Origin of the sequence: Pseudoxanthomonas sp. UTMC 1351 (genome assembly GCF_040948865.1) — a bacterium.
In the GTDB taxonomy this organism is placed as follows: domain Bacteria; phylum Pseudomonadota; class Gammaproteobacteria; order Xanthomonadales; family Xanthomonadaceae; genus Pseudoxanthomonas_A.
This window is the reverse complement of the sequence record NZ_JAVGJT010000024.1, coordinates 1-57671: the sequence shown is the minus strand read 5'-3', so window position 1 is coordinate 57671 and position 57671 is coordinate 1. Positions and strand designations below refer to the sequence as shown.

Sequence of the window (57671 nt, the reverse complement as noted above, 5' to 3'; positions counted from 1 at the left end):
TCCTGGTATGCCTTCTCAACGACGGCCGGCGCGTCGCCTTCCTGTGCCGCCCAGCCGTGCTCGCCGATCAAGGGGACAAACAGCACAGGCCCGAGATCCTCTTGTTCGTAATCGTCCTGACCCCTGCGCGTTACTTTGATCAGGTGCTGCTTCCGGCGTGAATCGCCGACCGGCATCACCAGGCGGCCACCAGGCGCCAACTGTTTCAGCAGCACCTCCGGCACCGACGGCCCGCCCGCGGCCGCCAGGATGACATCGAAAGGCGCTGCTTCGGCCCATCCGGCGGTGCCGTCGCCGGTGCGCACTTCAACATTGGTGTATCCAAGCCGCTGCAGCCGACCATTCGCCAATGCCGTCAGCTCCGCGTGCCGCTCAATCGCGTACACCCGCGACGCCACCGCACCGGCGACCGCTGCCGCGTAGCCGGAGCCCGCGCCGATTTCCATCACCCGGTCCGCAGGACAGATTTCCGCAGCGTCCATCATCAGCGCCACGATGTACGGTTGCGAGATGGTCTGCCCCGCCGCAATGGGTAACGGCGAGTCTTCGTAGGCAAATTCGCGTAGTTCATCGGCTACAAACTGCTCACGCGGGATTTTCCGCATGGCATCCAACACGTGCCGGTTACGCACCCCGCGCCGGACGATCTGCTGATCGACCATGCGTTCGCGTTGAGCTTGAAAGTTCATGGCGATGCGGCCTCTTGGGTGCGGACTCCCCCGCCGCGCAACTCGCCCGCCGATCCGTTGTGGTTCGTTCCAACCATGGAGGATGCGCGGATCCTCGCCGAGGCCTGCGTGATTTCCATCGCGCTGGCCACCTATGCAACGGCCGGAGTGTGCACCCGGCCATGTGCGGAAGCGGTGAAAAAATCACCTGAACAATTGTCTGTGGGAGTCGCACCGGCATGCCGGTGCGGGTGAGTCGCGACGTTGATCTTTCCAGCCACGATCCCAGCGTTCCCAAAGGGAACCCAATGACGAGCGCCGCCCCAAGGCGACGCCCACGCGATTACTTATGCTGTTACCTATGCCGTCAGCGGCGAACGCCAGAGCATGCGCCTGCTTACTCAACAACAGCGCGATGTCATCGCCGAGAAGCTCAACATTCGATCGGGAAAACGATACGAACATCAGGCCCCGCGACAGCGGTTACTCGGCTGCTGAGCCCTGCCGCACTTGGTGGTTGAATTCACCCCCTATGCTGATCGCACTCGGCCTTGAGCCAGTCAAAGTTGTTCCAGTATTTTGGATCTCCACCGGGCGCCCTTCGCTTGGCGTCAATGAACGGCAAAAGAACTTGGTGGCAGTGTTTGATGCTCGGGGCCCAATTGTCGACGATGACATGTTTGTTTCGAATTAGTCCCGCCTTGAGTAGCGCAGCGACCACATCGTAGTTCGCGCAGACGGACGAAGCATCCCGTTGTTGCGTCTCGTCCCACGACTCATAGTGGGCTTTCGATAGGGTTGACCGCACCGCCGCTCGCGCATCTCTCGCTTCCCCTGTCTGTAGGAAATTTACGATTGAGATGATGCTTTGGGCTTCGGACGCATGCTGCGTGGCTTCGATTTGGGTGCTCATTGCGCGAAGTTGTCGCAGCACGAGGTATACAGATACAAACGCGGCGATTGCGACTACCGCTTGTAGTATTAGCGTAGCTTTCTCATAAGGTGTCATTATTCTTCTCCGAGCATCTGAACTGTTCTCTCATCAATTGTCGAAATCGTGCGTAGCGCATGGTTAAACACAGATTCCGGCGGAGATGCCGCGCCGAAAAGCGTCATGCACGAGGCAAACTTCTGGCAATCCGTCTCACCGAGAATCTCCTGAGGCGAAACATTCGTCTTTAGCACACACTGCGTAGCTTTTTCGAGCCTCGGGCCTAAGATGGGATGAGCAAGATAGTCTCTTGCTTCATCGAGATTACGGATCCCGTAGAAGTACGCATTTTCGCTCTGCCCCAGCCCCCGAAGCTGTGGGAATACAAACCACATCCAGTGTGTCTGCTTCTTTCCCGCTGCGATCTCTTCAATCGCCTTGTCAAAGACGCCGGCCTGCGCTTTGACAAAACGGTCTAGATAGTTGGTCATAGGACTTAACGCCTGAATTAAGTCCACCCGCATCAGGGCGGCGACTGGGTTCGAATATGGCAGAAGGCGTGCACTTAGGCGTCGCCACTGACATGGGCTCGGCTTGAATGAATTTAGGCCCCAGCCTCGGCTGGTGGGGGCTTGTTGGGCGTGAGGCGGCGAGTGTACTCATGCCCACAGTTACCACACTTATTAGTAAAGCGGTCTCCGCTCTTTTGAACCAGCTGGTGGAGGCGATGGGAACCCTCCCAACAGCTAAAGCAATAGGGGCGACCTGTGGCCTCACCTGACTCACTCTTCCTGTAGTAGCCATCTAGGTAGCGAACAACCTCGCCCTTGGTGCAAAGCGATTCCTCAAGCTCTGCGATGCGCTTATCGCGGTTGGAAATTTCTTCCTGCACATCAACAATTTGAATGCGAGCATCAGCGAGGGCACCGACTAGATCGGCAAGCTTGAGTTTCAGCTCCGCTCCAGCGACGTATCACTCTCTCGCAGGAACTTCGCGATGTCAGTGGCCGTCTTGATGCTTGTCAGAATGGTAGAAACTATTGCGATATCCGGCATACCTTCCCCCTAGGCCTAACGCCTGAATTAAGCCGACCCGCCACCGGTCAGTGCAATGTTGGAAGCGTATCAGGAAGCATTGACTTAGGCGAAGCCGTAGACGGGTTCGCTTGAATGAACTGTTAGACGGCTGAACTGCCTGTCGAGTCTGCTTTAGCATAGCGATAAAAGCTATAGCACGATGACGCAAGAAGTATTGCACCAAGAACCATAACAACGCTTGGAAGGTACGGTTGGATGTAGGGCTCGATTGGGTCAAACCAAAAGTCGCTCAGCCTAATGTACTCAGGGATTCTGACCCATCCATACGACTCGTTGAAGTAGACGAAGAAAGCGCCAACCCCCATGACGAAGAAGTACACGCCACGCTGTGCCCACTTGTCCGCGACGTCTTGTATGTCCGTAGCCATAGCCGCCTAGCGCCTGAATTAAGCCGAGCCGCGAAGCGGCTTCGGCTTGCATGAATTGTTAGCCCGCTGCCTACGTGAATCCGTTCTCATGGATGTGCTGCGCTCGGTTGGGCTTAAGTGTGCCGAACAACTCGCCGCCTAGGGAAACGAAGCCACCTTTGAAGTCGATTCTATTCTCGAGCCATGGGGTGAGTTGTGAGTAGCCCGCCCGCTTCTGCTCTTTCTCGGTGAGAGTAGGGAGCATACGCCAGCGATCAACCTTCAGTTGTTTCAACGCAGTGCTAGGATTTCGCAGCCAACGGCCCTGATGAATCCATACTTTGGCATCAGGATCGCTAGTAGATGCCTGAGCCCATTGGGGGGTGGCAGCTTCTCTTTGGGTTGAACCGCATAGCGGCATAGACCAATGGGGAGATCATCGCAACGGCGTAGCTATTTGCGCAGTCGCCAAGTTCCTGCCCAATATAGTACTGAGCCCTGTAGCCAGCCGCAGAATTGTGGAAAAGATCCACCGGATGTGGAGATGAGCACGAAAGCGTTGCTACAAGACGGAAGTAGCGTCTGTCCCCTTTGAGTCTTTCCCGCTTAAAAGTAAGGCTCGCAACCGATCTGCAAATCTCCTCCATGATCTCGCGATAATCCAGCCCGTTAGCCAAGTGCCCGAGTCGCTCCGCACTCATTGAATCGTCAAGCTTCCACTCGATCGCGTCGACGCACTGAAATTCTGGAAGTTTGGATTGCGGCATAATCTGGAGCGGGCTAACGCCTGAATTAAGCCGACCCGCGAAGCGAGTTCGGCTTGAATGAAAGTTAGCTGGCAACCGTAGCCTACCTACCGCTTGGCGAGGAAGCTTCGCACTTGAACCAAATGCGACGCTCCATTGCGCAGAAAGCCGGCCGCTGATCCTCCTCTCTGACGATTGAGTATGCTCCTCCACATTGAGCGTGCATCTTCTGGTAAGCGTCGTCTCGTCGCGCGTCTCGAACGCTCTTTGCGCCTGCATTGCAGTAGCTTATCTCTCCCGTTACCCCGCTCTCATTGACTGGTGCGTAGGCACTATTGGATGGTCCTCGGACATTGACATTGCTCGCGCTGCAGGCCGCAAGCGAGAGAAGTAGTGGTGCGATTAGAAGTTTCATGAGTCCCCTAGACACATTGTTGTTGCTATTGCCAGCTAACGCCTGAATTAAGCCGACCCGCGAAGCGGGTTCGGCTTGAATGAATTGTTAGAGGGGGGCACGGGAACAACTGGTACCTCCGGGTCCCAATGATAGAGCTGTGAGTACCTATGCCAACCACTCTCGCTAGAACACATCGCCATAGCTGAGGCGGCCAAGTGACTACGGTGCTCCGGTGCCAGAAAAATAGTGCTTTGGATCAGGCGCCAAAGCTCGGCCGGACGCTCAGTGCCGAACGTGAAGTTGTAGTACGCACCGTTGTCATGACCAGAATCGAATGAATGACTCCGAACTAGATCGATCCGGCTCACTAGGGCCTGGAATGAGGTCGCTAAGTCAGCCATATCAATGCCGGGTGAGCGCTCTGGTTGTACCTGCACGGACAAAGATCTCACTGCCACCCTCTAACTACCTAATAGCCGGATCCCGGGGTCCGGTTATACGACTTATCCACAGCGACTCGTACGGAGCGCTATCCCCTTGATACTGCTTGATCTTAGGCCGGCTGGGTCTGGCTAACAAGCCTGCGTATAGCCGGACCCAGAACCGGCTCTATGCGGAGCCCAAACTTTTGCGTCAATCGGTTGAATCCAAGGTCGGAAGCAGCCCCTTACCCCGTTAACAGTCCCCAATCTCTTGCCTCATTAGCGTCCACGATAATCCACAAGAGGCTTCAATCGTCTGAGTTAGGAGGTGATCGCGAATTCTGCAGGCTCTTTGATCGGCGATGCACGACCCATAATTCTCCCCAATCGTCAGCCCCTGCCGCTCGCGTGATTCATAGCCGTCACTATCACTCTGCCGCTTTCCCGTACTCCCAATCGTAGGGCACGCCCGTCGAACCAAGAACATAACCAACAAGATCGGGAAAGCCGCGCTCCGCCCGAACGTCATTGGAAAGAATCACCACGCAGCGGCGCTTGGCCACTATGCATACCCAGGTGTTGGCTGTCGTGCCGTTGTGGCCGCCCTTGAAGAAGCCGCGCCCCTGCGGTCCATCGAACACTACGACACCCAGGCCTGCGGCGAGATCCTTGCGGCGCTCCGGCACCGGCAACTCTTGCTGTAGCGAGGGGAACTGTGTTCGTGTCGTGATGGGCAGCATGGGCCGCAGCATCTCCGCTTGTTCTTCTTGGGTTAGTCCGTCGCCTCGGATGAAGGCGGCCGCGAATTTTGCGAAGTCCGTGATCGTGGTATCCATGGATCCGGCGGCACGCACTTTGGAACGTTCGTCGTGCGGCTCGATACGGCCTTGCTGGTCCCAGCCATCTGCCAGATTGGCGGCGAAGTCGGGCCGCCAGATCAAGCTGGTGCGGCTCATGCCGAAGGCCTTGAATATCCGGTCCGTCTCGGCACCAACGTCGATTCCCAAACCTGTTTCCATCACGAACTGCAGTGTGTTCAGTCCGTCGCCCGAGTAGGCGTAGCGGCTCCCTGGACCGAAGTGGAACGTCAGTTTGCCGTCCGGCTCAAGGAAACCGAAATTGGCGAACCCGGCGCTGTGGGTCAGAAAGACGCGCGGTGTCAGCTTCCGCCAGCGCTCGTCCAGCGCGGACCAGTCCGCATATCGCCTCACGATGTCCTTGCCGCCATATTCCGGCAAAGGCTTGGGCAGGTATTCGGCGATGGGCGTATCAAGGCTGATCCGCCCTTTCCCCGCCAGTCGCATGACGGCGTAAGCAAACATCGGCTTGGTCAGGGAAGCCCCATACATCACCGTGTCGACCGTCAGCGGGTCGCCCTTTTCGTTGCGTACTCCATATGCCTGCACATAGCGGGTTTGGCCATCATCGATTATGGCTATGGCCAAGCCCTTGGCCTGGGTCCGAGCCATGATGCTGCGTACTTCCGCATCTATTGCCGCGTCAGTCGGAAGATCGTGCGCGCCACACACTACGGGAAGGAATGCCATGACAGCCGCAAGGGAAAATCGCAGATATGGCCTCATTGGGACAACCTCTTAAAGGGGTCACGTTTATGCGTTGCGGCTGTGGGTTGGGAGCGGCACGATCTTAGAATGACTCGGAACGACTAATCCACGACCCTATACCCATTACCTTCACCGAGCCATGCGGCAGGCATCGGCTTTGGCGAACCGTGGTATAGATTCGCCGCTAGGGAACCTCTGAATAGTCGTCGTCCCCGCGAAGGCGGGGATCCAGCGACATAAGCCGTTGAAAGCAAGGCACTGGGTTGACCGGCATCCGCCGTTGAAGAGCGCTTCCGCCTTCGCGGGAAGTGCTTTTTCAACAGCCGAATGGCTGGTCATGACGAGCAAAAGCCGAATTATTCAGACCTTCCCTAGCATTCACCTCATCCTAGCGGGCCCACAAAGTCGGGTTGATCAAGACGCCAATGCACATCGGTAGCACCTCTGCACACGACAGACCCCAACAGAAGTATTCCGGCAGTTGCCACTGCGGCGCGGTGCGCTTTGAGATCCTCACGGATTTTCCGGAGCTGACGACTTGCGATTGCTCCATCTGCAAGCGCAAGAATGCGCTGATGGTAAAAGTGCACGAGAACGAGTTCAGGCTCATTGCCGGTGAAAGCTCCCTCAGCGCCTACAAGTTCCATACCTTTACCGCCGAGCACTACTTCTGCAGTACCTGCGGCATTTATCCGTTTCATCGCAAACGGGTTACGCCGGATTATCTGGGGATAAACGTGTTCTGCCTGGAAGGCTTTGACCCATCCGGCATACCGGTCCGTGCCACGGTCGGGGCCGGAATGCCCTGACCCGTTTTTGTGCGGATAGGCCCGCACGAACATGCGGGCTTCTGCCATAGGACGTCAGTCGCTGCTTGCCGGCTTGGATGCACCCTGCTGTTTGCGCACCCAGTGCATCAGGTTGAGGAAGGTGTCGGTCCAGTAGATTCGGCACTATCGCGTTGCCGCCCATTTTGATCGCTACGAACTGGTCCGCCACCGCGGTGACATAATCGCCGTCGCGGGCCTCAACCTTGTAGATCCTGCGGCTATCGAACATCACGAACTCCAAGAACTTACAAACACCGCTGTTTCATCGCAAACCTCCTGCGACGCGAGCAAGGTCGAAAACAGCGCGTTTTCAGCACAGTTTGAAGCTGTGATATCGCACTCTCGTGGTCCGTCGCCCGGTCAGAAATTCGGGCAACCGAGTTTTCAACAGAATCGGTCGAAAGCAGGCATCGAACTGCACTTTATGGGGCATTGGTCATTTCTACCTGCGGCGGGTATATCTCGCCTGTGAGGTAGGCGGTCAACTCTTCAGGTTGTCCCAACGGAAAGGCTCCTTTCAAGAACTCCAGAAAGGCAGATACGCGTGCGCTCAGCAGGCGGCGGGAAGGGTATAGCGCCCAGATTTCGATAGGCCGTCCTTTCACATCGCCCCAGTGAACAAGAGCACCTGAGCGCAACTCGTCAGCCACAAGCGACAGGGGAAGCACAGCGGCGCCTATTCCCGTTCGCACCGCGTCACGAATCATGATCAGTGACGCCAAGCGCAAGACCGGATCGACGGACACGCGCACATCGCCCTCTTGTGTAGTCAAGTCCCAAGCTGATTGATTACTGGATGCGCGAACCACCGCACGTACGGCCGTATCTCGCTCCGGCCTCTTTAGGTCAGCGCTGGCCACAGCGACCAACCGGTCACGAAGGAGGATGCGCCCGATCAGATGCTCGTTGGGATCGGGATTGACTCGTATCACCAGGTCGTAGCCCTCTTCCACCATGTCGACTGCGCGATCCTCGGTCGTGATCTCCAGACGCACCTCGGGATAACGCAGCGCGAACTGGGCTGACAGCTTGCCCAGCGCCATCTGAGAGAACAGCAGTGGCGCGCTGATGCGCAGCCTGCCTCGTGGTGCTTCCCCTCCCGAGGCGATCGCCGCCGCGGCTTCGCCAATCTCGATCAGCAGGGTTTCGGTGCGCTCGAACAAGGCACGGCCTTCCTGTGTGAGCTTCAAGGCATGAGACCCGCGCTCGAACAAGCGCACCCCCAGGTTCGCCTCCAGATCTGCTACCCGCCGCGACAGCGTGGCCTTGGGGCGGTCGGCAGCCCTGGCTGCCCGGCCGAAGCCTCCATGGCGCGCTACCAAGTTGAAGTCGGCCAGGGCCAGAAGATCCATGTGTTCCACCAGTGAGACATGTGGTCCAAGTATATGGGCTATCGGCCCGCATGCGGATCAACAACCATGGAGTCTCCTCACCACCCGGAGCAATCCCATGACCATCCTCGTAACTGGCGCCACCGGCAATGTCGGCCGCCATGTCGTCCAGCAACTCACCCAACGTGGCGCCAAGGTGCGCGCGCTGGCCCGCAATCCAGCCAGCGCCAACCTCCCCGAAAGCGCGGAGATCGTCCAGGGCGACTTGCTCGATGTCGATGCCCTGCGCCAGGCCTTCGAAGGCGTCTCCACCCTCTTTCTGCTCAACGCGGTGGTGGCCGATGAATTCACTCAGGCGCTGATCCCGCTCAATGTCGCCCGCGAGGCAGGCGTGAAGCGAGTCGTCTACCTTTCGGTGATCCACAGCGACCGCTACGTGAACGTGCCGCACTTCGCCGGCAAGTTCGGGGTGGAGCGCATGATCGAAGACATGGGCTTCAACGCCACCATCCTGCGCCCGGCGTACTTCATGGACAACGATCTGACAATCAAAGATGTGGTGCTGGGCTATGGCGTCTACCCCATGCCGATTGGCAACAAGGGCCTGGCGATGATCGATGCGCGCGACATCGGCGAGATCGCGGCCATCGAGCTCCTGTCCCGCGATCAAGCGCCTGATGGCAGCGCTCTAACCCGTATCAACGTGGTCGGCCCGGACACGCTGACGGGCGCTGATGTCGCAAGTATCTGGTCGGAAGCTCTTGGCCGCGCGATTGCGTATGGCGGCGATGACACGGCGGGCTTCGAGCAGAACCTGCGTCAGTTCATGCCGGCATGGATGGCCTACGACATGCGCCAGATGGCCGAGCGCTTCCTCACCGACGGCATGGTGCCCGAGACAGGCGATGTGGAGCGACTGACCCAGTTGTTGGGCCGCCCCCTACGCTCCTATCGCGACTTCGCTGCTGAAACCGCAGTGGTTGTCTGATTCTTCCCAACCTCATCCATCAAGGAGCCCATCATGATCTACTCGACCGCGACCGTGCCGGTGAATGCTCCCGGCCAGACACCGCTCACCCGCGCCCAGGCCTGGGAGGGGCTGGTCCAGAAGGCGCGCGACGCCAGACTCTTCTTCCCTCCCAACGAATGCACGCGCAGCGAGATCGTCGAAGAAGGCGCCTCGCACCTGGTGCGCGAAGCAACCATCCTGGGCGATGACCTCACCGAGATCATCTCGTTCGAGGCGGACACGAAGATCACCTTCTTCCAGGCAATCAGCCCGCGAGAAGGCGCGATCATCAACGAGCTGTTCGAAGACGAAAACGGCGATCTGCAACTTCGCTTCTATGGCTATTTGGGCCTGCGCGGCAAGGTGCCCAACGGCCCCGAAGAGCAGGCAGCCCAAGCTTGGATGGACAGCGAGAAGGGATTCAAGGCTGCGATCCAGTCGACACTGAAGCGCACACGCGACCTTGTGGCCGACGGAAGAATCTGACCAAGCTGCGAAGTTCGTACTAGTCGCTCCTTGTCTGGTGCAATATCCGCGTCCGGCAGATTCGAATGTTCTCAGAACGACGTAGTAGCCTCACTTTCGGACAGTTTTTGTCCAGCTGCCATTGTAGGTTCGAGTTTTCACACAGCTTCGGTCGCAAGCGGAAAGTTGCACCTTAGATGCAGAGTACCTGCGGCATCTATCCGTTTCATCGCAAACGGGTTACACCGGATTATTTGGGGATAAACGTGTTCTGCCTGGAAGGCTTTGACCCGTCAGGCATACCGGTCCGTGCGACGGTTGGGGCCGGAATGCCCTGACCCGTTTTTGTGCGGGTCGGCCCGCGCAGTGTGCGGGCTTCTGCCATAGGACGTCAGTCGTTGCTTGCGGGCTTGTGTGCGGTCTGCTGTTTGCGCACCCAGCGCATCAGGTTGAGGAAGGTGTCGGTCCAGTAGATGTCGCGGTGCGCATCCAGGTAGGTCAGCAGTTTTTCATGGGCCTCGTTGGAAACACTCAGGTAGTCGCCGCCCACACCGTGGAAAGTGAAGTTGACCATGGTGCCTTTGCGCCCGGCTTCCTCCACTTGCGCGATCAGCTGCTCACCCGTCACTCCCACGGGGCCACCGATGGGTACCGCCAACGGATCCAGCTTGCTCATGTCCGGCACTATCGCGTTGCCGCCGAGCTTGATCCCCACGAACTGGTCCGCCACCGCAGCGACATAGTCGCCGTCGCGGGCCATCCGCTCGATGCATGGCGCGGTATAGGTGCGCTCGGTGGCGCCGTCGATTGCGTGCAGCATGACGTTGCCCAGCATCACCTGGTCGCGCATTTCCGCCACGGTGGTGGTGTCCAGATCACGCTGCGGCTCTACCCAGTCACGGTCCGGTTGGGACCCGGAACATTGGTGGAACAGACTGTGGTTGCCCAGCTCGTGGCCGTTGCGGGCGGCGGCGCGCCATTCGGGCATGCGCCTTAGCACCGTTTCGCGCGACAACTGCAGATAGAAGCTGCCCTTCAGCTTGTGGCGGTCCAGCGCCGGGATCGCGTTATCCAGCTGCGAATCCAGCGCGTCGTCATAGGCCAGGCTGACCGCGGCCTTTTTGCCTTCGGGCCAAGCGAAGTCAGCGGCACCTGCATCGGCGGCCACGAGCACCAGCGCGGTGCCCCACACCCTCATTCTCAGACCAAGACCCATGATGCGACTCCGGTATGGATAGCCAACAATGGTGGCCAGAGTACATTTACTTAAAGGGTAACGTGAAGTCCGAAGTGGGCTTTTTGCGGCCGAGCGCATGCAAGCTCGCCATGGTTGCTACATATCCGCCTCCATGAAATGTGGCGGCCTCTCGTCGGTGGACTTGAGCCCACCCTATGGCGATGCGATATCCGCTTAGTCAGGCAGCGCTGCGACTGCGACGATTTCCACAACGATGTCAGGTTGCGCAAGCGCCGCAACACCGATGATTTCCGAGGGCGGCGGGTTGTTGTAGCTGCAGTGCTTGGGGCAATGCTCGGCGAAGAATTCGTCCATCACGTCCAGATGGTAATTGGGAGAACTCAGCACGCCGCCATCGGGGAACGGCCCTTTGACGAATATGGTCAGCCGGACGAGGTGTTCGAGCGCGCTACCCAGCTCTTCCAGGTCCGATTTGATATTGGTCAGAACCGCGCGCCACTGCGCTGCTGCATCGCCGCCGAAGCCACCTTTCTCGTCAGTCGGATCGTAATCGTCGGCGGTCGCGGTGTTTCCGCACAGGTAGACCATTCCCTTGGCGCCAGTAACGACGGTTCCTTTTCCCCAGGGCATCAACCGGCCACTTTTGAATTTCTTATGGGTCACCAGCTCCATATCTTTTCTCCCGGGCTAAAGCAAAGCGCCTAGTAACGAAAAATGTTGCCCGGAGAAACAACGGCACAATCCGGGCAGTGCATTTTCGGCTGGCGTGCCGCTATGGGAGCGTGAACTGAGAGCGGAGCGCAGCTATATGCGCCTGGAGAACCACGCGTGTATCAAACCAGTCTGGAAGAACTGAACCGGCGGCTCAAAGCCGGCTGATTCAATAATGGATGCGACGATTGTGGGAGGAAGTACCGCCACGTCCGTGGCATAGGCCGTACGCGTTCGCTCCAGCGCTTCAGGTTGGATGCCAGGCGTCATGGTGTTGAGCCAGACACGGAGAAGCGCTTCGTAGCCATCCGATTCAATATCCGATGCCAGATCGGAACTTGCCAAGATACCGCCCGGCTTCAGTCTGCTAGCAATCGCGCGAAAGAACTCGGAGCGAGCTTCTTGCGCCACGATGAATTGGGACACCAGAAAGCAGGTTGCGCCATCGTGCGGATCTTCTGTTGAAAGTGATTCAAGGTATCCCTCGTGAAAATCGCAGCGCGATAGGTAACCTTCCGCTTCAGCCCGCTGGCGACACACATCGAGCATGGCGCCCGAAGGATCGACTGCGGTGAATCTCCAATGCGGGAATTTATTGGCTAGATAAGCCATCTCTGCGCCTGTCCCTACTCCGACGCAGAGAATTCGTGCATCTTTCGGAAAATCGGCGAAGACGGATTCGAGGAGAAAGTGCAAGCCGTCGCGGATGGGCGCCATTCTTGCCCATTGCCTGTCGTAGCCAGGGGCTTGTTTGTCGAAAATGGCTTTGAGTTCTTCCTTTTGCATTTGCTTCCTTCTGGTTTGCGCCGAACGCCTACCTAAGCGGCATGAAGCGTCGTTTTAACCAGACTAAGCCCTCTGTCAACACTTTATGGTGTATGCCCGAAAGCGGCCGATTCGCCGCTTTCGTCATGACTGGCGTCGCACCGCACCGGTTTTCAGGCAGGAACGGGCGATGCCAGACGCGAGGCACGCAGGCCGAACCAGCCGAGTTCGGCGAAGGTCAGCACCACCAGCGCCTGGCCGGTAACGAAGACCACTCCGAACACGCTCGGCTGCCAGCTGCCGCCGAAGGCAACCCAGGCACTGGCGGCCACCCAGGCGATGTTGATCGCGATCACCGTGGCCATCGCGCCACGCGGCACCGCCGAATGGCGCGAGAGCGCGATCACCCAGGCCACGAACGGCAAGCAGATCAGGCCGGCGACACGCAGCAGGCCGGCAGGCAGTTGCAGCAGCGGCGCCAGCACATCGGCCGCAGTCAGCAGCAACAGGGCCGTGGCGCCGGTCGCAAGACCGTCCATCAGCAACAGGCGGGGCAGGAACTTCGGATGGGCGAGGATGCGCTGCAACATGGCGGGACTCCTGTGGTTGGATGGAGGTGATGCTGGAACGCCACCGTTCCCCGCACCATTACCTGTCAGGTAATGAGATTCCGTACCGCGATCGGCTATCGTTCCAGGATGACCATGCCCGCTTCTGCACAACGCCCGGTAGGGGAACAACTGCGCGACTGGCGGCGCCGGCGACTGCTTTCGCAGGAAGACCTCGCCGGCCTGGCCGGCATCTCGTCGCGCCATCTGAGCTTTCTGGAGAACGGCCGTTCCGAGCCCAGCCGGGCAATGTTGCTGCGCCTGTCCGACAGGCTCGACGTGCCGCTGCGCGACCGCAACCACATGTTCACCGCGGCCGGCTACGCGCCGGTCTACGGTGAGCGCTCGCTGGACGACTCAACCCTGGCCGCGGCGCGACAGACGATCGAGCTACTGCTGCGCGGCCACGAGCCGTATCCGGCGCTCGCCGTGGACCGCCATTGGCAGATGCATGCCGCCAACCGCGCGCTGGCGCCATTTCTTAGGGGCGTGGCGCCTCATTTGCTCGAACCGCCGGTCAACGTGTTGCGCCTCAGCCTGCACCCGGAGGGCGTGGCGCCGCGCATCGTCAACCTCGGGCAATGGCGCGCGCACCTGATCCACCGTCTGCGCAGGCAGGTCGAGACCACCGGCGACGGCGTGCTCGAAAATCTGCTTCAGGAGTTGCTGTCCTATCCGGCGCCGGACTACGACGAGGAGTCGCCCGATCCCGCCGCGATCGCCGTGCCCATGCGCCTGCGCAGCGAAGTCGGCGAACTCGCCTTCCTCAGCACCACCACCGTGTTCGGCACGCCCGTGGAGGTGACGTTGTCGGAACTGGCGATCGAGTCGTTCTTCCCCGCCGATGCGAAGACGGCCAAGGTCATGCGCGCGATGTCGTTGGTCGGCCGGGTGCTGCGGTTCCGGATCCCGCGGCTGAAGCACAGGGTCTGAGAAAAGCAGCCGGTCGACGGCTTTCAATGCGCAGATTCCTAATTCACCGCGCCTAGCCTGCCATGCCTGCTACCCGCTTGTTCCAGTCCAGATGCGCCTATGTGTTCTCGCATAGGGTGGGCTCCAGCCCACCACTATTGAACATGGAACCCCGGCGGTGGGCTTGAGCCCACCCTATGACCGCAACTGCTTTCACTGCTTCGGCGTGACCGGATCGGGTGGGCCGGCGGGCTCCGGTGGAGGCGGTGCGTCGGCCGGGGTGCCGGGTAGATAGAACGTCACGCGGTCGAACAGACGGCGGTAAAAGTCCTGGTTCTGCACCGTGTTGCTGCCCACTCGAACGAGATTGGCATTGCTGCCTCCGGGAACAGGCAGCGACAACGAACCGATCATGCTCACGCCGACACTGGCCGAGTTGGACTGGGACGTGAGGGCGTAACGGTCCTGTACCGCATTGATGAAGACGATCGAACCACCGTCGGACCGCGGCACGCAGGTCGCCAGCACCTTGAGTTGCGTGTGCACGTCGGATTCGGGTTGGAAGCTCTTGCCCGCCTCCAGCGTCTCCGGTGCCATCTTGCCGATCACGTAGCCCTGCCCCAGCAACGCGCGCCGCGTGGCTTCGCAGGCCGTGACCGGCGGCACCGCATAGCTACGGGAGTACGTGTCTTCGGCGCCGAACGTCTCGCCCAAGGGCGGCGCTGGTTCCTTGCTCCGGTTGGAGCTGCAGGCGGCCAACGACGAAACCAGGGCTAGTGCAAATGCGACGGATCGGCAGGACATGGCAAACAGCATGGGAGATACGCGCGATTCTCAGGAATCCGGGAGTGTAGCGGCAGCAGCGTGCAAGGCACCTTAAGGAAGGTCCTGAACAATTCGGCTTTGCTCGTCATGACCAGCCATTCGGCTGTTGAAGAGCGCTTCCCGCGAAGGCGGAAGCGCTTTTCAACGGCGGATGCCGGTCAACCCAGCGCCTTTGCTTTCAATGGCTTAAGTCGCTGGATCCCCGCCTTCGCGGGGACGACGACAATTATTCAGAGGTTCCTTAACGCGGCGTTGTTTAAGCCAAGGTCGGAACAACTATCGTCATAACCAGCGAAAGCGAGTTGTTCGGATCTTCCCTAATGGCGGTTATCTCCTCCTCGAACTCGCGAACGCGGCATTCGCGTCTGGGGTCGTGAGACAAGCCAGGAAGTAGTGACCAGACACTGAGAGCTCTAATCCGCCTTCAACCGCATCGCGTCTTCATCCGCTTCGGTACGCAGAAGGCGAAGACCGAATAGGCCGCTGGTTCGCTGCCCGGCGAGAGCGACCAGCTTGATCATCAAGCCTTCTCGAACAGCAGCTTGAGCGAGGTCCTGGGGCAAGGCGATCTTGCGCTCGACGAAGGTGTCTTTCGCATCGCCCTTCAGCCTGATCGTCGTCAGCCGGCGTCCATCGGCCAGCACGTCGAAGCCTTCGTTGCGGTCGCCGCCATCAAAGGTAAGCAGCAGTTCGAGGACAGTGGCCGGATCGGTGCCGTCGCGTGCTTTCAGCCGGTACGAAATCCACCGGCCCGTATCGCGCCAGTGGCGTCCCATGCGGATACCGGTGCCGCTGTCCTCGCCCTGGTACTGGTGCTCGACCTCGGGCTGCTGTTCGCCAGGAACCACCTGGTCCAGGGTGCGATCCTCCAGCGCCTGCCGCTGACGCTCCTCGGCTTCGATCTGGCGGATCACCGCGGGATAAGCCGATGCCGTGGCGGTACGCCAGTACACAACGTATCGCGCGTCGTGCACACGAAACAACGGCTCCAAGAGCAGTGAATGGAACGCGGCGGGCTGGACGAGTCCGCCGGCCTCGAAAGTGAGCGGGCGTCCCGGCATTGGTCTGACTTGAGTAGCCAGCGTATCCCGGTCGCCCACCAGCATCGGCGCACGGTTCAACGGCAGGTAAGAACCCGGCGAGACGTGGCTGCCGCGGCCATCATCGGCAATCAATCCGTCCAGATTCTCGGTGCCGGTGCGGGCGGCCAGCACAATCGGGCCATGCATCAGCGCCACGTAGTCCGAATCGTCCGGCAATCCTTCAGCGCGAGTGCGCATGGGCAAGTCGATTTCGACGATATCTCCATCAGCCCATTCGCGCTCGATACTGGCGTAGGAGGAAGGAGTGGACTGCAGCGGCCAGGACTTGCCGTTGATGCGCACGTTCAACAGCCCTTCCAACCAGTGCGGATGACGCAGACGCAGGTGGAAGCGCTGCGGCTTGCGCAGTTGCAGGGACAGCCGGCTCGACTCCTCGTCCGGGAAGCGCGTGTCCTGGCGCAACACCAGATCGCGCTCGCGCCATTGCAATTGCGAAGCCATATACAAGTTGACCGTCAGCGAGTGCGCGTCATGGGCGTAAGCGAATGAACCATGGCGACCATGGTTCTCGATGCCGGTACCAACGCAACACCAGAAGCATTCCTGCGGCTGCGAATAGACCCGGTAGTGGCGCGGACGGATCGGAGTGAAGTAAACCAAGCCACCGTGTTGCGGGTGCTGGCTGGAGAGAATGTGGTTGAACAGCGTGCGCTCATAGAAATCGGCGTAGCGCGGCTGCGGATCCAGCCGGTACAGCAGCGTACTCAGGCGCAGCATGTTGTAGCTGTTGCAGGTCTCCGGCCCTTCCGGCGATGCCACCATGGCGCTGAAATCATCGACCGGATTGAAGTGCTCGCGCACACTGTTGCCGCCGAAAGCGATGCTGCGGCGCCGGGTCACCGTCTCCCAGAAGAACGTGGCCGCGTCGATCCAAGCCTGGTCATCATCCAGTTCGCCGATGCGGGCGAAGCCGATGACTTTGGGAATCTGAGTATTGGCGTGCAGGCCGTCCAGCGCGTCTTCGCGACGCAGTAGCGGTTCAAGCAAGGCACGGTGAGAAAAGCGGCGGGCCAATGCCAGGTAGCGCCGCTCGCCGGTGATGACGTAGACGTCGGCCAGCACCTCATTCATGCCGCCATGCTCGGTGGCGAGCAGCGTCTGCATCTGCTGCTCGTCGAGTCCGGCCACCAGGCGATCGGCCCAGTCGGCGAAGGCGATCAACATCCCGCGGGCTTGGCGATTGCCCGCATACCACCAGGCATCGCGCAGACCGGCGAACATCTTGTGCAGGTTGTAGAACGGCACCCACGCATTGCCCAACGAAAAAGAACTGGCATCGACGGTGCCCGCCGCGACACTGCTCCACAGCACGCGGCCGTTGGGGACGGCGCCAACGTAGCCATCGCCGTTGGCCTGCTGGCAGGCGGCCAGTTCGGCCACCATGTAGTCGAGGCGTTGGCGCATTTCGTCATCGCCTTGAGCGGCTTCCTGCGCCAGGGCCGACAAGTAGTGCCCCGCCGTGTGCCCCTCCAGGCCCATCGACTCCCAGTTGGGGTATTTGGACGCGCGCGGCGCCAACGCGGCTTCGATCCGATAAGGCGCAACCAGGCGGTCGACCGCCAGTGCGGCCAAATAGCGACGGTTGAGCGCATGGGAGTGTGCGAACACTCCTTCGCCAAGACGGACGTCGCCAAGCGCGAACATGCTGGCGACACCGGTTCCGGTACCAGCGGCGCTACCGGCCCATGCCAGTCGCGGCACCGCCGCGGCCAAGGCCAGCGATTTGACGAAGCTGCGTCGGCTAAATCCGTTGGCGTGGTCGTTGCTCATGGTGACCGAGGTTAAGACGGCATTGACCGCCGGTCCAATGAAAATATTCGCGGCAGCGATGCCAAGTTGAGACCTTGCCTTCGCAAAGCCGGGGATTGGGAAACGCCGCCCCGCGTCAAGCCATTTTCTGCAGGTTGGTGTGAACGCAGTCAACGAGGGCCTGCCGTTCTTCTTCGTCGCGCGCGGTGCGTTCGCAGTAACGCGATTGCCACGCTGATGGGGAGCCCGATTCGGCGGCGTGCCGGGTGTGCATGGTCGTGCGATGTGGTGCGTTTGCGAAGGCTCCCGGGCGTGCTCCTTACCAGGCTACGTTGGCTTGGCGTGGTTGCTCCCGTGACGTCGTCCGACTTCAATGAACGATTCGGTGATGAGCTGTTCCAGCACGTTGTGGTCAACATCGGCGAGTCGCTTGATCGACAGACAGGCTTTGCCCATTTTGTGCTTGCCGAGGCGCGACAAGAGTTCCTGTTGCGGCGACGTATCTACCATCAAGTAGATGCTGATGTCGCTCTTGCGCGCGGAGAAGCCGGTGGCGCATGACTCGCCCGAATGGCCGCTCGCGTAGGTATACCTGTAGCTGCCAAAGCCCACGATGCTGGCGCCCCACATTACCGGCGGCTGCTTGGTGACACGGCTCATGAGCTTAAGCAGGTCCTGGCAGTCTGTCCGTCGCGCGGGATCGGAAATCTGCGAGACGTACTCCTCGGCCGACAACTGCGTTGGTTTGGTTTTCGCCTCTGCCATGAGCACCTCGCAATTGTGGGTTGCGGCGCGAAACTACCTTTTAAACGAACCTGGGCTTGATTACGGCCATCCGCATCCTACTAGCTATCCCCCCGAAACACGTGACGCGGTGGCGAAATGGCCGTACTCCACACGCTCCCAAGCCTTGAAGCGGCCCCGGGTGCGTCGCACATGCCACGGTGAAGAAGTACGTTGCGTCTGCCGTCCACTCGTTGCGGTGGTACTCCAACCTGATTTAGGTTTCCCAACGCACTCTGTGCAACGCTATAACGACCGTGCGATGTACGGCACGGGCAAGGACTAAAGAGGACATGAGCCGAAGTTCCTTCACGATGCGACCGTGCGCGTTCCGGAATGTGCAAGCTGTTGAAGCTCGCTCATCGCATGTGTTCCCTCGCCATGCGCACAACGGGTACGGTATTGGCTTGATCGTCGACGGCGCGCACCGGTCCTGGAGTGGGCGCGGAATGGTGGAAGCCGGCCCGGGGAGCATCATTACCTGCAATCCGGGCGAGGTGCACGACGGCATGCCGATTGGCGACAGCCGCGCCTGGAGAATGCTCTACCTGGCTCCCGAGTTTGTGGGAGCCATCGTCGCCGATATACGCGAAGGGGCTACGGCGAGTTTCGAGTTCACCCATCCTGTCGTCGTGAGCCAGGGCCACGCGCGAGCGTTCGAGCTTGCCTACGAAATGACCACCGGCCGATTCGCCGACGCAGAGCGTTCACAAGAGCGGTTGATTCTTCTCTTGGCCGGGATGCTCCACAAGAAGCCGCCGTCCCCTCCATCCGCATCAGCATTGGCAAGGGCCAAGGCGCGTATCGACGAGGATCCGGCTGCCCCGGTTACACTCGCCGCACTGGCGCGCGAAGCCGATCTGAGCCGTTTTCAAGTCGTCCGGGGGTTCGCCAAACTCACCGGGCTCACACCGCATGCGTACATCGTGCAGCGGCGCTTGGATGCCGCTCGCGCGATGATCGCGGACGGCGGCACGCTGGCCGAGGCTGCAACCACCTGCGGCTTTTCCGATCAAAGCCACTTCAACCGGATGTTCGTCCAACGTTATGGCGTGACGCCAGGTGCCTACGCGGAAGCTATGCGCTGACGCCTGCAATTTTGTTCAATACCCGCGCGATCACGCGTGCTTTCATTGTTTTCAGCCAACCGTGCAGGCTGCCCAACGATGAAAGGACAAGCGATGAATCCCACCGAGTCATCCGAAAGCGATCCAAACGCCGCCCCTCCTTATCCCAAGGTCAGACAATGCCGCGAGGATGAAGCAGGAGCGATATTGACGATCATCAACTCAGCGGCTGAGGTCTACCGCGGCACGATTCCAAAGGATTGCTGGCACGAACCCTACATGTCCGCGACGGAACTCCAATCCGAGCTCGCCGCGGGTGTCGTCTTTGCCGGCTGCGAAATCGATGGCGTGCTGGCCGGCGTCATGGGTTCCCAGCATGTCCGTAATGTTGACTTGATCCGCCACGCGTACGTGTTGCCCGCGTATCAAGGACATGGGGTTGGCAGCGCATTGCTCGCCTATCTGCGCGTGCAAACAGACCGCACCGTTCTGATCGGCACGTGGAGTGCTGCCAAGTGGGCAATCCGTTTCTATGAGCGGCACGGCTTCCAGCTTGTGCCTGAAACGGCCAAAGCGCTGCTGCTACGCACGTACTGGACGATTTCCGACCGGCAGATCGAAACATCCGTGGTGTTGTCGGATTCGCTTTTGACTGGCGAGACGGCCAGGATGCTGGCGGAGCGAATAGAAGATAGCGATCACCCTTGCCATCCTGCCGCTCTGTAGAAACCCAGGGTGCGCTTCGATTACCCAGGCTACGCTGGTTTACCGAGCCACGCTGGTTTCTATTGAGAAATGTTTAAAGGTTTATTTCACGATTTCGGTGGTTATCGGGACCGGTATTCATCCATAGACTTGGTTGCGGATCCTGATCTGCTCAGGGAAAGCCTGCGGCATTCATCCGCAAAGTCCATCCGCCATCAAACGATGAACCGAGAAGCGCCATGATGTCTTTGCTTGTATCGATGTGCGTATTCTCCCTCGCCCTATCGATCTCTCCGGGGCCGGTGAACATGGTGATCGTCTCGTCGGGCGTTAATCACGGTTTCCGGCGCACTATTCCCTATGTCTCTGGTGCGACGATCGGCTTTACCCTCCTGTTGATCTTCGTCAGTTTCGGGCTGCTTCAACTGGTTGTTCGCTACCCGCTATTTCTGAAGGCGCTTGCCGTATCGGGATCGGCCTTCATTGTCTATATCGGGTACAAGATCGCGTCGGCCGACCCGCAAATTGCAGTGGATAGAAAGAATGCCCCGACTTTCATGCAGGGGTTTGCGTTGCAATGGCTCAATCCCAAGGCATGGATGGCCTGCGCATCCGGCGCGGCGCTGTTCTCCGATCCAAAGACCACCGCGCCGCTGCTGGTGTTCGTGGCCGTTTACTTTTTGATTTGCTACCTCTCGCTTGCCGCCTGGGCGCTGCTGGGCGACCGAGCCGCGAGGTATCTCAACAGCGCAACCCGCATCCGTCTGTTCAATCTGTCCATGGGCGGGTTGCTGATCGCTACGGCTATCTACCTGGTCTATATGCAGGTCTTTCAACCCACCAGCTGATCCAAGGAAGCGGGTGCGTGTCCTAGCGATTTGAGCAGGATATGCACCGGACTGCTCGCCGGGACATTGGACGGCCAAACGGCGTGGACCTTCAGCGGCTCCAATGACCACCCTGGCATCACCTCCCTGAGCATGCCTTGATCGAGATCGTTCTTGGCCAGGAAATTTGGCGGCGCCGTCACACCCAGGCCTTGCCTGGCCATCTGATACGCGGCCTCGATGCTGTCGACGGTAATGCGCGGCACATACCGGATGTCGCATGTGTCGCCGCTGGCGTTCCGCAGTGTCCGATGGTTGGGGCGCATGGTCAGCCCAATCCAGGGAAGATCCGCCAAGTCCTTGGGGTGGGTAACCGATGGATATTCGTCCAACAGAAATTGGCTGGCAATAATGACCCGCGGGAGGAGAAAGACCTGCCGCGCCTTGAGCGAACTGTCGGGGAGTTCACCAATCCGGAACGCGAGGTCGAAGCTTTCGCCGATGATGTCGTAGCGCGTATCGCTGCAAGAGATGCTGATATCGACGTCGGGATATTCCCGGATGAACCGCGCAATCTGCACCATCAGCTCGCTGCGGATAAGCACGGCGGGAATCGTGATCTTGAGCTTGCGGCTGGCCCTGGGACGCTGCTTGAGCTGGACGATGCCATCCTGATAAAGGCCCAGCATCTCCTGCGCGGTTTGCAGCACCCGGGCGCCATCGAACGTGAGCGACAGCCGACGGGTACTGCGGTAGAACAGCGGAATGCCCAGGCTTTTCTCGAGCCTGGAAACGTACTGGCTGGCCGCGGCCGTCGAAAGCCCCAGCGCCTTCGCCCCCGCAGAGAACGAACCGGTCTCGGCCACCTTGGCGAACGCAATGAGATAGCGGATGTCCTCGATCATGCGGATGTTCCGGTGGCGCCTTCATGGCAGCGTTGGGCAAGGAGGTGGAACACGATGTCATAGGGCGGGCCCAGGCCCGCCGCGTGAAGTATCGCAATCTCACAGTGGATGGAGCGGCTGCGCTGTTGAAGCAGTAGCCTACGCCGGATCGGCACCTGCTAGCCGCGGAAACGGTTCGAAACACTCGATCAGCATGTCGGTGAGCACCCTTACCTTCCGTGCGGGGTGCCGACCCGGCGGGCGGATGACATAGATGCCTGCCGGAGGCGGTGGATAGCGTGTCATGACCGGGACCAGCGCACCGGATGCGACATATTCATTGGTGAGGCCATCGGGAAGCCAGGCGATGCCGAGTCCTGCGATAGCGGCGGAAATGAGCGCAGTGCCGTTGTCGGCTTTGAAGCGCCCGCGTGGATGGACCGTGACAACCTCGCTGCCATCCATGAACTGCCAGGCTTCCGTTCCCTGCATGAGCGCCTCATGGGCGGCCAGTTCCTTCGGCGTCTCGGGAGCACCATGCGCCTTGAGATAGTCCGGACTTGCAACGAGCTTTCCATGGAGCGGCCCGACGCGCCGTGCGATCAAGCTGGAATCCTGCAGGTAGCCCACCCTGATCGCACAGTCGAACCCCTCGGCGACGATATCAACGAAGCGATCGCTGTAGGCGGTATGGACGTGGAGCTGCGGGTGACGTCGCGCCATTTCCGCGAACACAGAAGCGAAATGGGTCGGGCCGAAAGAAAGCGGCGCCGCAATCCGCAAGCGGCCGCGCAACTCATCCGTGGGCAGGATCGCGTCCCGGGCCGCGTCCATCTCGGCACAGGCTCTGGCGGCGTGGTCCCGAAACGTGGCCCCGGCTTCGGTGAGGGCTGCGCCGCGGGTGGTTCGTGCAAGCAGCTGGATACCCAGTTCCGCTTCCAGCCGGGCGAGTTGCCGGCTGACGATCGACTTGGAAACGCCGAGCCGGCGCGCAGCGGGCGAGACTCCCCCTGCGTCCGCAACTTCCACGAATGCCCGCAGCGCTTCGATATCCAAATGGCGTTCCCAATTTGCGATACAGCCTGACACAAGGATAGCCAGTTCGGCGTTCCCGGATCTGCGACACAGCTTGGCACAAACAGGCGCTACCGCCGTGCGAATGCGAATGGCAAGGTTTGTCCCCGCGGCAGCGTATGCGTAGCTGCGTGTGCCGCAGCATGACCACTCCCCCACAACGGCAGCAAAGGATATCTTCATGACGTTTCGCAATGGCCTTGCATCGCTTCTTCGCCCCGAAGATTCGGTCCTCGTTCTGATCGACCACCAGCCTTACCAGCTCACTAACGTCAACAGCCACGACCCGCAGATGGTGGTCAACAATGCGACGGCGCTGGCGAAAGCCGCCAAGGCCTTTGGCGTGCCGACCATCCTGACCAGCGTGGTCGCCGACCGCGGCGGTCTCATCTTCCCGCATATCACCGACGTATTCCCTGGCCAGGAGGTGATCGACCGGACCTTCATCAATACCTGGGAAGACAAGAAGGTGGTGGACGCGGTCAAGGCGACCGGCCGCAAGCAGCTGATCATCGCCGGCCTTTGGACCGAGATCTGCGTTGCGATGCCAGTGATCCAGGCGCTGGGCGAAGGCTGGGACGTGACGGTGATTACCGATGCCTCCGGCGCCGTTTCGGTCGAAGCGCACCAAGTGGCGATCCAGCGCATGATCGCGGCCGGCGCGAACATGATGACTTGGCTAGCGCTGGCGGCGGAATGGCAGCGCGACTGGGCCCGTACCGAGCACGCTGGTGAACTGACCGAGATACTGAAGCAACACGCCGCAGGCAGCGGCATCGCCTACCTATGGGAGCAGCAACTGCTCAACACGTCGGTGGCCACTATTGCAGGCTGATCCGGGCGGGCTGACGGGACCATCAAGTAGCCTGGGTAGGCCAAAGGCCGCACCGCGCCCCGATAGCTGCTCAGCGCGGGCGATGAAGAAGCGCGCCACAGCGCGACCATATGGCGAACTACTTCCATATAAGGCACCCCGAGCAAGTAGCCCGGGTAAGCGCAGCGCACCCGGGGATTGCCTCAACGTTCCCCAAACTTCCCGGTCGATCCGGGAGATCCCGCCCAATCCAAAAGCAGCCAGCCGTTCCTCACGTAGCGATGGAAAGTGGAGTACGGCCATTCCGCCACCGCCTCAACCAAACCGTGCTTCAGCGGGTTGATATGGACGTAGTCCACGAGTGCTTGAAGTTCTTCTTCATCACGCACAGTCCGTTCCCAGTAGCGTGATTGCCACGCTGACGGAGAACCCGGTTCAGAGGTGCGCCGGGTGAAACCCTTCTTGATGTCCTGCCACAGGCGCGGGTAGTTGGCGGTGCCGTCATCCATGCGGATGACGGCATGCAGGTGGTCGGGCAAGACGGCCGCCGCGATCACGGTGTGCGGCACGCGACGTGCAGCTGCCCGCCACGCGTCGCGCAGCGCGTCTACTTCACGGACCAACAGGTCGCTCCTGCGGTCGCGCAACGTCACGGTGAAGAAGTACGTTGCGCCTGCAATCCGATTGCGGCGATATCCAACCATGGGTGGAGGTTACCCATGCGGTCCGTGTAGCGCTAGGGCAATCGCGCGATGTGTCGCCTCGAACAAGGCCAAAATCGCACTGCGGCGGTCGGAGTTTCCGTGTGAAGCACCCCGGGTGCGCTTCGCTTACCCGGGCTACGCTGGCTTACGCAGGTTCGGGAAACTCCATCACGAAACGCGCCCCGCGGGCCGCATTCGCGTCGAGCGACAGACGTCCGCCTTGCCGTTCCATGATGCACTTCGCGATTGCGAGCCCCAGACCCGCGCCGGGGCCCGAGGCATTGGGACCGCGGCGGAACCGCTCGAACAGAGACGCAGCGGTATGCGCAGCGATTCCGGGCCCATCATCGGCAATGATCACAGTGGCAGGATCAGCGGACAGCGTGATCGACGTGCCGGCAGGCGTGTACTGAATCGCGTTCTCGATCAGGTTGCGGAAGACCAGGCGCGTCAGTGTTGCATTCCCGTACGCAGGCACGGAAGCGTCGGGCGTCGTGGCGATCACGTAGTGCTCTGATTCGAGCGCAACCGGCGCCAGCTCCCGAGCCACTTCCAGCGCTACGGCGTGAGCGTCGAACGCGGCAAACTGGAACTGTTCCTGCGAATCGAGACGCGCAAGACAGAGCAATTGCTCAACGAGCCGCGCGAGCTGTTCGATTTCGAACGTAACATCGCCCAGCTCCTGCGCCGAGAAGCGGGACTCAAGCCGTGCTCGCAACGTCGCAAGCGGGGTACGCAGCTCATGCGCGGCGTTGGCGGTAAATTCCCTCTGCACGCGATAGTCAGCTTCCAGCCGACCGAGCGAGGCGTTGACCGCTTGAACCAAAGGAACGAGCTCCCGAGGAAGGTTCTTGGCGTGCAACCGCTCGTCCAAACGATATAGCGACAACATTGAGGCCTGATGCGAGACGGCACGCAAGGAGCGAAGCGACGACAGCACCGTCACGACCACGACGCTGACCACGGCGATCAGCAGCAGGGCAATCGGCCAATACAGCTCGTCCAACGCGCCGAGCATGAGCTGGGCGACCAGACTCTCTGGATCTTCGAGATTCCGCACCACACGCAACCAGTATGGGCCATGACGATCATCGAGATGAAGCGCCGCAGCCATGATGCGGCTGCCTGACACCGCATCCGTTTCCAGCTGCATGACGACCTGCCCACCGCCTTGACCGACCGGCAATGGCAGATCAGGCGCAGAGAAACCGCCTGACGCCAGCATCGTGCCATCTGCGCTCAGCAATTGGTAACCATTCAACGCATCCGGTTGGGCGTAGAACGCTTGCAGGTGCCGTGGCAACTCGAGGCGCGGCGCGTCCGTCCCCGGCACGATCGACGCACGCAGATCCTGCACTTGGATGGCTATGCTCTGGCCTTCCAGACCCCACAGCCCTTCGCGAAATTCGAAGTACAACACCAGATAGCTGCCGGCCAGCGCCAGCACGACCACGATGGTCAGTCGAACGACGAGTGCTCGAAGCAGGGACGGGGCTCGCATCGCGCCGCGCTCAGGAGGCAAGATAGCCAAGACCGCGCAAAGTCCGGAGCGAAACATCAGCGCCCGCGGCCGCCAGCTTCTTGCGCAACCTGTGCATCTGCGTCTCCACCGAGTTGGCGCTGCGCTCCTTCTCGAAATCGTACAGGCTTTCGGAAAGCCGCTCCTTCGAGATGACGCGCCCCTGATTGCGCAGCAGCGCTTCGAGCACGACCAGCTCCGAGCGTGTCAGATCGAGCGGCGTCTCGGCGACGGTGGCGATGCGTGCAGATGTATCCAGCTTCACGCTACCGAGCGTCAACGTGCGGCCCAACGCCGCACCCGGACGACGCAACAGCGCGCGCAGCCGAGCGATGAGCTCCTGCATCGCGAAGGGCTTGACGAGATAGTCGTCCGCGCCGCAATCCAGACCACTCACGCGATCCTCGACCGCACCCAGCGCGGTGAGGATCAGCACGGGCGTCATGTTGCCCCGGTCACGCATTTCCTTCAGCGCATCGAGGCCGTTGCCGTCCGAGAGCATGAGATCGAGCACGGCGGCATCGTAGTCGGCCGCCCGCCAGACCCGCAGTCCCTCCGACGCCGAGGCCGCGGTATCGACCGCGAACCCTTGCGCACGCAGGCTCTCCGCGACAGCCTGACAGAGGCGCTGGTTATCTTCGATGAGGAGCAATCTCACTGGGCCACCTCAGTGACCGGCTCATTCGCCTGGCGTCCAAGAGTATTCGAACCTGAGTCCGATGGTGGGCAGCGGCTCGTCGAGTCCTTCGATGATGTTGACGCCGCGACGTTCGTCCCATTCATAACCGTTGGCGTTCTCGCGACCATAGACGTTCAGGATGTCCAGATAAGCCACCAGGCTCAGCGGGCCGAAGCGGCGCTGGTAGTCCGCGCGCAGACTCAGCGAATGATAGGCAGGCAGACGCTCGGCGTTGGTGCGCGTCAGCTCCTTCGAGTAGCGCACGGGGCCTGCGCCTCCCAACACGTCGCTGTGCACGACGAACGCATCGGTGGGCCGGCCCGAAGCATATTTCCATTTCGCCGAGAATGTCCAACGATCGCTCGGCTGCCAGGCGCCGACGATACCGAACGCATGCGGCCGATCCCAATCCGACGCATACTCCCCTTCGCCGAGCCTGTCATCGCGGCGGGCGCGCGAGTATGAGTAGGTCGCCGAAGCGCTCCAGCCTCGGCTCATGCGCTTGGCAAGCATCAGATCCACGCCCGTCGCGGACCCCTCGCCTCTGTTGGTTGCAGTGTTGGTGGTCTGATCGTCGAACACGATCAGATCGTCGAGCTGCTGATAATACCCTTCGGCCGAAAAACGCAGGTCCTGGCTAAGGTGCCGGGAATAGCCCAGCACCCACTGCATGGAGCGTTCGCTCTTCAGATCAAGATTGGACGGATCGGCTGCGATATCAAGATAACGCGGTGCCTGGTAATACACGCCACCTCCGGTCCACACCCGGGTAACCGCATCAGGCTGCCAACTCACCAGCAGGCGCGGGGCGACGTTGGACTTTCCGGAGAACCCATCGCGCTCGTAGCGCATTCCGGGTGTCCACGTGAAATCGCCGAGGGTCCAGGCGTAGTCGGCATACGCGGCGATCCGCGTCTTCGATGCGCTCAACGCCGAGTCGTATTCCTCGGGCGTCAGCACGATGTACTGTTGTGTCGGGTCGGCGCGAAAGTCCGACTGTTCGTACACGTACCGTATCCAGTCGCCGGAGAGACGACGGTCGAAGTCGAGATCCACGCGAGCGACCAGCGCGCCGGCGGAGAAGATTCCATCCGAGCCGAGCATCGTGGTGAAATCGCTGCGCCAGCCGATCTCGGTTTCACGCTCCTTGACGCGCAGAATGTTCTCGCGGACCGGCGTCGTCGCAGGTGTCGGGTCGGGACCCGCGAGATCCGGATACGCCTCGCCCTCCGTGCCCGTCGTGTCGCTGTTGCGGTAATAGAACGTGTTGCGCAACTGTGCGACATCACCGGGAGACCACCGCCACGTCACCCCGAGCAATGTGCTGTCCTGCCTCGAATCCTCGAGCCCCACGTCCTCGAAGTTCTCGGACGCGAGCGCATTCTCGACCGTTCGCTTGGAATCCTCTCTTGCGGAAATCGCCAGCAGCTCGAGACGATGATCGTCATTCAGGTCGGTGACGGACTTCACGATGATATCCGTCAGGCGCTGCGTGCCGATGTCCTTCTCATCGATCGCTTCGAACAGATTGCTGAAATCGAACCGGCGCGCTGAAATCAGCAAGCTGGTGTTATCGGCCACATAGCTCGGCCCGTCGTAGTCCGCCTCGATCCCGATGATGTCGACACGTGCGCCGGCCGTGGAGCTGACGGGGTTACCTTCAGCGATATCGAGCTCGAGCAGCGAGCCATTCTTGCCGCCCTCGGCCACCCGCCAGCCACCCGGAGAAAACTTGGCGCTGCCGATGATGTTCGGAGCGAAGATCGAGTATCGTCCGCCGCCATCGACGGCTTCTTGCTCGCCGAACGACTCATCGAAATGCGCAACCTTGTCGAAAGGAATGCCATCGATCAGGATCAGGTTGTCCCGCGGCCCGTTGCCGCGCACGGTGAAGCTTGAGAACTCACCCGTCGAGACGACGCCAGGCAGGACGTCCAACGCGCGGAACACGTCGCCTGCGCTGCCGGGATTGCGTCGTATCTCTTCACGTTCCAGCAGCACGGTGTTCGGCGTCGCCCGCGGATCCCCCGCCGTCGCGCGCGCCGAGACAACCACTTCGTCAAGCACCACCACATCGCCCCCACGCACCAGCGCGAACTCGACGGCGGTCGCTCTACGAAGCACGACCCGTACATCCGCCTGCACGGCTTTCAGGTAGCCCTTCTCTTCCACCTCGACCGAATACACACCTTCCGGGACGTGATCGAACGAAAACTCTCCGGTGGTACCGGCTTCAACCGTGCCGTGGACGCGCTGATTGCGGATGAGGTGTACCGTCGCCATCGGCACTGCCCGCCCAGTCACCGAATCCACGATGCGCCCGCGAACGGCGCCCACCGCCCCCTGTTGCGCCTGGCTATGCGCCGGAAGTGAGACGGATGCATACACGAGAGCGAAAAGCAGCAAGAATCGATACAGCATCGACGGGCTCCTCGAAACGGTTGATCGTTATCGGCGAGCGATGCTAGCAATCGAGTCTGTCGCGAAACTTGCCGGAACGGGGGCCCGGAACGGAGGTCAGAGTGACTCTGCCCCTCCTTTCTGGCTTTTGACCTCGCCGAACGGGGCTTCCTTGGACTGGGGCTCGCCGGTGGCGAAGCCGTCGAGCGAGATGGACAGATTGTGGATCCGGGTGAGGGACATCGGTGTGTTCCGTCGTGGGCTGCCTGTCGGCATGTCAGGATGGGCCCGGCAGCGCGTCGTCGTCTTCGGCGGCCAGATGGCGTCTATCTCTACGACGAACAGCGGACGCTCATCTCGACACTTGATCGCATGTTAGAGGCTGAAGTCGGGATAGATCGTCTGACTGCACTTGGACAAGACCGGGTAAGAACGTACTCTGACCCCGTTTTCGCTCTGACCCCGTTTTCGGGGCGCAAGGCGAGTTGGCTGGGTTGGTGTACTAACCCAGCCTACGGCCCTCCTATTACCAATTAAGTGAACCTGACCCCGTTTTTATCGCTATCACAGCTACCCGGCTATCGTGATGCGACTTCCACCATGGTGCACGATGAATTTCTGGCGCTTTGACCGTGAAGATCCGTCGCTGGGCCGTTTGCTTGAGGGCGACCACGATCCACTGCTCGTCGGCGCATCAATCGCCATCGCCTGCCTGGCCGGCTTCACGGCGCTGACCCTGGCCGACCGCATGGCGGCTTCACGCACGTCAGGCGCCAAGCTCTGGTGGCAGGTCGGGGGCGCGATTGTGATGGGTTGCGGCATCTGGGCGATGCACTTCACGGCGATGCTCGCGTTCTCGGTACAGGGCCACGAGCACGTCGGTTACGACGTCGTCATCACCCTTGCCTCGATAGCGCCTGCGATCATCGGCAGCGCCGCTGCGTTGCAATTCCTGAGCCAGCCCAAGTCGAAGGTCCCCCGATTGCTAGCATGCGCGCTGCTGCTCGCATTGGGCATCGGCACGATGCACTACAGTGGCATGGAGGCGATGAACATGGTCAGCCTGCGCTACGACTTCGCACTGTTCTGCCTGTCAATCCTCGTCGCCTTCGTCCTGGCGCTGTTTGCCTTGCTGATCCATTACGGTCTGCGCCTCTGGCTCCCGGTCCCCGGCCTGTCGGCCCGGATCGCGGCGGGCGTCCTGATGGGGCTGGCGGTCGCCGGCATGCATTTCACCGCGATGGGGGCGGCTCAAGTCTACGAAGCGCCAATGGTGGAGCAGTCCGGGCCGCTGATGTCGCCCACCGCGATAGGAATGGCGATCGCGGGCATTGCCAGCCTGATCCTCGGCTTCGGGTTGCTCGTTGCGTGGATTGATCATCAGCGCGCCGTGCGCCTGGCGCTGTACCATCTCGCGCACACAGATGCGTTGACAGGGCTGTCGAACCGAAGCCATTTCGCTCAGCAGCTGGAATCGGAGCTGGACAGCAGTCGCCGGCTTGGCACCCGGCTGGCGGTTCTTTTTATGGACCTGGACGACTTCAAGTCCATCAACGACAGCCTCGGCCACGCCGTCGGCGATCAAGTGCTGCGGGAGATCGCGGAGCGCCTGAGGCAACAGCTGCGTGGCAACGACGTGCTCGCGCGCTTCGGTGGCGACGAGTTCATCATGCTTGCCAATGGCATTGGCGCCCCCATCGAGGCCGCACTTCCTGCTGAAAGAATTATTCGCTCCCTGGAGGTGCCAATACAGTTCAGGGAACTGAAATTGCATGCAGCGGGCAGCATCGGCATCAGCATATACCCTGACGACGCGCTGACTGCCGAGGAGCTCATCCAACATGCCGACGCTGCCATGTACGCGGCCAAGTCCGGCCGCCATGGCTACAGCTTCTACAACGAAGAGCTGACCGCCAGCGCCACGGAACGCGTTCGCGTCGGAAACGATCTGCGTAGCGCGCTCAAGAACGAGGCGCTCACCTTCCAATACCAGCCCTTGGTCGACCTGCGATCAGGAGAGTGGCTTGGGATGGAAGCCCTGGCGCGATGGCTCCACCCGCTGGAGGGTGCGATTCCGCCTAATCGGTTCATACCGATAGCCGAACAAAATGGACTGATCGTCCCGGTCGGGGAGTGGGCGCTTCGAAGCGTCTGTCGACAAGGGCGGAAGTGGCTGGAGGCCGGGGTTCCGTTCGGCCGCATCGCCGTGAATATCGGCACCGAGCATCTCTCGCATAGCGGGTTTCCGAATTCCTCGCTTCGGTGCTGCGGGAGAACGGGTTTCCCCCCGGAAAACTGGAACTGGAGATCACCGAATCTTGCCTGCTTGGGAACACCGAGGATCTGATCAAGCGGATGCAGGAGATCAACCGCCTTGGCGTCGCGCTTGCGATCGACGACTTCGGAACCGGCTACTCATCGCTCCGGTACTTGAAGGAACTGCCGATTCGCACGCTCAAGATCGACAGGACCTTCATCACCAGTATCGCAGAGGATGCGCGCGACCAAGCCATAGTGCAGGCAATTGTCACGATCGGGTCCAGTCTCGGCTTCGACGTCGTTGCCGAAGGAGTCGAGCAGGAAGAGCAAAGGCGAATACTGTTGGACCTGGGCTGCACTCAAGGACAGGGATACCTGTTCGCAAAGCCGATGGAGCCGGATTGGATATACGGCGCGATACCGCAACAACAGTCGGAGCGGTTGTTTCTCCCAGATAGCTGACCCGTTCCCGTTCGGCTACAGCCCCAACACCTCGCGCCCCTGCCGGAACAGAAAAGCGGGGTCAGAGTACGCTTCTTACTTAGAAAACGTACTCTGACCCCGTTTCTCATACGCTGTTATGTCCAGCGACAGCGCGCATTGGGTTCCGACAAATTTCAAGCGCAGATCGAGCAACAACTGAAGCGGCAAGCGGGGCTCGGCCGCCCCGGACGACCCGCAAAGAAAAAGGCACTCTGACCCCTGTTTTGACCCCTGTTTCGTTGTGGATGGCCGACCCTCAGCCCCGTTTTCTCATGAAGGTCAGGTGCGTGACGCCGCTCGGCGTTGAGACCACCTCTATGTCGTAGTCCTGCTCAAGCGCCTCCAGGCCGTCCCAGACCCGGACCCCGCGACCGAGCACGATCGGGACCTGGACGAGGTGCATGTGGTCGACGAGCCCGGCGGCAACGAAGTCCCGGACCACGGTGGCGCCGCCACCTATGCGCACGTCCTGGCCGCCGGCGGCTTCCCGTGCAGCCTGGAGCGCCTCGGCCGGGGACGCATCGAGAAAGTGGAAAGTGGTGCCGCCCGCCATCTCGATCGGTGGTCGCGGCCGGTGGGTGAGCACGAAGGTCGGCGTGTGGAATGGCGGATTCGGGCCCCACCAGCCCCTCCAGTCCGGGTCGTCCTGCCAGCCGGGTGGGCCGAACTTGTTGGCGCCCATGATCTCGGCGCCGATACCGGGTTCGTGGCGCTCCGCGAAGGCGTGGTCGGCGCCCACGGTGCCGCCGGTCTTTCTCCAGAACCGAGTGGCGAACATCCATTCGTGGAGCCGCTCACCGGCGTGGCCGAACGGGGCCTCCTTGGACTGGGGCTCGCCGGTGGCGAAGCCGTCGAGCGAGATGGACAGATTGTGGATCCGGGTAAGGGACATCGGCGTACTTCCGTCGTGGGCTGCCTGTCGGCATGTAAGGATGGACCCGGCAGCGCGTCGTCTTCGGCGGCCAGGATGGCGTCTATCTCTACGACGAACAGCGGACGCTCATCTCGACACTTGATCGCGTGGTGGAGGCTGAAACCGGGATAGATCGTCTGCCCGCACTTGGACAAGACCGGGTTAAACGTACTCTGACCCCGTTTTTGCGCTGCCATTTAAACCCTTCGAGCGGGTTGCGCATCCTAAACGATAGATCCGAACCGCCGAGTCGGAACAGATGTCTTCGAACGCTCGGGCGAGCACCAGCGCCGACGGACAGGACATCTACAGCTACCCTCGCGCGAAGTACCCGTCCAAGCCGAAGACTGATGTGCTTATGAAAAAACTGTTCTGCATCCTGCTCCTTGCTTGCAACTTTGCTCATGCTGAAGCTTCGCTTCCGGCTTTGACTGCCGAACAGTGGCGACAGGATGTCGAATTTTTCGCCAACGAGATCACGACGAAACACCGAGATCCTTTTCACTTCATCAGCCAGACTGAATTCGACCAGGCGGTATCCCACCTGCGCCAGCGGATCCCCTCGATGAAAAACTACGAAGTGGTCGCTGGATTGCAGCACTTGGCTGCCCTCATTGGCGACGGGCATACATTTCTGGACACATCAGGCTTGTATGAGAGATTTCCGCTGGAGGTCTTTTGGTTTGGCAACGATCTGCGAGTAATCCGTGCGGCTCCGGAATACCGGGAAGCACTGGGAGCCCGGATTGTCTCGATCGGATCCGTATCCATTGCGGAAGCCCAGAAGAGAATTCAACAGTTTGTCCCGCAAGCTGAGAATCAGTGGTATGTGCTGGACAGCAGCGCAAAGCAGCTCATGAGCGTCGAGCCGCTAGCCGCCTTGGGCGTGATTGCGGCTCCGGGCTCCGCGGATTTCACGTTTGAGGATGATTCTGGTCGTCGCTTCAAGCTGCGGATTCGGCCTCGTCCTGCAGGAGCCAGTAACTCAGGGGACGTGGCTATGGAACCGGTGCCACTGCCCTTTCAGCACCCGGAGGATGCGCTTTGGTTTACTTACCTGGCTGACTCGAAAACGGTTTATGTGAATTTCCGCTCCTACCAAGACCTGGAGACGCAGTCCGCACGGCTTTGGGAATACATCGGGAAGCATCCGGTAACACGCCTGATAATCGATATGCGCTGGAACCAAGGTGGAAACTTCACCAAGGGGAGGGAATACCTCATCTACAAGCTGATATTCATGCCAGCCTTAAACCGTGCTGGACACCTTTTCGTGATTACGGGCCGCGGCGCATTTTCAGCTGGCATGACCAACATCACCGATTTTCGCAGAGAGACAGAAGCAATCCTGGTCGGCGAGCCCACGGGTGCGCGCCCCAACGGATACCAGGAGAACCATTTGTTCACGCTTCCACTCTCAAAGCTGCGTGTATCTTGTTCGATGCTCAGGTACAGATTTCAGCCCGACTCAGAGACTGACGCTGTATTCCCCGATCAGCGAATCGACCCCGATTGGTCGTTGTTCAGCGCGGGGGGAGATGCAGCTCTGCAGTGGATATTGGCTAGACCCTAGCTGACCATCGACAACATTGGGCGCCCATCAACTGATCATCAACAGGGGGAAACAGGGGTCAACGGAAACAGGGGTCAGAGTACATTTCCAGAGAAAAGGTACTCTGACCCCGCTTTGCATCTAAACCCTTCGTCTTTCACCCGCATCAACATCCTGGACGCTCAATCTGGGGAACCTGCGATGCGCACCGGTCTTATCGTTCCAACATGCCTGTCCTGGTTGATCCTGGCCATGCTGCTCGGCAGCTGTGCTACCACGTCGCGCTCCTCGGCAGAGACTGGTCGCGGCCTGAGGCCACCGACACCTGCGGTCGAACTAGCGCTGCAGGATGCCCTCGACAAACATCGCATCGTCACTGCCGGCCTCGGCATCCTTGTGGATGGCAAGCTCGCTTGGGCGCTGTACCACGGCGATGCATCGCCAGGCGTGCCGGCCAACGCGACTACGCGGTTCAACGTCGCGTCCATCACCAAAACCGTAACTGCGGAAACCGCATTGCGGCTCGTCGATGCCGGTGAACTGGACCTCGACGAACCACTAGCGGCGTACTGGGTCGATCCCGATATCGCCGGCGACAAAAGACTGCAGTCGCTGACGGCACGTACCGTCCTCACCCACACCACCGGCTTTCCTAACTGGCGGTTCTTCCGCAGCGACGGAAAGCTCGCGTTCACCCGAACGCCAGGCGAGGCATATGGCTATTCCGGTGAAGGTTTCGAATACCTCGCGCGCGCGATCTCCAACAAACTGCAGCGCCCATTCCCACAAGTGGTGCAGGAGCTGGTGTTCGAACCCGCCGGGATGCAGCATGCGGTGATGGATATACGACGCGACGGGCTACGCGATGTCGCCGTTCCTATCGACGACGAGGGCACGGCCCACCGCATGTGGTGCCGGCCAAAGGGTGGGTGTCGCAAAGAAGGTAGCTATTCCGCCGCCGATGACATGCTGGTAACCGTGCCGGACTACGCGCGCTTCCTTGCCATGGTCGCTCACGACGAGTCCGGCAACGCCGACACACCATTAGCGCGCGATAGTGTCTTGGTCGATACCGGCGATGATGCCGTCGTCGACTGCGAAGACAGCACGACTATCGATTGTCCTCGTGCACAAGGATATGGCCTCGGCTTCCAAGTCATCGAATATGACGCCATGCGAATTCTTGGCCATGGCGGCAACGATTGGGCGGAGGTAGCGCTGGGCTATATCCGGCTGCCGACTCGGGATGGACTGATCATTTTTCTCAATGCGCCGAACCGACGTGGATTAGAGGCAATGCCGGAACTCCTGGAACTGCTCGACCCGGGCTCGCCCTTCCCGGGACAGTACCGACGATGGCTCGCGCGCGACCGCGCGCAAGCAACGCGTTAGAGCAAGTAGCCCGTAGCCCTGGGTAAGCGCAGCGCACCGGAAAACAGGGGTGAAAACAGGGGTCAGAGTCTGAGGTATCCCCACGTTTTCCGAAGCCGGTTGTCCCCCTTTGAAAAAGGGGGATTTAGGGGGATTTGCTCTTGGCGGTTGTGATGGTCGGGCGCCGTGCAAATCCCCCTCCCCCCCTTTTTCAAAGGGGGGGAGTGCAGACGCAGCACTAAATCATTGAATCTCTGAAAGAATTCGTGGGGATACCTCAGACTCTAACCCCTGTTTTGCACCGGGCCACGTTGGCTCACTAGCGGTTGTCGCCACAAATTCGTCGCCGGACAGCCGACCATCTCCGTCTGTCGGCAGCCAGTGAATGACCCCGAGATCAAGGAGCGTTAGTTGGCTGAAATCCTCGCTGATTACGATGTTTGCCGGTTTGATATCTCGATGAGCCAGGCCGCGATCTTCCAGCCATTTGCACGCAGAGGCTAGCTGCCAGATTAGCTGCTGCACGACCTCAGGCGGAATCTTTCCACAGATCTTGTCCAGCGAGCTTCCAGGAACATACTCCATGACCAAATAGATGGTTGAGTATTCTTCTAGTTCACCGCCATCGATAACTTCAACAAGGTTGGGGTGATGCTTTTCCCCTTTCAGCGAAAGCTGCAGTTCAAGGCGATCGCGCGCACCCGACCATTCCTCTTTTTGCAAATTCTCTGGAAAGAAAATTTTGACAGCCGCGGAACGACCTTTCCCTTCCGCGGAATACACAACGCCGTCCGCGCCATTTCCAATTACCTTTCCTAAGCACCATCCTTGCACTTCCGACCCGCTTAACCGATCTACTGTTGGCGGCATATTTGGTCATCCATGGTCGCGCCAGGCTGGCGCTGATAAGTTCCTCGTACAGACCTGACATCAGCGCATCGACATCACCCACACTTCGAATACCCACAATTCAAACACGTAGCGCAGCCATCCATGATGACGAGCGCCTTGGTGTTGCACTTGTGGCAGAGGGTGGCGGAGGGGGGGAAGCTGGTGCCGTCGCCGGTGACGGAGATGTCTTCGGTGGTGTTGGAGGGCTCAAGATCAAGAGCGACCCCTCCCCGACCCTCCCCTGCTTTCGCAAGGGAGGGGGAAGAGCTTATGTCAGAGTTTTTTTTTGCGCGGTTTTCGTATTGGGCGCGTTTTTCGGCCAGGATGGCGCGCTGGTGGTCGCTCATTTCCGGGTCGTGGATCAGGCCGATGGACTTCATGTGTTCTTCGACGATGGCGCCGAGTTCGGCGACCAGGGATGGCATGTAGACGCCGCCGGCCTTGAAGTAGCCGCCGCGGGGGTCGAATACGGCTTTCATTTCATCGACCAGGAAGGTGACGTCGCCACCTTTGCGGAACACGGCGGACATGATGCGGGTCAGGGCGACGATCCACTGGAAGTGTTCCATCGACTTGCTGTTGACGAAAATCTCGAACGGGCGGCGCAGTTCGTGTTCGGTACCGGCGTTGAGCACGATGTCGTTGATGGTCACGTACATGGCGTGTTCCACCAGCGGGGATTTGATCTTGTAGGTGCTGCCGATCAGTACTTCCGGGCGCTCGATGCGCTCGTGCATGTGGATGATGTCGGCGGTGGGCAGTTCGGCCTCGGCCTTGGCGCGGCTGATCGACTCGGCATGGACGACCGGCGCGGATTCGCGAGCCTTGTCTTCCGCGGTGAGTACGCTGTAGCCCTTGATTTTCTTGTCGATCTTGACGGCCATACGGGGAATCCTGTTTTGCGTTTACGTGGAATTGGTGTCTACGTGGAATTGTTAGCGGGTGGTGCAGGCGTTGTGGCTGGCCCCCACCCTAACCCGCCCCCGCAAGCGGGGGAGGGAACTGGAGCACTTACTTACGGGCCACTTTTTTGGTTGCTTTCTTGGCGGCTTTCTTCGGGGCTTTGCTGGCGACTTTCTTAGCCGCTTTCTTGGGTGCTGCTTTTTTTGCCGGCGCTTTCTTGGCAGGCGCTTTCTTCACTGTTTTCTTGGTGGCGGCTTTCTTGGCGGGAGCCTTTTTGGCCGCGGTCTTGGTGCCGGTTTTCTTGGCTGCTTTCTTGGCTGCTTTCTTGGCGGTCTTCTTTGCCGGCTTCTTGCCGGTTACGCGGCTTTGCAGACTGGCGGCTTCTGCTTTGGCAGAGGCGCTGGCTGCGGCCAATTTCTTCTTGGCTTTGGCCACGGTTTTCTTGACTGCCTTGGTGGCTTTGTCGGTGCGCTTGGTGACTTCCTTGCGCGCGTTCTTGGCCGCTTTTTTCGCCTTGGCGACGGTGGCGTTGGCGCTGTCGACCATCGCTCCGCCGATTTCCATCGCTTTGTCTTTCACGCTTTCGGCGGCGTCGGAAAGCGTCGCCGCTACACCATTACCGTTATTCATGCTGCCCTCCTATGGGCTGGGTTGTGACGCTGCCGATGCTATACCTGTTGTTGCGGGTTTTGCGGGTTGATCGCGGCGAAAATCGCTGCGCTTCATATTCACTGGAACTGCTGCAGGGAGTTGTGGAGTCTTTGAAGATTGCAAAAAGCACTCGCTTTGCTCGCTCACCCCCTCCTGCCCTCCGGGCATCCTCCCCCGCAAGCGAGGGAGGAGATGGAGCAACTGCAAAAGCAAAAGCAAAAGCTTTACCCCTCCCCGGCCCTCTCCTGCTTCGCAAGGGAAGGGGCAGAGCGCAGAGCAAGGCTAGAACTTGCCGTAGTAGCCTTCTTTCAGGGCGTCGAAGAGGTTGGCGGCGGTGTGCATTTCGCCGTCGTATTCGATCTGTTCGTTGCCTTTGACTTCCACCACGCTGCCGTCTTCCAGTTCGAAGCGATAGGTGGTGTTTTCCAGGTCGGCTTCCTTGACCAGCACGCCTTGGAAGGCGGCGGGGTTGAAGCGGAACGTGGTGCAGCCTTTCAGGCCCTGCTGGTGGGCGTAGCGGTAGATGTCCTTGAACTGCTCGTACGGGTAGTCGGTGGGGACGTTGGCGGTCTTGGAGATGGAGCTGTCCACCCACTTCTGCGCGGCGGCCTGTACGTCGACGTGTTCCTTGGGGTGGATGTCGTCGGCGGAGATGAAGTAGTCCGGCAGTTTGGCGTCGGCTTCTTCGGCGAACGGCATGGCCTTGGCATTGACCAAGTGACGGTAGGCCAGCAGCTCGTACGAGAACACGTCGACCTTTTCCTTGGACTTCTTGCCTTCGCGGATCACGTTGCGGCTGTAGTGATGGGCGAACGAAGGTTCGATGCCGTTGGAGGCGTTGTTGGCCAGGCTGAGCGAGATGGTGCCGGTGGGCGCGATTGAGCTGTGGTGGGTGAAGCGCGCGCCAACATCAGCCAGCTCGTCCACCAGGTCCGGGGCCACCGAGGCCACGCGCTGCATGTAGCGGCTGTACTTGGCGTGCAGCACTTTGCCGGGAATTTCCTGGCCCAGCTTCCAACCGTCCTTCGCCATTTCAGGGCGCTGGCGCAGCATGGCGGCGGTCACTTCGAAACGCTCTTCCATGATCGGCGCGGGGCCTTTTTCCTTCGCCAGGGCCAAGCCCATTTCCCAGCCGGCCACGGCCATTTCGCGGGCGATGGATTCGGTGAATTCGCAGGATTCCGGGCTGCCGTACTTGTGCTTGAGCATGGTCAGGGTGGAACCCAGGCCCAGGAAGCCCATGCCGTGGCGGCGCTTGCGCAGGATCTCGGCGCGCTGCTGTTCCAGCGGCAGACCGTTCACTTCGACCACGTTGTCGAGCATGCGGGTGAACACGCGCACGACTTCCTTGTATTCCTCCCAGTCGAAGGTGGCTTCGTCGGTGAAGGGCTTGCGCACGAACGTGGTCAGGTTGACCGAACCCAGCAGGCAGGCGCCGTACGGCGGCAGCGGTTGTTCGCCGCAGGGATTGGTGGCGCGGATGTTTTCGCACCACCAGTTGTTGTTCATTTCGTTGACGCGGTCAATCAGGATGAAGCCCGGCTCGGCGTAGTCGTACGTGGAGACCATGATCATGTCCCACAGGTGCCGCGCGCGGATGTGGCCGTAAATCTTGCAGGCGACCAGGCCGTCGTCGCGGACGACGTAGTTCTTGTGGGTGGGCCAGTCGCGCCAGATCACCTGGTTGATGTCTTCCAGGTCCAGGTCGCCTTTTTCCTTCACGTTGACCGGGAACACCAAAGGCCAGTCGGCGTCGTTGTCCACGGCTTCCATGAAGCCGTCGGTGATCAGCAGCGACAGGTTGAACTGGCGCAGGCGGCCGTCTTCGCGCTTGGCGCGGATGAAGTCCTTGACGTCCGGGTGACCGATATCGAACGTGCCCATCTGCGCGCCGCGGCGGCCGCCGGCGCTGGAGACGGTGAAGCACATCTTGTCGTAGATATCCATGAAGGACATCGGGCCGGAGGTATACGCGCCGGCGCCGGCGACAAACGCACCGCGTGGACGCAGGGTGCTGAACTCGTAGCCGATACCGCAGCCGGCCTTCAAGGTCAGGCCGGCTTCGTGGACCTTGTCCAGGATGCCGTCCATCGAATCCTCGATGGTGCCGGACACGGTGCAGTTGATGGTGCTGGTGGCGGGCTTGTGCTCCAGCGCACCGGCGTTGGACGTGATGCGGCCAGCGGGGATCGCCCCACGGCGCAGCGCCCAGACGAAGCGTTCGTACCAGTAGGCGCGCTTCTCGGGAGTGGCTTCGGCATCGGCCAGGGCGCGGGCCACGCGCTGGTAGGTGCCGTCGATGTCGGCATCCAGCGGATCGCCCTGCTTGGTCTTCAGCCGGTACTTCTTGTCCCAGATGTCCTGGGAGGCCGGCTGCATCGGGATGAGGTCTGCCGGTTGTTCTGTTTTGATCGCCTCGAGGCGCACCGTACTCATGATTTTGTTGTTCTCCTTATTCTTCTTGAACCAGGTTCAATGCATCGGCGGCCTGGCGCCCGCCCTTCTTTACGACCTTCCCCAGGCCGACGCGGCGACGCCGCGCGCGCGGCTGCACAGAGTGCGCCACGCAGGTTTCTTGTATGTGTAGATGGGCCCTGGAAACGCCGCCATGCCCATGATTTCCCTCGCCATCTCGCACTTCTTCCCAGGTGCTTGATCTCAAGCTAAACCCCAGTACTTTGGGTCCGTCACGCACCTGACCGCTATATGTAGTGGCAGCGCGAGACTCGCAAGCTACGCCCGGCAAGGCGACCTGTCAACCGGATTGACAGCTGTTTTGGGTTGCGCCAAAGGGGTGCGGAAATGGCCGTGGACAGGCCGTTATTGGGGCGCCAACAGCTAACGTCGGATGGCCGGAAATCGGACTTCATTGCGGGTTTAGCGACCTGTCCGCACACTCGTTCAGCTATCCCGGCGGGCTTGAGTTCCGCCACCTTCGCCGCGATCTGAACATGCACCCACAAGATCCTTCACGCCCACCGGATATGACTCGACCGATGCGCCTGCGCCCGTTTCCCACCTTGTTAGCCCTCACCGCCGCTGCCGCGTTTGGCGGCTTTGCCGCGACTGCTCTGCAAGACACTTTTGAAAAACCCGCCCAGGCCAGCCCGGCCGCAGTAGCCGCCCTCCCCGCCATGGCGACCCTGCCGACGGCGGTGGACGGGCAAGCGGTTCCTTCGCTTGCGCCCATGCTGAAGCGGGTCACGCCGGCGGTGGTCAGCGTGTACAGCCGGCAGACCGTGCGGGTGGCCAGTCCGCTGGGACCGTTCGCGGATGATCCATTCTTCCGCCGCATCTTCGGCATTCCCGACATGCCGCGCGAACGTGTGGAACGCGCGCTGGGTTCCGGCGTGATCGTCGACGCGCAGCAGGGTCTGGTGCTGACCAATCACCACGTGATCGAAAACGCCGAGGGCGTGTCGGTGACGCTGAGCGATGGGCGCACGATGGAAGCCGAGTTCATCGGCTCCGATCCCGACACCGACGTGGCGGTGATCCGGATCCCCGCCAACAATCTCACCGCGATTCCACTGGCCGATAGCGATCAGTTGCAGGTGGGCGACTTCGTGGTGGCGATGGGCAACCCGTACGGCCTGGGCCAGACCGTCACCTCCGGCATCGTGTCGGCGGTGGGCCGCAGCGGTATCCCGGTGATGGGGTTCCAGAACTTCATCCAGACCGATGCGTCGATCAATCCGGGTAACTCCGGCGGTCCGCTGGTCAACCTGCAAGGCCAGTTGGTGGGCATCAACACCGCCAGCTTCAATCCGCGCGGCAGCATGGCCGGCAACATCGGCCTTGGCTTCGCCATTCCCATCAACATGGCGCGCAACATCAAGGACCAGTTGGTGAGCACCGGCGAAGTCAGGCGCGGCACGCTGGGCATCGAAAGCCAGGACATCGATGAGCGCCTGGCCAAGGGCCTGGGGCTGGAAAACGCCCGTGGTGCGCTGGTGACGCGCGTGTATCCGGGTTCGGCCGCCGCGGCCGCCGGCTTGCAGTCCGGTGACGTGGTGCTGGCGGCCAATGGGCAGCGCATCGATAACAGCCCGTCGCTGCACAACTTCGAAGGTTTGCAGGACGTCGGCAGCCGCATCACCTTGGATGTGCGTCGCGAAGGCAGGCCCCTGCAAGTAACGGCCACACTGAAGGAAGGCCTGCGTTCGGTGGATGGCGGCACGCTGGACCCGCGCCTGCAGGGCGCCACCTTCAAGGAACTGGACGAAGGCAGCCGTCAGCAGCTGCGCAGCATGGGCGCCAATGGCGGCTTGCAGATAGGCACGGTGACGCGCGGCAGCCGTGCATGGAACAGCGGTTTGCGCCCCAAGGACGTCGTAGTGGCTGGCACCAGTGGCAGCTTCAGCGACCTGACGAGCTTCCGCGCCAGCTTCGAGCGCAAGCCGCCGCAGTTGGTGCTGCGGATACTGCGTGGTGGGCGGGCCGCGGATGTGTTGATGCAGTAGGTTGGGTTAGGGGAGCTGTTCCCTTCTCCCCTTGGGATGAAGGCGTGCGGCTTACGAGCCATCGGCTCGTGCATGCCTGAATGACCTGCGTGCTGCGCAGGGCTGGGGCGCGAAGCGAGGTGCCCGAAGAGCCTGCCCCGTACTTGATACGGGGGCGGATGAGGGAGTGAGATATCCGCTTGTAGCAAACTCGATGGGCAAGTCATTGGCATTCCCTCATCCGTCGCTGCGCGCCACCTTCTCCCAATGGGAGAAGGAAAAGCTTCCTACTTCCCCATTCCCCATTCCCCATTCCCCATTCCCCATTCCCCATTCCCCATTCCCCATTCCCCATTCCCCATTCCCCATTCCCCATTCCCGGCCTTCCCATAACAGCTTATTCATGCCCTCCTGCTATAGAGTTGTAGCCCACTTGCCGCAGGAGACGACGATGACCCCACCAACTGCTTCCGATAACTTGAAGGGCAACCTGAGCGAAGCTGGGTCGCACCTGAAATCCGCCGCTTCCGCCGCCAGCGAGGCCATCAAGGAGGCCGCTGGAGCCGCGGGCGAAGAACTACGACTGGGCAAGGCCAACGTGAAGTCGGAACTGGCCGACAGTGCGCTGTCCGGTATTGCCGCCGCTGAATCGGGTGGTGCTGCCGCACGCGAGCAGGTCGATGTGCTGATGGACAAAGGCCGAGACCTGATCGATAGCGCCGCCGAACTGATTCGCGAGCGTCCGCTGGCTTCGTTCGGCGTGGCTTTCGCTGCGGGCTGGATCATCGCCAAACTGGCGCGCAGCGGCGACAAGTAAGCCGAACCGTGGTGAGTGAACCCGGTCAAACGCCCGACGCTGCCGGCCCGCCCGAGGGTGCCTCGCCCGACGGCAACGACCCTCCCGGCTTGGATGAAACCTTCCGCCAGGTCGGTGCCGCCGGGCGCGCTGCGTATGGTTCGGCCAAGGACACCGGACGCGCCATGCGCCGGTTGTTTTCGGCCGAACTGGCGCTGGCGCGCAGCGCCTTCGGGCGTGCGCTGGCGTGGGTCGCGGTGGGCATTGTGTTCGGTGCTTCCGCCTGGCTATTGGTCACCGGTGCGCTGATCGCGCTGCTGCAGCGCTTCGGTTGGTCGTGGCTGCAGTCGTTGTCGTTCGTGGCGGCGATCAGTCTGGTCGTCACCGGCGTGGCGGTCTGGAAAGTGGGGCACTACTTCGACCTCACCGGCATGCATGCCACCCGCCGCCAATTGTCGCGACTGGGATTGCTCGACGAAAAAGACGACGAGCCAACGCCGCCGGAGACTCCGGCACCATGAAATTCGAGATGCTGCAACAACGCGTGGAGCGCGCCGAGCGCCTGGTGGAACTGCGCGCCGAACAATCCGTGTGCGAGTGGGAAAGCCTGAAGCAGACCTGGCGTACCGGCTGGACGCCTGCGCGCATCATCGCGGCGGGATTGGCTGCTGGGTTTTTGGTCGGGCGCGCCAATCCCATGCGAGCGCTGAGTGGCACACGCTGGATGCCATTGGTGAGTTCGATCTCCAGCCTGTTTGCCAGCGTGAAAGCGGCCATGGCGGCCGGGCAAGCCGGCGAGGCGGCGGACACCGCCGTGGAAACCGCAGACGAAGCGGCGGCTCACACTCAGCAAGCGTCCTTCGATGACATGGAAGAACCCATGGTGGATGAGGCGTTCTACGACGAAGACGAGGATGGCGATCCCATCGCACCGCGACCGGCTGAAGCGGCGACCGAGGTTTCGGAGCGCTAAGGCTGCAGCCGTACTTTGCGAAGATTGATACAGGGCTAAGTCGATCAGACAACGGCATCAATCGCCACCGTCATCCCGGCGAAGGCCGGGACCCAGCGCCTGCGGCCTGGACGACAGCAGTTGCCAGATCCAGGCCTGGGCAGGGACAACGCGGTTGAAGCGAGATTCCGAATCGACAGTGTCACCCGAAGCTAAAGGCGCTGGGTCCCGGCCTTCGCCGGGATGACGGATTTCATGATGCGGCACGATGCCCTGAACTACCGGCGACGTTTCTTGAAGAGCTCGCGCCGGGACGGCGCTCCTACCGATGCCAACACGAGTTCCCACCTGCGGCGCTGACAAAGGTATCTAATGCAGCCATCACTATCACGCGATCATTCTTCATGCACACCTTTGCGAGCGGCCTTCATTGAACGTTTCCGCTGACTCCGATACATCATCATCCGGCCAATCACCGGCGCCGGAGACCGCTCCTTCCCCTCGGCCGCGCGCCCCGGTATCGCTGTTGGTGCTCGCCACGCTGGCCGTGGGTTTTACGTTGTGGGCCGTGCAGGACGTGTTGCTGCCGGTGTTGCTGGCGATGTTCTTTGCGCTGGTCGGCAATCCTTTCATCCGTCTGCTGCGCCGGTTGTATATACCGCGCTTCATCGCCGCGCTGTTGGTGCTGGTGGCCGGCCTGGCCGGCACCGTGATGCTGGCCAATCAGTTGCTGCCGCCGGCCATGGAATGGGCCCGCGATGCACCACGCGAAATGCGCCAGTTGGCGCCCAAGCTGCGCGCGCTGACCAAGCCGATGCAGGACGCCAGCAAGGCGGCCGAAAATTTCGCCCGCGTAGCCGGCGGCGACACCAGCAAGCGCCCACCGCTGGTGCATATGGCACCGGACGATCCCTACCGCATACTCACCGCCACGCCTAAGCGGCTGGCGTCGATCCTGGCCGTGGTGCTGCTGACGTTCTTCTTCATGGTCTATGGTGAAAACCTGCAACGCAACGCGATTGCGCTGATGCCGGGGCGGCAGCAGAAGAAGTTCACCGTCGGCATCCTGCAATCGATCGAATCCGAAGTGTCGCGCTACGTGCTGACCATCAGCGTGATCAACATCCTGGTGGGCGTGGTGTTCGCCGGTGTGCTGTATGCGCTGAAGGTTCCACCGACGGAGGCGATGCTGTGGGGCACGATGGCGGCGGTACTGAATTTCGCGCCGTACGTGGGACCGCTGATCGGGGTTCTGGTGATGGTAGCCGTCGGCTTCATCACGTTCGATGATTTGTGGGAATCGCTGCTGCCGGCGGCGTCCTATCTGATGCTGCATACGCTGGAAGGCCAGATCATCACGCCCATCGTGCTGGGCCGGCGCATGGCGTTGTCGCCACTGGTGCTGATCCTGGCGCTGATGCTGTTCGGCTGGCTGTGGGGCATCATCGGCCTGCTGCTGGCGGTGCCGCTGCTGGTCTGTATCAAGCTGGTGCTGGCACGGGTGGAAGGCATGGAGGGTTGGGCGAAGTTGTTGGAGTGAGGGTTGTGGTGCAGGGCTTTTTTCCTTCTCCCCTTGGGAGAAGGTGCCCGGAGGGCGGATGAGGGAATGGCAATGACTCCCCATCCGACTTTGCTACAAGCGGAGACTTCGTTCCCTCATCCGTCGCTGCGCGCCACCTTCTCCCGGGGGGAGAAGGGAAAGAGGCCTTCTACTCCGCTCACCGCTTCTCGGTCCTCTACACCCGGTGCGTTAAGATGTCGCGGTGAGCTTTCCTGTCCGCGCCATCACCCTTGATCTTGACGACACTCTCTGGCCGTTCGCTCCTATCGGCGCGCGGATCGAGAAGGTGTTGCATGCGTGGTTGCTGGAACATACTCCGCGCACCGCGGAGATGTTCCCGGTCGAAAAGATGCGTGCGCTGCGCGAACAGATATTCGCTCAGCATCCGCAATTGCATTACGACTTAAGTGCGCTGCGGCGGCTGACCTTGCAGCAGGCGCTGGCCGAAAGCGGTGCCGACGCTTCGCTGCTTGAGCCGGCGTACGAGATCTTCTACGCCGCGCGCAATCAAGTGGAGTGCTATCCCGACAGCATCGCCGCGCTGGAGCGCATTGCCGCGCGCGTGCCTGTGGCTGCTGTTACCAACGGCAATGCCGATCTGGAACGCATCGGACTGGCGCAGCACTTCGTATTCCAACTGGGCGCCCGCGAACACGGGGCCGGCAAGCCTGATCCCGGCATCTTCCACGCTGCTTGCACGCGGCTCGGGTTCGCCCCGGCCGAAGTGCTGCATGTGGGCGACCACATCGACATGGATGTGATCGGCGCGGCGCAGGCGGGCTTGCGCAGCTGCTGGATCAATCGCCCGGATATTGACGGCCGCGCGCAGGGCTGGGCCCGCCAGGATCTGCAACCGGACCTGCATTTCGACACACTCACCGCGCTGGCCGACTGGCTGGACGCTCATCCCCAATTTGCCTCGGAGCATGCCGCCGCATGAGCCTTCCCCACGGTTTCGCCGATTCCACCGCCAATGCGCTGCCGCTGTACGTGCTGGAGCGCGCGCAGCTGGACGCTTGGCGCGCGACCCAGCCGGCAGCCATCGGCGCCTGGCTGGACGCGCAGAGTTTTACCGCCGCATCGGGCACGCTGATGTTGCTGCCGGGCGACACCGGCATCGCGGGTGCGGTGATGGGTATCGGCGATCCGCTGGATCCGTATTCCTATGCGCACGCACCGTTCGGTTTGCCCGTGGGCGACTGGCAGCTGGCCGGCGATCTCAGCGCCGATGCACGTGCGGCGCTGCAGTTGGGCTGGGGACTGGGCAGCTATCGCTTCGACCGCTACAAGACGCCACTGCGCAAACCGGCACGACTGGTGCTGGAACACGCCGATTCAAAGCAGGCTGACCCCGAAACGTTGCACGTGCTGGCCGCCAGCTTGCGCGTGCGCGATCTGGTCAACACGCCGACCGAGCACATGGGCCCGGACGAATTGGAAGCGGTGGCGCGCGAGATCGCATCGGCACATGGCGCGCAGTTCGAAGCGATCACCGGCGACGAACTGCTGACGCAGAACTTCCCCGCCATCCACGCCGTCGGCCGTGCCTCGCATCGCGCGCCGCGTTTGATCGCACTGCGTTGGGGCGAACCAAGTCATCCACATGTGGTGCTGGTGGGCAAAGGCGTGTGCTTCGACACCGGCGGCTTGGACATCAAACCCGCCGACGGCATGCGCAACATGAAGAAGGACATGGGTGGCGCTGCGCATGCGCTGGCCTTGGCCGAACTGGTCATGGCGCAGCGATTGCCGGTGCGGCTGACCTTGCTGGTGCCGGCGGTGGAGAACGCCATCGGCCCGAACGCATTCCGACCGGGCGAAGTGGTTGACACGCGCAAGGGCATCAGCGTGGAAATCGACAACACCGACGCCGAAGGGCGCATGGTGTTGTGCGACGCACTGACTTACGCGGGTGAGCAGTCGCCCGATCTGATTCTGGATTTCGCGACGTTGACCGGCGCGGCGCGCATCGCGTTGGGCCCGGACCTGCCGGCGCTGTTCGCCAACGACGATGCTCTGGCCAACGCGTGGATCACCGCTGGCATGCAGCGGCGCGACCCGGTCTGGCGGATGCCGCTGTGGCGCCCCTATCTGCGCTACCTGACGAGCAATGTCGCCGACCTGGCTAACGCCGGCTCGCGCATGGCCGGCGCCGTCACCGCGGCGCTGTATCTGGAGCGCTTCGTACCCGCCGGGCAATCGTGGGCGCATCTGGACGTGTATGCGTGGAATGACAGTGATCGACCGGGACGGCCCGCGGGCGGTGAAGCGATGGCGTTGCGCAGCGCGTTCGAGCTACTGAAAGGCCGCTACGCGCCGTAGGAGCGGCGTCCCGCCGCGAGCTCTTTCGGGAAGGCCGCGATAAAAGCGAAAGCTTTTAGACACGGATCAACAAGGATGAACACGGATAAAAAGCATTCATTGGCTTTATCCGTCTTTTTCGCGTTTATCCGCGTCCAGTGCTCTTTGCCGCCTGCTGTTGTAGGAGCGCCGTCTCGGCGCGAGCTCTTCCTGTCAGATCACCCTAGAAGCGAAAAGCTCGCGGCGGGACGCCGCTCCTACAAAGATTTTTGATCCCGATGATGGCTTCGTTTCGGCAAGGATTACGCTATTACAGCAGCCCCTTCTGCCGCGCCAATCGATACGCCTCGATCCGGTTGCCAACGCCCAACTTGCCGATTGCCTCGGACAAGTAATTGCGTACCGTGCCTTGCGACAGATTCAACTGGCGCGCGATGTCGCCGGCCGACATGCCCTCCCCGGCCAGCCGCAATACTTGCCGTTCGCGGTCGTTCAAGGGATCGGCTTCCGACCAGGCTTCCACCGCCAGTTGCGGATCGATGGCGCGGCCACCCGCCTGTACCTTGCGTAGCGCATCGGCCAAGTGTTCGGCCGGTGCGTCCTTCAGCAGATAACCGACGACACCGGCATCCAGCGCGCGGCGCAGAAAGCCGGACCGCGCGAAGGTGGTGACGATGACGACCTTGCAACCGGTCTCATGGCGTTGCACGCGCTGCGCCAGTTCCAATCCGGTCAGCCCCGGCATTTCGATGTCGGTCACCAGCACGTCGGGCCGCAGCCGCTGCAGTTCGCGCCAGGCGGTCTCGCCGTCGGCCGCGGTGCCGATCACCTCGATATCCGGCTCCAGATTCAGCAGTGCCGACAATGCTCCACGCACCATCGCCTGATCTTCGGCCAGCAGTACTCGGATCATGGGGCAGTAGGCGCTTATCAAGGAAAGACGACAGCAAGCTAGCAGAATCGCCGAGGCAGCGGCACCGCACGCGGCCCGACTGCCGAACGCAGCAGGCGACTCAGTAGTAGCAGTGAGTCCTTATGGGAGCAACGAAGCCGGTCCCATCGCCGCGGGCAGCACATTCCTATCCCTGTCCGCAGGCGGTAGCGGCAACTGGACTTCTAAAGTGGTGCCACGATTGGGCGCCGAATCGATGCGCAAGCCGCCACCCAGCGCTTCCAGCCGCTCGCGCATCCCGGTCAATCCGTTGCCGGGTATCACCGCACTGCCGCGGCCATCGTCAACCACGCGCAGGATCACTTGGCCACCGGTGAAATGCACCGACACTTCGGCTTTGCCGGCGCGCGCGTGCCGCTGGATATTGGTTACCGCCTCACGCACGGCCAACGCCAGCACCGTTTCAAGCTCCGGTGGAATCGGCTTGGGGTCGGCCTGGTAGGCGAATGCGACGCCGTCGGATTCCATCAGTAGCTTGGCCGAAGCCAGCTCCGCCGCCAGTCCCGCCGCACGAATGCCGCTGACCGCGCGCCGCACTTGCGACAAGGCATCGCGCGCGACCCGGCTGACGTCATCGATTTCGCGCTTGGCGGCCAGCGGATCGCGCGTCATCAGTTTGCCGGCCAGATCCGATTTCAGCGCCACCAGCGACAGCGTGTGCCCCAGCAGATCGTGCAGATCGCGACCGATGCGTTCGCGTTCGGCCAGTGCCGCCAGCCGCCGCACTTCCTCATGACTGAGCGCCAGTGCCGCGTCGGCCTGCGCGCGACGCGCGACGCTGATGTTCATCAACCCCACCGCCAGCCCCACCAGCACCGCGCTGGCCATGTACAGCAACGACCAACCCAGCCATAGCCATTCGGCCACGTAGAGCGCCAACAGCACCACCATCCACGACGTGGCGCCACGCGGTGTCGCGCAGAACGCGAAGAACGCACAGGCATAGATCAGATATCCCTGCGCGCCTGGATTGAATGGAGTAACCACGAAGCTCAGCGCGGCGATGCCCAGCGTATTGCCCAACAGCTGCCTGCGATCGCCGAAGTAAGCCCGGTAGTACAGCACCAGGAACACGGCATAGCTGGCCACCGTGGGCCACAGCCAGTTCTTGAAATATTCCGGCTGATACAGCGGCGTAATGAAGATCCACACCGACCACACCAGCATCATCACCGGGAACCAGTGCCGCTTGTTGGGAGTGAACTCGCCGCTCATGCTGCCCATGCCGCCTATTCCACGTGTGCGCAGCAGCGAGTTTTCGTTCGGGCGGAACAGATAGATGATCACGGGAAGGTCCTCATCGGGATCGCATCGGCAGCCACTGTATCGATCGCTTCAAGCGCGCGCCAATCGCCGCCACGCCAGCGCCAGGAACAGCGCAGAGACCGCCGCCAGCACCGCGACGTGCCCGCCGATGGCACCGCCGGCATCCATGCCGACCACCTTCAGCGCCACCTGCGCCAAGTGATACGACGGCCATACCGACGCGGCCGCGGACAGCCATGCCGGCAACATCGCCAACGGCAGCCACAGCCCCGACAGGAACGACATCGGCAGATAGACCAGGTTGACCACCGCGGGCGAACCCTGCCCGCCGACATGCGTGCCGATGAACAACCCCACGGCGCAGAACGGCAACACGCCGATAACATCGACCACCAGCAGAACCAGCCACTGCCATGGCTGCAGCGACACTCCACCCAACGTGACGGCCAGCAGCGAGAGCAAGATCGAAATCAACGCCGCAAATATCGCCGCCATCGCCATCTTCGCTAATAGATAAGCGCCGCGAGGCATCGGCAACGCGCGCTTGAACGTCAGCAGGCCGCGCTCCCGCTCCATGGCCACGCTCACGCCAAAGCCGAACAAACCCACGCCCATGACGCCGAACACGCCATACGTCGCCAACAGATAACGCGCGGCATCGCCGTTGCCGGAACGATTGAGCAGGATGCCGAACAACAGGTAGAACAGCGCGGGAAAGGACAGCACCGGCAACACGAAGGATGGCGTGCGCAGCAGGCGCAGGAATTCGTACCGGGCTTCCAGCGCGTAGGCTCGCCAGGGAGAGAAAGCAGGAGGTGCCATAGCGCTCATGCAGCCTCCGGCAATGCGTTGCGGCGGGTCAGTTCGACGAAGGCTTCGGCCAGCCCGGCGCGCTGTACTTCCAGTTCGCGCAAGCCGGGATCTTCGGCCAGCAGGCGATAGACGATGGGTTCGGCAATGTCGGCGATGACTTCCAGGTACTCGCCGTCCGTTTTCGTGTGACGCACTCCCGGCCATCGGGCAACGGCTTCCAGCAACAACGACGACACGCAGCGGATGCGGCGCTGTGCGACATGCGCGCGGATGTCCTGCACGCTGCCCTGGGCGATGATGCGACCGCCATCGATCACCACCACCCGGTCGGCCAATGCTTCGGCTTCTTCCAGGTAGTGCGTGGTCAGCAGCACGGCGCTTCCCTGCGCCACCAGTTCGCGAATCGCTTTCCACAAGCGCTGGCGCGCCTCGATGTCCAGGCCGGTGGTGGGCTCGTCCAGGAACAGCAATTGCGGCCGTCCGCAGATGGCGAGCGCGAACTGCACCCGTCGCTGCTGGCCGCCCGACAATTGCCCGTAACGCCGCTCCACCAGTCCATCCAGGCCCGCCAAGGCGATGCAGTCGGCCATGCTGCGCGGATCCGGATAATAGCTGCGGGTCAGCGCCAGCAGCTCGCGAACTTTCAAAGCTTCCTGGATACCGGCCGATTGCAGCATCACGCCCACGCGCCGTCGTGCGGTCAGTTGCTGCGGATCCAGTCCGAACAAGGTGGCCTGCCCGGCATCGGCCCGTTGCAGCCCCAGCAGCAGGGCAATAGCCGTGGTCTTGCCAGCGCCATTCGGCCCCAACAGCGCCAGCAGCTGTCCCGCCGGCACTTCCAGATCGATACCCGCCAGCGCCCGCACCTTGCCGTAGCTTTTCTGCGCGGCCTGCAATTGGCCCAGGACCGGGAGAACGGCGGGATTCGAAGAAGACATGGGGCAGACTCCTAGCGTGAATGCCGCCACGATAGGCGCGCGCCGCAGGGGAATTCAGTGGCGACCTTCATGCACTGTGGATGACAACTGTCACTTGGTGGCGGCATGTCAGCGGGGCATGATGCGGCCCTTACCGGAGGTCGATCGCCCCGCCCGTCGCCTGGCATCCGCCAAGAGATGACTTCCGGCAACTAGGCTCGTGTAGCCTACGCGGTCACACTTTCGCAACCGTCACGTCTGGGTACTCGATGAATACATCTGCCGACCTGCTTAAGGAACTCCGCATCGATCGCAAGGCTCCGGCTCCAGAGCCGAAGTCGGGTCGAAGCATATGGATCGTGCTGGCCGTGGTTGTCGTGCTGCTGCTGGCGGCAGGCGCTTGGGCGGTATTTGGCCGTGAAAAGGCCATTGAAGTGCGCACCGCGCCGACGGTGTCGCTGAGCAGCGGCGGTGCGGCGGCGTCCGTGCTGGATGCTTCCGGTTATGTCGTTGCGCGGCGCATGGCGACGGTATCGGCCAAGGTCACCGGCAAAGTGCAGGAAGTGCTGATCGAAGAAGGCATGCAGGTGGCGGAAGGCCAGGTGCTGGCGCGATTGGAGCCCATTGACGCCAACGCCGAGCGCGCGCTGGCAGGCACCCAGTTGCAAGCCACGCGCAGCCAGAGCAACGGCATCCAGGCGCAGCTGAAGGAAGCCGAAGCCCATGCCCGACGTTTGTCGCAGCTGGTCGACCAGCAGCTGATCTCCCGCTCCCAGTACGACCAGGCAGTCGCCACGCGCGACTTGCTGCGCGCACAGCTGATCACTTCGCAACGCAATGAGAAAGTCGCTTCCGATCGCCTGCGCATCACCGACATCGGACTGGACAACACCATCGTGCGCGCGCCATTCGCGGGCGTGGTGGTGGCCAAGGCCGCGCAGCCGGGCGAAATCGTATCGCCGCTGTCGGCCGGCGGCGGCTTCACCCGCACCGGCATCGGCACCATCGTCGACATGGACTCGCTGGAAGTCGAAGTGGACGTGGGCGAAGCCTTCATCGGCCGCGTGCAGCCGAAGATGCCGGTCGAAGCCACATTGAACGCCTACCCGGACTGGAAGATCCCGGCCGAGGTGATCGCCATCATTCCCACCGCCGACCGCGGCAAGGCCACGGTGAAGGTGCGCATTGCGCTGAAGCAGAAGGATCCGCGTATCGTGCCGGACATGGGGGTCCGGGTCAGCTTCCTGGAAGCGGCCAAGCCCGAAACGGAGAAGAAGCCGCAGGGCGTGCGTGCGCCGTCGGCCGCTATCGTCGAACGTGGCGGCCAGCAGGTAGCCTTCGCATTGACCGATGAAAACACAGTCGAACAGCGCGCGCTGAAAACCGGCCTGGCGATGGGCGATGATCGGCAGGTGCTTTCCGGGCTGTCCGCTGGCGAAACCGTGGTGCTGGATCCGCCAGACACGCTGAAGGACGGTTCCAAGGTGAAGCTGGTGGAAGAAGCGGCGGAAGAATGACGACACGGACGCGAGGATTCGCACCGTGACGAGCCACATAGGTGTTGCCTGGTTTTACTGTTGTAGCGGACGCTCGGAAGATGGCCGCAACGCTGTAACCCGAATACCTTTCGTCTCAGAGCGGGAGACGAAGTGCAACCAATATTGAATTCCGGCTTGCTGGAATGCCAGGCGACGCGCGGGACCAACGGCGCGTAGCGGTCCCAGAAGCAGCTTTCCCATTACGTCCGGCAAGACGACGGGCAGTATCCCGACCGGCTCACGGACGCCCAACGAACACACAGAAGGAGAACACGATGTCCTCACTGGTCACCATCCGCAACCTCGTCAAGACCTATCAGCGCGGCCCGGAAAAAGTGCAGGTCCTGCACGGCCTGGACCTCGAGATTCCCAAGGGTGATTTCGTCGCACTGATGGGGCCCTCCGGCTCCGGCAAGACGACGCTGCTGAACCTGATCGGCGGCCTGGATCTGCCTACCTCCGGTGAGATAGAAATCGAAGGACAACGCCTCGACCAAATGAGCGCCGGGCAGCTGTCCTCGTGGCGCAGCCACCATGTCGGTTTCGTGTTCCAGTTCTACAACCTGATGCCGATGCTGACCGCGCAGAAGAACGTGGAGCTGCCGTTGCTGCTGACCAAGCTGGGTGCCGCGCAGCGCAAGCGCAATGCGGAGATCGCGCTGCAGCTGGTGGGCCTGGCAGACCGCGGTTCGCATCGTCCCAATGAGCTCTCCGGCGGACAGCAGCAACGCGTGGCAATCGCCCGCGCGATCGTGTCCGATCCGACCTTCTTGATCTGCGACGAACCCACCGGCGATCTGGACCGTCATTCGGCGGAGGAAATCCTGGACCTGCTACGCACGCTCAACCGCGAGCACGGCAAGACCATCATCATGGTCACCCACGATCCCAAGGCTGCGGAATACGCCACCCACACCATCCATCTCGACAAGGGCGACTTGGTCGAAGCCCCCGCGATGGCGCACTGAGCGGGAGCCCGCCATGAAATATTTTTCCCTGATCTGGGCCCAGCTGTTCCGCAGCAAGACACGCACCCTGCTGACCTTGTTGTCGGTGGTGGCGGCGTTCCTGCTGTTCGGCTTGCTGGATTCCGTCCGCGTGGCATTCAACTCTGGCGGCAGCGTCGAGGGCGCCAACCGCCTGGTCGTCGCTTCGCGCCTGTCCATCACCCAGTCGCTGCCAGTCAACCTGGCGCCGCAGATCGAATCGGTACCGGGCGTCAAGAAGGTCACCTACGCCATGTGGTTCGGCGGCATCTATCGCGATCCGAAGGAGTTCTTCGCGAACTTTTCGGTGGCGCCGAACTTCTTCGATGTCTACGGCGAATACGAAGTACCGCCGGAGCAGCTGAAGGCGTTCCAGGAAACCCGCACCGGCGCCATCGTCGGCGAATCGCTGGCGAAGAAGTACAACTGGAAGATCGGCGACGTCATTCCGCTACAGGCCACTATTTTCCCGCGCGGCGGCAGCAACGATTGGCCACTGGAATTGAAGGCGATCTTCCGGGTCAAGGATCGCAAGAACATGGGTGCGGAGAACCAGTTGATGATGAACTGGAAGTACTTCGACGAATCCAACGACTACATCAAGAGCCAGGTCAGCTGGTACACCGTGCAGCTTGCGAATCCCGCGCAGGCTTCACAGGTGGCGCGAGCGATCGATGCACTTTCGGCGAACTCGGACCATGAAACCAAGAGCCAGACCGAGTCGGCGTTCCAGCAAGCCTTCGCCAAGCAGTTCGCCGACATCGGCCTGATCGTCACCGCCATCATGGGCGCGGTTTTCTTCACACTGCTGCTGTTGACCGGCAACACCATGGCGCAAGCCGTACGTGAGCGTGTGCCGGAACTCGCCGTGCTGAAGACATTGGGCTTCAAGGACAGCACCGTGCTGGTGCTGGTGATGGTGGAATCGGTGCTGCTGGTGGTGCTGGGCGGACTGATCGGCATGGGCCTGGCGGCATTGATCATGCCGGGCCTGACCGCGGTCAGCCAGGGCGCGATCGCGCTACCCACGGTACCGGCGCAGACCTGGCTGATCGGCCTTGGCCTGATGCTCGTGATCGGCGTGGTGGTGGGATTGCTGCCCGCGTTGCGCGCGCAGCGGCTGAAGATCGTCGACGCACTGGCCGGACGCTAGGGGCTGTTGATGATTCCCGAGCAGGTCGCGTTGGGACTGGCGAACCGTCAGCGTGCGTTGCGTGGCGCAGCGCTTGACTGGCGGTCAGGTCAAGCCGCGCGGCGCCCGCTGACGGCTCGCCAGGCCCAACCCGAAGGGCCGCCTCTGCGCGCGCCCGGGGCTGCGTCATCGCGCGGGCGTGGACGGACGTCCACTTCCTTACTCTTCCTTGCCCCGAACGCGCGCAGAGGCGGCGCGGCCTACTCGGGAACCGTCAACAGCCCCTAGGAGAACGACATGCCTAACTGGATTACCAATCTCATCTCCGTTGTCCTGCTGATCGTCGGCCTGGTCGCCTGGATACTCGCCCCTTGGTATGTGATCGCCGGCGCCGCTGTGCTGCTGGTGCTGTGGCTGGTGCTCACCCGCAGTGGGCGGCTTGCGCTGGCGGCCGCACGTATCGGCATCAGCAGCCTGCCGCAACGCTGGGGCGCGTCTTCGGTCATTGTGGTGGGCATCGCCGGCGTGGTCGGCGTGCTGGTGGCGATGCTGGCAATGGGCGAAGGCTTCAAGGCCACGCTCAACAGCACCGGCGACGAGAACACCGCAATCGTCCTGCGCGGCGGTTCGCAGGCGGAAACCAACTCGGTCATCACCCGTGAACAGGTGCCACTGCTGGCCAACCTGCCCGGCGTGGCGAAAGGGCCGAACGGCAAGCCGCTGATATCCGCCGAACTGTCGCAGGTGGTGAATCTGCCCAGCAAATCCGACGGTACCGACGTGAATGCGCAGTTCCGTGGCGTTGGCGAGGAAGCCTGGCTGGTCCGCGAGAAGCTGAAGATCGTGGAGGGCCGTAAGTTCGGCGCCGGTCTGCGCGAGATCGTGGTCGGCCAAGGCGCGCAATCGCAGTTCCGTGGTTTGGAAGTGGACAAGAGGCTGAATCTCGGCAACCAGGAATGGACGGTGGTCGGTAAGTTCGCTTCCGGCGATGCGCACGACTCCGAGCTGTGGGGCGATGCCGAAACGCTGGCGACCACCTACCGGCGCGGCGCCTTCCAGTCGATAACGGTGCGCACGGAAGGTACCGCGGGCTTCCAGCAGTTCAAGGCTGCCGTGGAAGGCGACCCGCGCCTGAAGCTGGACGTGGATACCACGCTGGCCTACTACAGCAAGCAGTCGGGCCAACTGGCGACGATCATCAAGTGGCTGGGGATCATCATCGGGTCGATCATGGCGGTCGGCGCGGTGTTCGGCGCGCTAAACACGATGTACGCGGCGGTATCCGGAAGGGCGCGCGAGATCGCCACCATGCGCGCGATCGGTTTCCGCGGGCTGCCGGTGGTGACCGCGGTGATGCTGGAAACCATGTTGCTTGCGTTGCTGGGCGGACTGCTCGGCGGGCTAATCGCATGGGCCATTTTCAACGGCTACAGCGTGTCGACCCTGGGCAATAACTTCAGCCAGGTGGTATTCCAGTTCAAGGTCTCGCCGGAACTGCTGTGGAACGGCTTGAAGTGGGCGCTGGGCATCGGCCTGGTTGGCGGCTTGTTCCCCGCCTTGCGGGCGGCACGGTTGCCCATCACCCAGGCCTTGCGCGCGATCTGAAGCGCGCAGGATAGGCCCACCCATCGATTTGATGGGTGGACCCGGTTCGCTGTTGAAAGGCTCCTCAACAGCCGAAGGCTGGTTCAGCCGCTGCGCTGGACCCGTCATTGATGGGTAGACCGGCTGCGCCGTTGAAAGCCGCTACGCTCAACCCATCCTACAAACCCTATGCCGTCACCCCGGCGCAGGTCGGGGCCCAGCGACTTCGCCATCTGGAGTGCGACGCACTGGGTCCCGGCCTGCGCCGGGAC

At 61.5% G+C, this 57671-nt stretch carries 48 protein-coding genes and 1 pseudogene (1 of these 49 running past the window's edge); 22 read left to right on the top strand and 27 right to left on the bottom strand.

The genetic code is table 11. The features are described 5' to 3' along the window. The 3 genes from AB6O04_RS16100 to AB6O04_RS16090 form a co-directional block, all read right to left on the bottom strand. Positions 1-689, bottom strand: partial view of a protein-L-isoaspartate(D-aspartate) O-methyltransferase gene (locus AB6O04_RS16100; protein ID WP_368565167.1) — the 5' portion only. Its footprint begins 1324 nt before the window's first position; 689 of the gene's 2013 nt are visible here — the first part of the coding sequence; it begins with the start codon at positions 687-689; its stop codon lies off the left edge, out of view. A 987-nt stretch (positions 690-1676) separates the two neighbouring features. Beyond that, positions 1677-2090, bottom strand: coding sequence for a DUF1810 domain-containing protein (locus AB6O04_RS16095; RefSeq protein WP_368565166.1), 414 nt, complete (start codon positions 2088-2090; stop codon positions 1677-1679). A 2947-nt stretch (positions 2091-5037) separates the two neighbouring features. After that, the gene (locus AB6O04_RS16090) at positions 5038-6156 is read right to left on the bottom strand and encodes a serine hydrolase domain-containing protein (RefSeq protein ID WP_368565165.1); all 1119 of its coding nucleotides are present in this window, start codon (positions 6154-6156) and stop codon (positions 5038-5040) included. A 428-nt stretch (positions 6157-6584) separates the two neighbouring features. Between AB6O04_RS16090 and AB6O04_RS16085 the strand changes: the two genes are divergently transcribed. Beyond that, the gene (locus tag AB6O04_RS16085) at positions 6585-6983 is read left to right on the top strand and encodes a GFA family protein (RefSeq protein WP_368565164.1); all 399 of its coding nucleotides are present in this window, start codon (positions 6585-6587) and stop codon (positions 6981-6983) included. Between the two features lie 443 nt (positions 6984-7426). On the opposite strand, the gene AB6O04_RS16080 is transcribed toward AB6O04_RS16085, so the two are convergent. After that, on the bottom strand, positions 7427-8356 hold the full coding sequence (locus AB6O04_RS16080; RefSeq protein ID WP_368565163.1) for a LysR family transcriptional regulator: 930 nt from the start codon (positions 8354-8356) through the stop codon (positions 7427-7429). A 97-nt stretch (positions 8357-8453) separates the two neighbouring features. On the opposite strand from AB6O04_RS16080, the gene AB6O04_RS16075 reads away from it, so the two are divergent. Both AB6O04_RS16075 and AB6O04_RS16070 read left to right on the top strand, forming a co-directional pair. Next, the gene (locus tag AB6O04_RS16075; protein WP_368565162.1) at positions 8454-9323 is read left to right on the top strand and encodes an SDR family oxidoreductase; all 870 of its coding nucleotides are present in this window, start codon (positions 8454-8456) and stop codon (positions 9321-9323) included. A gap of 33 nt (positions 9324-9356) precedes the next feature. Then, complete coding sequence (locus tag AB6O04_RS16070; protein WP_368565161.1) at positions 9357-9830, top strand: AtaL-like protein; 474 nt, start codon at positions 9357-9359, stop codon at positions 9828-9830. Between the two features lie 370 nt (positions 9831-10200). Here the strand turns inward: AB6O04_RS16070 and AB6O04_RS16065 are convergent, their stop codons facing one another. From AB6O04_RS16065 to AB6O04_RS16050, 4 genes are all read right to left on the bottom strand, one after another. Next, positions 10201-11025, bottom strand: a complete 825-nt coding sequence (locus AB6O04_RS16065) for a polysaccharide deacetylase family protein (protein ID WP_368565160.1) — start codon at positions 11023-11025, stop codon at positions 10201-10203. Between the two features lie 195 nt (positions 11026-11220). Then, complete coding sequence (locus tag AB6O04_RS16060) at positions 11221-11679, bottom strand: RidA family protein (protein ID WP_368565158.1); 459 nt, start codon at positions 11677-11679, stop codon at positions 11221-11223. A gap of 132 nt (positions 11680-11811) precedes the next feature. Further along, on the bottom strand, positions 11812-12504 hold the full coding sequence (locus AB6O04_RS16055; protein WP_368565157.1) for a class I SAM-dependent methyltransferase: 693 nt from the start codon (positions 12502-12504) through the stop codon (positions 11812-11814). A gap of 152 nt (positions 12505-12656) precedes the next feature. Beyond that, positions 12657-13073 (bottom strand): hypothetical protein, encoded by a 417-nt coding sequence (locus AB6O04_RS16050; RefSeq protein WP_368565155.1) that lies wholly within the window; start codon positions 13071-13073, stop codon positions 12657-12659. A 114-nt stretch (positions 13074-13187) separates the two neighbouring features. Between AB6O04_RS16050 and AB6O04_RS16045 the strand changes: the two genes are divergently transcribed. Beyond that, positions 13188-14024, top strand: a complete 837-nt coding sequence (locus AB6O04_RS16045) for a helix-turn-helix domain-containing protein (RefSeq protein ID WP_368565154.1) — start codon at positions 13188-13190, stop codon at positions 14022-14024. 192 nt (positions 14025-14216) lie between these two features. Here AB6O04_RS16045 and AB6O04_RS16040 read toward each other — a convergent pair whose 3' ends face one another. The 3 genes from AB6O04_RS16040 to AB6O04_RS16030 all read right to left on the bottom strand — a co-directional run bounded on the left by AB6O04_RS16040 (position 14217) and on the right by AB6O04_RS16030 (position 18445). Further along, the gene (locus tag AB6O04_RS16040; RefSeq protein WP_368565153.1) at positions 14217-14807 is read right to left on the bottom strand and encodes a DUF2242 domain-containing protein; all 591 of its coding nucleotides are present in this window, start codon (positions 14805-14807) and stop codon (positions 14217-14219) included. 434 nt (positions 14808-15241) lie between these two features. Next, positions 15242-17701: a beta-L-arabinofuranosidase domain-containing protein gene (locus AB6O04_RS16035; protein WP_368565152.1), complete on the bottom strand. Its 2460-nt coding sequence runs from the start codon at positions 17699-17701 to the stop codon at positions 15242-15244. Between the two features lie 306 nt (positions 17702-18007). After that, on the bottom strand, positions 18008-18445 hold the full coding sequence (locus tag AB6O04_RS16030; RefSeq protein ID WP_368565150.1) for a DUF1801 domain-containing protein: 438 nt from the start codon (positions 18443-18445) through the stop codon (positions 18008-18010). Between the two features lie 311 nt (positions 18446-18756). Here AB6O04_RS16030 and AB6O04_RS16025 point away from each other — a divergent pair, with 311 nt between their 5' ends. The 3 genes from AB6O04_RS16025 to AB6O04_RS16015 all read left to right on the top strand — a co-directional run bounded on the left by AB6O04_RS16025 (position 18757) and on the right by AB6O04_RS16015 (position 21083). Further along, positions 18757-19551 carry an AraC family transcriptional regulator gene (locus AB6O04_RS16025; RefSeq protein WP_368565149.1) on the top strand — a complete coding sequence of 265 codons (795 nt, stop codon included), beginning with the start codon at positions 18757-18759 and terminating at the stop codon, positions 19549-19551. 93 nt (positions 19552-19644) lie between these two features. Next, on the top strand, positions 19645-20256 hold the full coding sequence (locus tag AB6O04_RS16020) for an N-acetyltransferase family protein (RefSeq protein ID WP_368565148.1): 612 nt from the start codon (positions 19645-19647) through the stop codon (positions 20254-20256). A gap of 218 nt (positions 20257-20474) precedes the next feature. Beyond that, positions 20475-21083 carry a LysE family translocator gene (locus tag AB6O04_RS16015; protein WP_368565147.1) on the top strand — a complete coding sequence of 203 codons (609 nt, stop codon included), beginning with the start codon at positions 20475-20477 and terminating at the stop codon, positions 21081-21083. Here AB6O04_RS16015 and AB6O04_RS16010 read toward each other — a convergent pair. Further along, positions 21068-21967, bottom strand: a complete 900-nt coding sequence (locus tag AB6O04_RS16010; RefSeq protein ID WP_368565145.1) for a LysR family transcriptional regulator — start codon at positions 21965-21967, stop codon at positions 21068-21070. The two genes, AB6O04_RS16015 and AB6O04_RS16010, sit on opposite strands and share 16 nt — an antisense overlap. 138 nt (positions 21968-22105) lie before the next feature. After that, complete coding sequence (locus AB6O04_RS16005; RefSeq protein ID WP_368565144.1) at positions 22106-23002, bottom strand: LysR family transcriptional regulator; 897 nt, start codon at positions 23000-23002, stop codon at positions 22106-22108. 199 nt (positions 23003-23201) lie between these two features. Here AB6O04_RS16005 and AB6O04_RS16000 point away from each other — a divergent pair, with 199 nt between their 5' ends. Continuing rightward, a complete protein-coding gene (locus tag AB6O04_RS16000) occupies positions 23202-23855 on the top strand; it encodes a hydrolase (RefSeq protein ID WP_368565143.1) in 654 nt (217 codons plus the stop codon). Between the two features lie 182 nt (positions 23856-24037). Here the strand turns inward: AB6O04_RS16000 and AB6O04_RS15995 are convergent, their stop codons facing one another. The 5 genes from AB6O04_RS15995 to AB6O04_RS15975 all read right to left on the bottom strand — a co-directional run bounded on the left by AB6O04_RS15995 (position 24038) and on the right by AB6O04_RS15975 (position 29379). Continuing rightward, positions 24038-24538: a transposase gene (locus AB6O04_RS15995; protein ID WP_368565141.1), complete on the bottom strand. Its 501-nt coding sequence runs from the start codon at positions 24536-24538 to the stop codon at positions 24038-24040. Between the two features lie 145 nt (positions 24539-24683). Further along, entirely contained in the window at positions 24684-26069 is a 1386-nt protein-coding gene (locus AB6O04_RS15990; RefSeq protein WP_368565140.1) for a sensor histidine kinase, read from the bottom strand. Continuing rightward, positions 26050-26709: a response regulator transcription factor gene (locus AB6O04_RS15985; RefSeq protein ID WP_368565138.1), complete on the bottom strand. Its 660-nt coding sequence runs from the start codon at positions 26707-26709 to the stop codon at positions 26050-26052. The genes AB6O04_RS15990 and AB6O04_RS15985 overlap by 20 nt, the downstream gene beginning before the upstream one ends. Positions 26710-26736: 27 nt before the next feature. Next, positions 26737-29157: a carboxypeptidase regulatory-like domain-containing protein gene (locus tag AB6O04_RS15980; RefSeq protein ID WP_368565137.1), complete on the bottom strand. Its 2421-nt coding sequence runs from the start codon at positions 29155-29157 to the stop codon at positions 26737-26739. A gap of 96 nt (positions 29158-29253) precedes the next feature. Continuing rightward, on the bottom strand, positions 29254-29379 hold the full coding sequence (locus AB6O04_RS15975) for a hypothetical protein (protein WP_368565136.1): 126 nt from the start codon (positions 29377-29379) through the stop codon (positions 29254-29256). A gap of 343 nt (positions 29380-29722) precedes the next feature. Here AB6O04_RS15975 and AB6O04_RS15970 point away from each other — a divergent pair. Further along, positions 29723-31857 (top strand): annotated as a pseudogene (locus tag AB6O04_RS15970) (putative bifunctional diguanylate cyclase/phosphodiesterase). A gap of 277 nt (positions 31858-32134) precedes the next feature. On the opposite strand, the gene AB6O04_RS15965 reads toward AB6O04_RS15970, so the two are convergent. Then, the gene (locus AB6O04_RS15965) at positions 32135-32770 is read right to left on the bottom strand and encodes a dihydrofolate reductase family protein (RefSeq protein ID WP_368565135.1); all 636 of its coding nucleotides are present in this window, start codon (positions 32768-32770) and stop codon (positions 32135-32137) included. Positions 32771-33149: 379 nt separating this feature from the next. On the opposite strand from AB6O04_RS15965, the gene AB6O04_RS15960 reads away from it, so the two are divergent. Together AB6O04_RS15960 and AB6O04_RS15955 are read left to right on the top strand one after the other, a co-directional pair. After that, entirely contained in the window at positions 33150-34364 is a 1215-nt protein-coding gene (locus AB6O04_RS15960) for a hypothetical protein (RefSeq protein WP_368565133.1), read from the top strand. A gap of 180 nt (positions 34365-34544) precedes the next feature. After that, positions 34545-35735: a serine hydrolase domain-containing protein gene (locus AB6O04_RS15955; RefSeq protein ID WP_368565131.1), complete on the top strand. Its 1191-nt coding sequence runs from the start codon at positions 34545-34547 to the stop codon at positions 35733-35735. 222 nt (positions 35736-35957) lie between these two features. On the opposite strand, the gene AB6O04_RS15950 is transcribed toward AB6O04_RS15955, so the two are convergent. The 4 genes from AB6O04_RS15950 to AB6O04_RS15935 all read right to left on the bottom strand — a co-directional run bounded on the left by AB6O04_RS15950 (position 35958) and on the right by AB6O04_RS15935 (position 40595). Next, complete coding sequence (locus tag AB6O04_RS15950; RefSeq protein WP_368565129.1) at positions 35958-36584, bottom strand: serine/threonine protein kinase; 627 nt, start codon at positions 36582-36584, stop codon at positions 35958-35960. 74 nt (positions 36585-36658) lie between these two features. Beyond that, positions 36659-37489 carry an NrdJb gene (locus AB6O04_RS15945; protein WP_368565128.1) on the bottom strand — a complete coding sequence of 277 codons (831 nt, stop codon included), beginning with the start codon at positions 37487-37489 and terminating at the stop codon, positions 36659-36661. A 127-nt stretch (positions 37490-37616) separates the two neighbouring features. Then, positions 37617-38138, bottom strand: a complete 522-nt coding sequence (locus AB6O04_RS15940) for a hypothetical protein (RefSeq protein ID WP_368565126.1) — start codon at positions 38136-38138, stop codon at positions 37617-37619. Positions 38139-38441: 303 nt separating this feature from the next. Then, positions 38442-40595, bottom strand: coding sequence for an adenosylcobalamin-dependent ribonucleoside-diphosphate reductase (locus AB6O04_RS15935; protein WP_368565125.1), 2154 nt, complete (start codon positions 40593-40595; stop codon positions 38442-38444). A 566-nt stretch (positions 40596-41161) separates the two neighbouring features. Here AB6O04_RS15935 and AB6O04_RS15930 point away from each other — a divergent pair. The 7 genes from AB6O04_RS15930 (at position 41162) to AB6O04_RS15900 (ending at position 48232) form a co-directional block, all read left to right on the top strand. Further along, the gene (locus AB6O04_RS15930) at positions 41162-42622 is read left to right on the top strand and encodes a Do family serine endopeptidase (protein ID WP_368565237.1); all 1461 of its coding nucleotides are present in this window, start codon (positions 41162-41164) and stop codon (positions 42620-42622) included. 430 nt (positions 42623-43052) lie between these two features. Then, entirely contained in the window at positions 43053-43418 is a 366-nt protein-coding gene (locus AB6O04_RS15925; RefSeq protein ID WP_368565123.1) for a hypothetical protein, read from the top strand. A gap of 89 nt (positions 43419-43507) precedes the next feature. Beyond that, complete coding sequence (locus tag AB6O04_RS15920) at positions 43508-43918, top strand: phage holin family protein (RefSeq protein ID WP_368565236.1); 411 nt, start codon at positions 43508-43510, stop codon at positions 43916-43918. After that, a complete protein-coding gene (locus tag AB6O04_RS15915; RefSeq protein ID WP_368565121.1) occupies positions 43915-44370 on the top strand; it encodes a protein sip-5 in 456 nt (151 codons plus the stop codon). Before AB6O04_RS15920 ends, AB6O04_RS15915 begins: the two co-directional genes overlap by 4 nt. Positions 44371-44872: 502 nt before the next feature. Further along, entirely contained in the window at positions 44873-45889 is a 1017-nt protein-coding gene (locus AB6O04_RS15910) for an AI-2E family transporter (protein WP_368565234.1), read from the top strand. Positions 45890-46112: 223 nt separating this feature from the next. Then, positions 46113-46850: an HAD family hydrolase gene (locus tag AB6O04_RS15905; protein WP_368565119.1), complete on the top strand. Its 738-nt coding sequence runs from the start codon at positions 46113-46115 to the stop codon at positions 46848-46850. Next, entirely contained in the window at positions 46847-48232 is a 1386-nt protein-coding gene (locus AB6O04_RS15900; RefSeq protein ID WP_368565117.1) for a M17 family metallopeptidase, read from the top strand. The genes AB6O04_RS15905 and AB6O04_RS15900 overlap by 4 nt, the downstream gene beginning before the upstream one ends. Before the next feature lie 289 nt (positions 48233-48521). Here AB6O04_RS15900 and AB6O04_RS15895 read toward each other — a convergent pair whose 3' ends face one another. The 4 genes from AB6O04_RS15895 to AB6O04_RS15880 form a co-directional block, all read right to left on the bottom strand. After that, positions 48522-49124 (bottom strand): response regulator transcription factor, encoded by a 603-nt coding sequence (locus AB6O04_RS15895; RefSeq protein WP_368565116.1) that lies wholly within the window; start codon positions 49122-49124, stop codon positions 48522-48524. A 120-nt stretch (positions 49125-49244) separates the two neighbouring features. After that, positions 49245-50450, bottom strand: coding sequence for a sensor histidine kinase (locus AB6O04_RS15890; protein WP_368565114.1), 1206 nt, complete (start codon positions 50448-50450; stop codon positions 49245-49247). Between the two features lie 48 nt (positions 50451-50498). Beyond that, complete coding sequence (locus tag AB6O04_RS15885; RefSeq protein ID WP_368565113.1) at positions 50499-51260, bottom strand: ABC transporter permease; 762 nt, start codon at positions 51258-51260, stop codon at positions 50499-50501. Continuing rightward, on the bottom strand, positions 51257-52180 hold the full coding sequence (locus tag AB6O04_RS15880; RefSeq protein WP_368565112.1) for an ABC transporter ATP-binding protein: 924 nt from the start codon (positions 52178-52180) through the stop codon (positions 51257-51259). Before AB6O04_RS15880 ends, AB6O04_RS15885 begins: the two co-directional genes overlap by 4 nt. 248 nt (positions 52181-52428) lie before the next feature. Between AB6O04_RS15880 and AB6O04_RS15875 the strand changes: the two genes are divergently transcribed. The 4 genes from AB6O04_RS15875 (at position 52429) to AB6O04_RS15860 (ending at position 57420) form a co-directional block, all read left to right on the top strand. Beyond that, positions 52429-53676 (top strand): efflux RND transporter periplasmic adaptor subunit, encoded by a 1248-nt coding sequence (locus AB6O04_RS15875; RefSeq protein ID WP_368565110.1) that lies wholly within the window; start codon positions 52429-52431, stop codon positions 53674-53676. 296 nt (positions 53677-53972) lie between these two features. Further along, complete coding sequence (locus AB6O04_RS15870; RefSeq protein WP_368565109.1) at positions 53973-54665, top strand: ABC transporter ATP-binding protein; 693 nt, start codon at positions 53973-53975, stop codon at positions 54663-54665. A gap of 13 nt (positions 54666-54678) precedes the next feature. Continuing rightward, positions 54679-55836 carry an ABC transporter permease gene (locus tag AB6O04_RS15865; protein WP_368565108.1) on the top strand — a complete coding sequence of 386 codons (1158 nt, stop codon included), beginning with the start codon at positions 54679-54681 and terminating at the stop codon, positions 55834-55836. Between the two features lie 276 nt (positions 55837-56112). Continuing rightward, a complete protein-coding gene (locus tag AB6O04_RS15860) occupies positions 56113-57420 on the top strand; it encodes an ABC transporter permease (protein ID WP_368565107.1) in 1308 nt (435 codons plus the stop codon). The last annotated feature ends 251 nt before the right edge of the window (positions 57421-57671 follow it).

What these genes read in the sequence shown, in the direction of transcription:
- AB6O04_RS16095 (WP_368565166.1), bottom strand. Translation starts at nt 2,090, where the DNA reads ATGACCAACTATCTAGACCGTTTTGTCAAAGCGCAGGCCGGCGTCTTT.
- AB6O04_RS16090 (WP_368565165.1), bottom strand. Translation starts at nt 6,156, where the DNA reads ATGGCATTCCTTCCCGTAGTGTGTGGCGCGCACGATCTTCCGACTGAC.
- AB6O04_RS16080 (WP_368565163.1), bottom strand. Translation starts at nt 8,356, where the DNA reads ATGGATCTTCTGGCCCTGGCCGACTTCAACTTGGTAGCGCGCCATGGA.
- AB6O04_RS16075 (WP_368565162.1), top strand. Translation starts at nt 8,454, where the DNA reads ATGACCATCCTCGTAACTGGCGCCACCGGCAATGTCGGCCGCCATGTC.
- AB6O04_RS16070 (WP_368565161.1), top strand. Translation starts at nt 9,357, where the DNA reads ATGATCTACTCGACCGCGACCGTGCCGGTGAATGCTCCCGGCCAGACA.
- AB6O04_RS16065 (WP_368565160.1), bottom strand. Translation starts at nt 11,025, where the DNA reads ATGGGTCTTGGTCTGAGAATGAGGGTGTGGGGCACCGCGCTGGTGCTC.
- AB6O04_RS16060 (WP_368565158.1), bottom strand. Translation starts at nt 11,679, where the DNA reads ATGGAGCTGGTGACCCATAAGAAATTCAAAAGTGGCCGGTTGATGCCC.
- AB6O04_RS16055 (WP_368565157.1), bottom strand. Translation starts at nt 12,504, where the DNA reads ATGCAAAAGGAAGAACTCAAAGCCATTTTCGACAAACAAGCCCCTGGC.
- AB6O04_RS16050 (WP_368565155.1), bottom strand. Translation starts at nt 13,073, where the DNA reads ATGTTGCAGCGCATCCTCGCCCATCCGAAGTTCCTGCCCCGCCTGTTG.
- AB6O04_RS16045 (WP_368565154.1), top strand. Translation starts at nt 13,188, where the DNA reads ATGCCCGCTTCTGCACAACGCCCGGTAGGGGAACAACTGCGCGACTGG.
- AB6O04_RS16040 (WP_368565153.1), bottom strand. Translation starts at nt 14,807, where the DNA reads ATGTCCTGCCGATCCGTCGCATTTGCACTAGCCCTGGTTTCGTCGTTG.
- AB6O04_RS16035 (WP_368565152.1), bottom strand. Translation starts at nt 17,701, where the DNA reads ATGAGCAACGACCACGCCAACGGATTTAGCCGACGCAGCTTCGTCAAA.
- AB6O04_RS16030 (WP_368565150.1), bottom strand. Translation starts at nt 18,445, where the DNA reads ATGGCAGAGGCGAAAACCAAACCAACGCAGTTGTCGGCCGAGGAGTAC.
- AB6O04_RS16025 (WP_368565149.1), top strand. Translation starts at nt 18,757, where the DNA reads ATGAGCCGAAGTTCCTTCACGATGCGACCGTGCGCGTTCCGGAATGTG.
- AB6O04_RS16020 (WP_368565148.1), top strand. Translation starts at nt 19,645, where the DNA reads ATGAATCCCACCGAGTCATCCGAAAGCGATCCAAACGCCGCCCCTCCT.
- AB6O04_RS16015 (WP_368565147.1), top strand. Translation starts at nt 20,475, where the DNA reads ATGATGTCTTTGCTTGTATCGATGTGCGTATTCTCCCTCGCCCTATCG.
- AB6O04_RS16010 (WP_368565145.1), bottom strand. Translation starts at nt 21,967, where the DNA reads ATGATCGAGGACATCCGCTATCTCATTGCGTTCGCCAAGGTGGCCGAG.
- AB6O04_RS16000 (WP_368565143.1), top strand. Translation starts at nt 23,202, where the DNA reads ATGACGTTTCGCAATGGCCTTGCATCGCTTCTTCGCCCCGAAGATTCG.
- AB6O04_RS15995 (WP_368565141.1), bottom strand. Translation starts at nt 24,538, where the DNA reads ATGGTTGGATATCGCCGCAATCGGATTGCAGGCGCAACGTACTTCTTC.
- AB6O04_RS15980 (WP_368565137.1), bottom strand. Translation starts at nt 29,157, where the DNA reads ATGCTGTATCGATTCTTGCTGCTTTTCGCTCTCGTGTATGCATCCGTC.
- AB6O04_RS15975 (WP_368565136.1), bottom strand. Translation starts at nt 29,379, where the DNA reads ATGTCCCTCACCCGGATCCACAATCTGTCCATCTCGCTCGACGGCTTC.
- AB6O04_RS15965 (WP_368565135.1), bottom strand. Translation starts at nt 32,770, where the DNA reads ATGTCCCTTACCCGGATCCACAATCTGTCCATCTCGCTCGACGGCTTC.
- AB6O04_RS15960 (WP_368565133.1), top strand. Translation starts at nt 33,150, where the DNA reads ATGAAAAAACTGTTCTGCATCCTGCTCCTTGCTTGCAACTTTGCTCAT.
- AB6O04_RS15955 (WP_368565131.1), top strand. Translation starts at nt 34,545, where the DNA reads ATGCGCACCGGTCTTATCGTTCCAACATGCCTGTCCTGGTTGATCCTG.
- AB6O04_RS15950 (WP_368565129.1), bottom strand. Translation starts at nt 36,584, where the DNA reads ATGCCGCCAACAGTAGATCGGTTAAGCGGGTCGGAAGTGCAAGGATGG.
- AB6O04_RS15945 (WP_368565128.1), bottom strand. Translation starts at nt 37,489, where the DNA reads ATGGCCGTCAAGATCGACAAGAAAATCAAGGGCTACAGCGTACTCACC.
- AB6O04_RS15940 (WP_368565126.1), bottom strand. Translation starts at nt 38,138, where the DNA reads ATGAATAACGGTAATGGTGTAGCGGCGACGCTTTCCGACGCCGCCGAA.
- AB6O04_RS15935 (WP_368565125.1), bottom strand. Translation starts at nt 40,595, where the DNA reads ATGAGTACGGTGCGCCTCGAGGCGATCAAAACAGAACAACCGGCAGAC.
- AB6O04_RS15925 (WP_368565123.1), top strand. Translation starts at nt 43,053, where the DNA reads ATGACCCCACCAACTGCTTCCGATAACTTGAAGGGCAACCTGAGCGAA.
- AB6O04_RS15915 (WP_368565121.1), top strand. Translation starts at nt 43,915, where the DNA reads ATGAAATTCGAGATGCTGCAACAACGCGTGGAGCGCGCCGAGCGCCTG.
- AB6O04_RS15900 (WP_368565117.1), top strand. Translation starts at nt 46,847, where the DNA reads ATGAGCCTTCCCCACGGTTTCGCCGATTCCACCGCCAATGCGCTGCCG.
- AB6O04_RS15895 (WP_368565116.1), bottom strand. Translation starts at nt 49,124, where the DNA reads ATGATCCGAGTACTGCTGGCCGAAGATCAGGCGATGGTGCGTGGAGCA.
- AB6O04_RS15885 (WP_368565113.1), bottom strand. Translation starts at nt 51,260, where the DNA reads ATGAGCGCTATGGCACCTCCTGCTTTCTCTCCCTGGCGAGCCTACGCG.
- AB6O04_RS15880 (WP_368565112.1), bottom strand. Translation starts at nt 52,180, where the DNA reads ATGTCTTCTTCGAATCCCGCCGTTCTCCCGGTCCTGGGCCAATTGCAG.
- AB6O04_RS15875 (WP_368565110.1), top strand. Translation starts at nt 52,429, where the DNA reads ATGAATACATCTGCCGACCTGCTTAAGGAACTCCGCATCGATCGCAAG.
- AB6O04_RS15870 (WP_368565109.1), top strand. Translation starts at nt 53,973, where the DNA reads ATGTCCTCACTGGTCACCATCCGCAACCTCGTCAAGACCTATCAGCGC.
- AB6O04_RS15865 (WP_368565108.1), top strand. Translation starts at nt 54,679, where the DNA reads ATGAAATATTTTTCCCTGATCTGGGCCCAGCTGTTCCGCAGCAAGACA.
- AB6O04_RS15860 (WP_368565107.1), top strand. Translation starts at nt 56,113, where the DNA reads ATGCCTAACTGGATTACCAATCTCATCTCCGTTGTCCTGCTGATCGTC.